This is a genomic window from Limimonas halophila, from assembly GCF_900100655.1.
In the GTDB taxonomy this organism is placed as follows: domain Bacteria; phylum Pseudomonadota; class Alphaproteobacteria; order Kiloniellales; family Rhodovibrionaceae; genus Limimonas; species Limimonas halophila.
In genome coordinates, this window is sequence record NZ_FNCE01000006.1 from 109,705 (window position 1) to 164,573 (window position 54,869).

The following is a 54,869-nucleotide window of genomic DNA, read 5'->3' on the forward strand; positions in this document are numbered from 1 at the left end:
TGCACCATGAAGGCCGCCGCGATCACGGGCGCCAGCAGGTTCACCACCGGCAGGGTCATCAACACCGCGATCACCACCCCGGCGGCGACCACCCGGCCCTGGTAGGCCCGGCGAAGCGCCCGCACGCGCGACCGGTGCAGCCGCCGCACGGCCACCACCTCGAAGTATTCCCGGCCCAAGAGGTAGCCGTTCACACCGTAGAACACAAACACATTCAGCGGCGGAAACAGGAGCAGATAAATCGGCAGCGCGATCACATTCACCACGATGGTGGCGAGCGCCAGATCCACGCCGTCCTTGACGCCCTCCAGGATGGGCTGCCCCTCGGCGGGCGGCAGATCGGGGTAGTGGCGCGCCTCCACGCGCGCGGCGGCGTCCTCCAGGTAGAATTGCTGGGTCAGCCCCATCACCGCGGGGAAGATCAGGAAGCTGGCCACCAGCACGCCCGCGAGCCCGCCGAGCGCTACCAGGATCTCGACCGCCCAGCCCCACCAGGACTCCGCGCCCAGCCACGCGGCCAGGGAGTCGCCGCCGGCATCGATCCCCCACCACGCGAGCGCCCACAGCCCCGCGAAGGTGACGACGGAGATGGCGAGCGCGCGCCAGACCAGCCCGCGAAAGCGCGGGTCGGAGAGCTGGCCGATGGCCTTGAGGAGTCCGACGAGCATGGCGCGGGGTGTAGGCCCATCCGGCGCGGGCGCGCAAGCCTGCGCGCTTGAAGGGTTCAGTGCCGCCCATATACTCGCGCCGGTCAAGGACAACGCGGAGGAACGCCCGACCATGGCCGGTCAGCCAGCGGACCAGGAGCGAATCGACGTGCTCGGCGTCGGCAACGCGATCGTGGACGTGATCGCGCGCACCGACGACGCCTTTCTCACCAAGCACGGCCTGCCCAAGGGCGGCATGACGCTGATCGGCAGCGAGTGGGCCGAGGCGCTGTACGAGAGCATGGGCCCGGGCACGGAGATGTCCGGCGGCTCGGCGGCGAACACGCTCGCCGGCATCGCCTCGCTGGGCGGGACGACGGCCTTCCTGGGCAAGGTGCGCGACGACCAGCTCGGCCGCATCTTCCGCCACGACATCCGCGCGGCCGGCTGCACCTTCGAGACGAGCGCCGCCACCGACACCCTGCCCACCGCGCGCTGTCTGGTCTTCGTCACGCCGGACGCGCAGCGCACGATGGCGACCTTCCTGGGCGCGTCCACGCAGCTCGGCCCCGGGGACGTGGATCACGAGCGCATCCGCCGCGCGCGGGTGACCTACCTGGAAGGCTTCCTGTGGGACGCGCCGGAGGCCAAGCAGGCCTTCATCGACGCGGCCGGCACGGCGCGCGGGAACGGCGGCGAGGTCGCGCTCTCGCTCTCCGACCCCTTCTGCGTGGAGCGCCACCGCGAGTCCTTCCGCGAGCTTGTGGACGGGCACGTCGACATCCTCTTCGCCAACGGCGACGAGATCACCTCGCTCTACGAAACCGAGACCTTCGAGGAAGCCGTGGACATCGTGCGCGGCAAGGTGCGCATTGCCGCGCTGACGCGCGGGGAGAACGGCTCGGTCGTGGTGACGCCGGACGAAACCGTCGAGGTGCCGGCCGTGACCCCCGGCCGCATCGAGGACACCACGGGCGCGGGCGACCTCTACGCCGCCGGTTTCCTGCACGCCTACACGCGCGGGCACGACCTGGGCCGGTGCGCGCACCTGGGCGGCGCCTGCGCGGCGGAGGTGATCAGCCACGTGGGCGCGCGCCCGCAGCGCGACCTGAAGGAACTCCTCACCGAGATCGGCTGAGCGTCCGGCTTGGCCGCCGGGCGGGCGATGCCCACCTGACCCGGTAGGACACGCGGACACGGAGCGGGACGATGGCGGACGACACGGTGGACGACCGCATCGACGTGGTTCAGGGCGACATCACGCGGCTGGACGTCGACGCGGTGGTGAACGCCGCCAACAAGCAGCTCAAGCGCGGCGGCGGCGTGGACGGCGCGATCCACAAGGCCGCGGGGCCGGAGCTGCAGAAGGCGCTGGACGGCATCGGCGGCTGCCCGGCGGGCGAGGCCGTCGTGACGGACGGTTTCAACCTTCCGGCCGGCCACATCATCCACACCGTCGGGCCGGTCTGGCACGGCGGCGACGAGGGCGAGGACGAGACGCTCGCGAGCGCCTACCGCACTTCGCTCGCTAAAGCGGAAGAGGTGGGCGCCGCGCGCGTCGCCTTCCCGGCGATCTCCACGGGCGTCTACAACTTCCCCCAGGAGCGCGCGGCCGAGATCGCGGTGCAGGAAGCGCGCGCCTGGCTGCGCGAGCACGACACGCCGCAGCGCGTGGTGTTCTGCGCCTTCGACGCCATGACCACGGCGGCCTACGAGAAGGCGCTGGCGCGGTGACGGCTGCCGTGCTGCGCCCCCTCGCGGCCGCGCTGATGCTGCTGACGGTGGCCGCCTGTGCCGGCACCGACGACGGCGACGGCCCGCCGCCGGTGCGGGCGCGCGCCTACCCCACGCCCGAGCGCGAGGCCGTGGTGGTGCAGGTGGTCAACCTCCCCAAGGGCAGCGAGGTCACGGCGATCGAGCTGCGCACGCCGGACGGCGTGCTCACGCCGTCGAAGCGCGAGAGCAGCGAGACCGTTTCCGCGGGCGAGAGCCTGGCGCCCGAGATCGGCATCGGCGCCCGGGGCGGCTCCGCGACGGGCGTGGAGCCGCACCTCACGCTGTCCTTCTCGCTGTTCGACTGGTTCTGGGGCGGCGACGCGGAGGCCAACGGCAAGCTGGAACGCACCGAGGGCCGCACCGTCCTCGCCCGCATCCCCGTGCCCGAGGACCAGCGCGGCGAGCTGACCAAGCGCACGGTCACGATCACGCTGCGCGACGTGGCCGGCACGACACGGACCCAGCAAACGCGCGTGCAGGGGCAGTAGCGGCGTGCGCCCCGCCAGTCACGCCCGCCCCATCGTCATCATCGGGCGCTGACCACCGGATCGGGAGGGGTGGCGCCGGCGTCGGTCCAAGCATTGGCCGGCACCGAGAAGCACACCATCTTGATCGACATGGCCGGCGCCACGGTCCCGGCACCGGGGCGGCGCGGCTCATGTCCATCCCGCTCGCAGGGAGGCCGCCATGAAGCGCCGCGACATGATGCTCGCAACCGCCGGCGTGGGCCTGGCCCTGGCCGCCGGAGCCGTCACGCTCTGGCCGCGCCGGCACGCCGTCGCCGCCGCCGATTTCACCGAGCACCACCCCGTCCGCGAGCGCAGTTGGGATCTGAGCCCGCCCGAGCGCTCGCCCGAGTACTGGCGCCAGTTCGTCGGCGACGATGCCTGGGACATTCTCTTCCGGGAGCAGACCGAGCCGCGCTGGTCGAGCGAGCTGAACGGGGTCGACGGCGACGGCACCTTCATCTGCGCGGCCTGCCATCTGCCGCTCTTCTCCGCCGCGACGAAATACGACAGCGGGACCGGATGGCCCAGTTTCTGGGCGCCCTACGCCGACCACATCGACACCAAGCGGGATCTCAAGCTGGCGGTTCCGCGCACGGAGTATCACTGCATCCGATGCAAGGGGCATCAGGGGCACGTCTTCGGCGACGGCCCCGAGCCGACGGGCCAGCGCTGGTGCAACAACGGGCTGGCGCTGGCGTTCGTGCCGGCCCAGCAATCCCTGCCACCCCTGCGAGGTTGAGATGATGCACGCACATCTCGCGCGCGCTGCCCGAATGGCGCTGCTGGCCCTGCCGCTGGCGCTCGTCGCCGGCGGCGCGGCGGGGCAGGACACCGAAACCGAAACCGCCGTCTTCGCGGGCGGGTGCTTCTGGTGCGTCGAGGCGGCCTTCGACCCGATCGACGGCGTGGTCGATCACACGGCCGGCTTTGCCGGCGGGCACGTCGAAAACCCGAGCTATGACGAGGTCACGGGCGGCGGCACGGGGCACAAGGAGGTCGTCCGGGTCACCTACGATCCCGAGACGGTCACCTACGAGCGCTTGCTCTACGTGTTCTGGCGCAACGTCGACCCGCTCGACGACGGCGGCCAGTTCTGCGACCGCGGCCCCTCCTACGAAACGGCGATCTTTGTCGACGGCCCGGACCAGCGCGCCGCCGCCGAAGCCAGCAAGCGGGCCCTCGCGGAGTCCGGCCGGTTCGACCAGCCGATCGTCACGCCGATCACGGATCTCGACCAGTTCTATCCGGCCGAGGCGTACCACCAGGATTACTTCCAGGAAAAACCCTTCCGCTACAAATTCTACACCCAGGGCTGCGGGCGCTATGAGCGGCTGGACGCGCTCTGGGGCGAGGAAGCACGCCCCGGCCAGGACAAATAACGGCTGTCGCCGCCCAGCCGTGACCGCCGCCGCGACCGGCGTGGCACCGCATCGTGACGGTCACGCTCCGCTATGTGGCGGGCCCGGAACAGACCCAGCGAGGAGGGCGATCAGCCGACAGGCGATCCGCCGAGCCGTCGTCGCCGGCTCCCGGCCATCGCATGTCGCGCCGGTGACAATCGCCGGTGGTTCAGCCCCTCAGGACCCGGCTGGATGGCAAGCCGATGCCGCCAGACCGTGATCCGGTGGTCGGGCTGTTGCCCAGACGGGCCGGGGCGGCGGTCTGCCCTCACGTGGGCATTGAAGCGAGGCCACTGGCGTTATACTCTTTGTTATAACGCACTGGAGGCCGGCATGGTGGAATTGAAGGTTCGCAAGGTGGGCAATTCGCTCGGCACGGTGTTTCCGCGCGAGGCGCTGGACCGGCTGAAGCTGCGCGAGGGCGACCGGGTTTTCCTCACCGAGACGCCCGACGGCTACCGCGTCACGCCCTACGATCCAGAGTTCGAGCGCCAGATGGAGCTGGCCGAAGAGGGCATGGCCGCCTACCGCAACACGCTGCGCGCGCTGGCGACGTAAACCGGCCGATGCCGGTCTGGCTTGAGCGTGCGCTCATCGACGCGCTTCACGACCGTTTGCTCGCGGAGCACGGCGGCTCGACGGGCGTTCGCGACGAAGCGCGCCTGGACGCGGCGCTCGCCCGGCCGCGCAACATGGCGGCGTATGGCGAGGCCGACCTGTGCGACATGGCCGCCGCGTACGCGGCCGGGATCGCGGGGAATCATCCCTTCGTGGACGGCAACAAGCGCACGGCCTTCATGGCCGCGTTCGTGTTTCTTGCCCGCAACGGCCTGCGCCTGACCGCGCCCGAGGCCGAGGCGACACGGATGATGTGGGCGCTGGCCGCCGGGGATGTTTCGGAAAGCGGCTTCGCCGCCTGGCTGCGGCGGAACACCGAGAAGACAGCGGCGTAGGCGGCGCGGGCGTGACCGCCATCACCGCGTTGGCCCGGCCTCGCCCGCTGGATGGCCGGTGATGCGGCGGTCCATGGCGTTGACGCGGGCTTGCAGGGTTTCGACGGCCCACTGGAGGCCCTGGGCGGGCACGGTCTCGACGGGGCGGGTGGAGCCGCGGTGCAGGGCGGAGGCGACGGACTCGCGCGTCTCGTGGGCGAGCACGGCCAGCGCCTCGACCGCGCCCTGAAGCTGGATCACGTCGTCCTCCAGCCGCGCCAGCACGCTCGCCGCGTCCTCGCCCGCGCGAGCCGGGGGCGCACCCGCATCCGCCGCCCGGCCGTCCGTCTCCACCTGCCCCGTCATGCCGTGCCTCCGTGGTTCGTGCCGTTCGCAGCGGTGATTCGCGGCGTGTCCGGGTGCCACATGAGCCGCTTACCCGCCACATCCTTTACGGATTTTATTGTACGCATTGGACAGCAACAGTCAATAGCTTATGCAATTGTCTTGGCCGGCGCGCGCGCGAGGGCTACACGGCCCGCATGATCCGCTCGGAACACTGCCGCGCCGCCCGTGCCCTTCTCGGATGGACCCAGCAGGAGCTTGCCGACCAAGCCGACCTGGGCCTAATCACCGTGCGCAATTTCGAGGCCGGCAAGACTACCCCGCACAAAGGCACCTTGCGCCTGCTCCGCGAAACCTTCGAACGCCACGGCATCACCTTCATTACCGAGGGCGGTGTGGGCGTGATGCTGACAGACACACACGCAAGCCAGCCCTGACCACTTGGGTTCCACGCATACCGCGCGACAGCTTGTTCGCCAGCACAACTGCGCTTACCGTTGGGAAGCGTACGGAGGTGCCCGATGGCAACGAACGAAACGGACAACCGCAAGCCGAGCGAGCAAGCGGCTCCATCCCAGCAGGCCTCGTCGAGCGGCCACGCGCAGCCCAAGCCTGAGCAGCCGCCCAAGACCAAGCCTCAACCGCCCCGCCTGAAGCTGGTGACGCCCAGCGGCAAACAACTCGGCGACGCGCCAAGTCCGCTCCCCGAGCCGGAGGAAACCAAGGCGTAGTAAAGCAGCATTGCCGGCCGCCCGCGCTTCTCCGCCATCCTGCGTCGGCTGGCTGCCGCGTGCGCCCGCACGTTCATTTAACATCAACTGTTTATGCGCCGGCATGAAGCGATGCATGCTCGTGCCTGCCGGCAACCTTGCCCACCGCGCGGACGTTGGGCTTGCCACCGTGCGCAATCTCGAGGCCGGCAAGACCACGCCCCACAAGGCACCCCGCACCTGCTCCGCGAAACCTACGAACACCACGGCATAACCTTCATCACCGAAGGCGGCGTGGGGCTATGCTGACGGCGCAAGTTGCTCACCATATATACTAATCTACGATTTCCGACCTCCGTGATTTTTTGTCACTTATACCGCTCATGATCTGTGCGGGCGTCCCACGATTCGCAGACCACCGTGACACGCTCTCTGGCGGGCTATGGTCTTTTTCGGCATGCATCTTAAACTTGCTGTTGCCTGGCGGGGCGCCTTGTTGTAGCCCTACACGCCCCATATAGCTACGTTCTAGATCTGGTCATGACCTTCCAAGCGGAATACTGTGACTTGAATCTGGACTTTTTAGCCTCTACCAACGCAAACATCAAGTGAGCGCTCCCAACGATGTCCTCTCCATTATTCGACAATAATGAGTTTGACAAGCAAAACCCCGAAATGCCACCTAAAACTGCACGGCGCGGGGCATTTACCGACAATATGCGGCTACCCGTGCACCGTTGGTTCCGATTTTCGGCTGGTTTTTCCGCAGAATGGGCGGAAGATGTCATTGCCGCACACGTCCCTCCACATGGAAGGGCGCTCGACCCATTCGCAGGTAGCGGCACAGCGCTCATAGCAGGTGCCCAAGCCCAGTGCGTTACTGACGGCTTCGAAACGCATCCACTGCTAAACCACCTTACAGCAACGAAAATGCGCCCCCCTTCATGCGAAGAACAATTTCGCCGGGAGGCGTTTAATGTTTTGAGACTTGCTGACAACATGAGATCGCAGATGATCCTTCCACATAATAAACTTTTGCGAAAGTGTTACACCGATGATGTGCTGTACTCGCTAAAGAGCCTTAAAGAAGCCTACGAACGGTACACGTTCTCCTCAGAGAGCATCGCCAATCATGTTTGGTGGTGTATTACGTCCATACTTCGTGAAACCAGTGGCGTTGGAACAGCACAGTGGCAATATATTCTCCCAAATCACTCCAAAAATAATGTGTACGATCCATACTATGCATTCATGAACAAAGTTGAAATTTTCCATGCTGATATGAAAATTTTCAAAACAAAAGCTGAAGAATATGCCGGAAGTATTTATAACATTGACGCCAGAAAATGCGAAAAAATGACAGATAAACAATACAATCTAGTCATCACATCCCCCCCTTATCCAAATAATTATGACTACGCTGACGCTACCCGCCTAGAGCTTACTTTTTGGGGCCACGTCGATCGTTGGGCTGATCTCCACAAAAAAGTTCGGCAATGCCTCATTCCGTCATGTGCACAACACACATCGACCGAAAAAATGTTGTTAGAGCCGCTCTTGCAACATCCCGTGACGTCACCAATCCGCAGTGAACTAACGGAGGTTTGTACGGCTCTTCAACATGAAAGAGAGAAAAAAGGTGGACGTAAGACATATCACACCATGCTAGCCGCCTATTTCCGCGATCTAGGGCGAACTTTTCATGCGCTTCGTCCGCTAGTGGTTGATGGAGGAACGTTGTGTCTGATAATTGGTGATTCTGCACCATATGGAATACACGCGCCAGTGGATAAATGGCTTGGAGAGCTAGCACAGGGGGCAGGCTTCAAGGAGTACACTTTTGAGAAAGTGCGAGATAGAAATATCAAGTGGAAGAACCGGAAGCACCGCGTGCCGCTTAAAGAAGGCATATTGTGGATAAGGGGGTAAAATGGCGCAATCGCCAGCCCACAAGTTTGGACAAAAAATCGGCAATCTTCTTGAAGATATCACCTACCCTGCATTGTGTGAATTTTGCCAAGGTCGCGACCTGTTTGTTGATAAAAAGGGTGAACGCCCCGGCGTTCGCAGGGGACAACTGGTAAAATGGCAGGACAAATATGGCAATGATCACGATCTTGATTTTGTAATTGAGAAAAAGGGATGCGCCAGGAACTCTGGACGCCCTATCGCATTCGTTGAGGCGGCATGGAGGAGGTACACGAAACATTCGCGAAACAAGGCACAAGAAATACAAGGTGCGTTGCTCCCCATTTTTGAACGATACTGGCAAGAACACCCCTTTTTAGGCGCGATTATAGCGGGCGAATTCACAAAAGAGTCGATTAAGCAGCTGAGATCTCAAAATTTTAATATTGTCTATATCCGATATGATGACATAGTTAAAGCATTTGGCAAACACGGAATTTTTATAAATTTCGGTGAACAAACACCGGAAAAAGATTATCTTGAGGCCGTTCGTGCTATCGAGAATCTATCCGAGGATGAGTGGAACGAGATTATTAATAAAGTGTATATAAGTGCGCAAACGGAATTCCAAGATTTCTTTGAGAGGTTGCGAAAAGTGCTGGATCGTGTGATCGATAGAGTTGCTATTATTCCGCTACACGGAGAAGAACATGAGTTTGGTTCACCCGAGGAAGCGAAAAACTTTATAGACAGTTACAGTGAGACCAACGATCAAGGCACGTTCAGGAAATATGAGGTACGAGTAAAATACTCGAACGGGGACAAGATTGAGGCGGAGTTCCGAGACAAAGAGCGCGTCAAGGAATTTTTGGAATATTCGGCAATCTAGAATCTCGGTTCAACCTATCAATAGTTCTTGGCCAAGAACCCTCGGATTGCTGATTGGTATCAGGATTTTTCGTGCCTTCCGGCAATTCATAAACCAACTCCAGCGCCTCCCTGGGCGTCAGGTCGTCGGGAGTGATTTCGGACAGGCGTTGTTCGACGGCGCTCGGCTGCGATGAGGCGGGTTGGTCGGCGGGTGCGCCCTCGCCCTCCGGCGCGGCAGCCAATTACGCCGGATTGGCCCAGCCGGTGGCGATGATGTTCGCGTCCTCGGTGCCGTCGTAGCCCTCGCCGTCGCGCTTGCGGATGCGGAAGAGGATCACGCGGCGGATGACCGTGCCCAGGACCACGCTGTTCGCCGCGATCGCCATGAGGCCGCTGGCGACTGCGTTGCCGAACGCCTCCCGGACATCCTGGGGGCACCGGCGCATCTCCGCATCCAGCCCTGTGCGGCGGCTGGCGGAATTGGCTTGCGGCTCCAGGGCCGCGCCGCGCAGAAGCGCCAGCAAGAGCGCGTAGGGCGCCGTCGGGGCGTCGAGTTGGCGGCCCAGGAACAACAACAGCTTCACCGCCGCGTCGGGCACGTCCCCGCGCGACACCACCCACTTGGCGTAGCTGAAGAACTCCTCGCGATACATCTCGCGGGTTTCAAGCTGGCGCAGCCGCCGCTTCATGTACGAGCCGACGGCAAGCACGAACACCAGCACCGCGCACAGAGCCAATGTCAGCTGCGATGCCATGGTTCGCCCCCGCTCCCGGTTTCGGCCGCATCTGTGGCCGCGTCACCGCCACCTCGGCCGGCCGCCGCGTCCCGCCGCGCGTTTTCCTCGTCCTCTCTCGAAGTGTGGGACGTTCGGGCCATGTGTTCCAGCCGTTTCATTTCTTCTTTGTGGCGATGGCGGCTGACCCGGATTTCGACGAATCCCCGGATGGCATGCGGGCCGAGACGGATCAGCCCCCACATGATCAGAACAGCCAGGGCGAGATTGAAAACGTCTTCCGCCCCGAGCTTGTCCAGCGCATCGCCAAGCCCGTCGAGAAACCCCTGCATGGCCCTCGTGTAACTGGGCGACACGAGGCCATCAAGCTCACCTCAACGGGTGGGTGTACCGGGCATCGTGTTGGCCGCCCTGGGCTACGACCCGTCGGCCAACCCCTTCAACGCATACACCAGCTCCAGCGCCTCCCTGGGCGTCAGGTCGTCGGGGTTGATCTCGGCGAGGCGCTGTTCGACGGCGCTCGGCTGCGATGAGGCGGCGGGTTGGTCGGCGGATGCGCCCTCCCCTTCCGGTCCGGCGGCGGCGAAGAGGGGCAGGTCGTCGGCGAGCGCGGCGAGGCCGCTCATCTGGTCGTCGCTGGTCTGCAGGGTTTCCAGCACCGTCTCCGCCCGCTCCACGGCGGCGCGCGGCAGGCCCGCCAGCTTGGCGACGTGGATGCCGTAGGAGCGGTCGGCCGCGCCCGGCACCACCTCGTGCAGGAAGACGACCTCGCCCTGCCACTCCTTCACCCGCATCGTGTGGCACGACAGCCCGTCCAGCCGCGCCGCCAGCCGCGTCAGCTCGTGGTAGTGCGTGGCGAACAGCCCGCGGCACCCATTCACCTCGTGCAGGTGCTCCACGCAGGCCCAGGCGATCGAGAGCCCGTCGAACGTGGCCGTGCCGCGCCCGATCTCGTCCAGGATCACCAGCGAGCGCGGCCCCGCCTGGTTCAGGATCGCGGCCGTCTCCACCATCTCCACCATGAAGGTGGAGCGCCCGCGGGCCAGGTCGTCCGCCGCGCCCACGCGCGAGAACAGCCGGTCCACCGCGCCGATCTCCGCGCGCTCGGCCGGGACGTAGGCGCCCATCTGCGCCAGCACCGCGATCAACGCGTTCTGGCGCAGATAGGTGGACTTGCCCGCCATGTTCGGGCCGGTGAGCAGCCACAGCCGGCTGTCGTCCAGCACGCAGTCGTTGGCGACGAAGGGGCCCTCGTCCGCCTTGTCCAGCGCGCGCTCCACCACGGGATGCCGGCCCTGGCGCAGCACGAAGCGCGTGTCGCGCGTGATCCGCGGGCGCGACCAGTTCCGCGCCACCGCCAGCTCCGCCAGCCCGGCGGCGACGTCCAGCTCCGCCAGCGCGCGGGCGGCGGCGGCCACGGCCTCGGCGCGCGCCGTCACCTCGCCCACAAGCTCGTGGACGAGCTGCTGCTCCATCGCCAGCGCCTTTTCGCCCGCGCGCGCGAGCTTTTGTTCCAGCTCGCCCAGCTCGGTCGTGGTGTAGCGCACGGCGCTGGCCAGCGTCTGGCGGTGGATGAAGGTGCCGTCGTCGGGCAGGTTTTCCGCCTGGCGCGGCGTGACCTCGACGTAGTAGCCGAGCACGTGGTTGTGGCGCACCTTCAGCGCCTGGATGCCCGTGTGCTGCGCGTACCTGGCCTGAAGGTTGGCGATGTGGCGCCGGCTCTCGTCGCGCAGGCCGCGCAGCTCGTCCAGCTCGGGCGCGTAGCCCTGGGCGAGCACGCCGCCATCGCGCGCGGAGACCGGCAGATCCGCCGCCAGCGCGCGCGTGAACTTGTCCACCAGGGCGTCGTGCGCGCCCAGGTCCCCCGCCGCCTCGGCCAGCAGGTCCGGCGGCGCGGGCGTCCCCGCCCCGCCCGACAACAGCCCGCGCAGCGCGTCCGCCTGGGCCAGGCCGTCGCGGATGGAGGCCAGATCGCGCGGGCCCCAGCGCCCGACAGTCAGGCGGGAGAGCGCGCGCTCCACGTCCGGGCAGCGGCGCAGGCGCGCGCGCACCTCCTCGCGCAGCTCGGTGTTGGTCACGAGGAAGCTCACGGCGTCCAGGCGGCGGTCGATGGCGTCCGGGTCGGTGAGCGGCGCGCTCAGCCGGTCGGCGAGCAGGCGCGCGCCGCCGCCGGTGACGGTGCGGTCGATCGTGGCGAGCAGGCTGCCCGCGCGGCTGCCGTCGGGGCCGTGGGTCAGCTCCAGGTTCGCGCGCGTGGCGGCGTCGACGGCCATGACGGCGTCGGGGCGCACCTGCCGCGGCGGGTCGAGACGGGGCAGGCTGCCCTTCTGCGTCATCGCCACGTAGGCAACGAGCGTGCCGCACGCCGAGACTTCGGCGCGCGAAAACTGACCGTAGGCGTCCAGGCTCGCCACGCCGAAGGTTTCCTGAAGCGTGGCCCGCGCGTTGGCGCTGTCGAAGCGCGTGCCCGGCAGCGGGGTGAGCGCCGCCTTCCACTCGGCGAAGGTCTCGAACAGCCCCTCGCGCTGGGTGAGCTTTTCCGGCAGCAACAGCTCGCCCGGTTCCACGCGCGCCAGCACGGTGGCGAGCTCGCCTTCGCTCACGCCCTGCACCGCGAACGCGCCCGTGGAGACGTCCAGCCACGCCAGCGCCAACTCGCGCCCCACCTCGCTGAGCGCGGCGATGTGGTTGTGGCTGCGCGCGTCCAGCAGCTCGTCCTCGGTCAGCGTGCCGGGGGTGACCACGCGCGTGACGCCGCGCTGGACCACCGCCTTGCTGCCCGCGCGCTTCTTGGCGTCGGCCGGGTCTTCCAGCTGCTCGCAGATGGCGACCTTGTGGCCCTGGCGGATGAGCCTGGCGAGGTAGGATTCCGCGTTGGCGACGGGCACGCCCGCCATGGGGATGCTCTCGCCCTGCTGGCCGCGCTTGGTGAGCGCGATGTCCAGCGCCTCGGCCGCGATCCTGGCGTCGTCGTGGAAGAGCTCGTAGAAGTCCCCCAGGCGGTAGAACAGCAGGCACTCCGGGTGCTCGGCCCGGATGGCGTTGTACTGCGCCATCATCGGGGTGGCGGCCCCCGACTGGCCGTTGGGGGGCTGGCCGTTCGAGGCCTGGGCGTTCGAGGAGGCGGCGGCGCTGTCCGGCATGGGGCGCAGCTCGTTCGTGTTCGCGGGGGATGGAACCACGTACCCTCTAGCAGCGCGGCCGCGCGGTCACCAGGGCGGGCGCTCGGCCAGGTAGAGCGGGCGCTCGGCCAGGTAGAGCGGGCGGTCGGCCAAACGCCCCCGCCGGGGCCTTCTCAAGCCGCCGGCCACACGCTACAACCACCGTCGCGGAACAATGCGGTGTGCCCGGAGGAATCGTGGCCGACAGCAGCGCCCCCAGTGCCTACGGCAAGTATCCCGAGAGCGAGGCGTCCACGATCGAGGTCGTGGGCTGGTTCTCCGACCGCGATTCCTTCCGCAGCGCGGTCAAGGCGCTGCTGGGCGAGGGCTTTCAGCGCACCGACCTCTCGGTGCTGGACACGCACGAATCCCTCTCCGCCGCGGATTCGCCCAAGGAGGTCTTCAAGGAGACCTTCTCCGGGCTGGTGCAGGAAGTGAACTACATCGGCCCCATCGCCGCCGCCGGCTTCATTGGCGTGGCGACCGGGCCCATCGGGGCGATGGTGTCCGCCGTGGTGGCGGCCGGGCTCACCGGCTACGCGGTGTCCGACATCCTCAAGGAGGTGCGCGCCACCCCGCACACCGACGCCTTCGCGCGCGCCGCCGAGAACGGGGCCATCCTGCTGTGGGTGCGCGCGGAAAACCCGCAGCGCCAGCGTGATGCCGTGACCATCCTGGAAGCCAACGGCGGCCAGGACGTGCACACCCACGAGCGCCCCAAGACCGATCACGAATCCGGCGGCGAGCAGCCCGCGCCGGGAACGACCTGACCCAGCAACGCCCCCGGTCGCGCGCTTTTTCGCATGGGTTTTGCGCGTGAAACATTGCTGTCACGCCGGTCTGCTAGGGTGTCCGGTCCGTTGCGCGGGCACGGCCGGCGCAACACATCCCGCGCACTCGGACCGGAGCAGACACGACGGCCATGGCGCAGGCCCATCCCTATCGAGTCCCGCTGGCGGTGGCGGTGCTGTCCACCCCCGCCGCCCTCGTCCTCGCCGTCCTGGTGATCGCGGGCGCGCTGCCGGCCGCGCACGCGCTGGGAGGCATGGCGGTCATCGTAGCGGGAATGACGCTGCTGGTGGTCTGGCACGTCACCTCGGTGCGCGCGGTGACGCAGTACGTCGAGCGCCTGCGCCGGAACCAGGACGAGGCGCGCGTGCCCGATCCGCCGGCCATCCGCTCGCCCGGCCTGGACCCGGACCTGGTGAGCGCCATCGCCGACAGCGCGCGCGAGCGCGAACGCCGCCGGGCGGAGCTGCGCGCGGCCGCCGAGCGGCTGCAGACCGTGCTCGCCGCCCTGCCCGACCCACTGCTGATGCTGGACGCGCGCGGGCGCATCGCCGCCACCAACCCGGCCGCGCGCCAGCTGTTCGGCGACAACCTCGCCGGGCGCACGCTGCCCAGCGTGCTGCGCAACCCCGACCTGTTGAGCGCCGTGGACGCCGTGCTGCGCGACGGCGAGGCGGGGCAGAACGTCGAATTCAACGTCCACGGCTCGGTCGAGCGCACCTTCGCCACGCGCGTGGAACCGCTGCCCTCACCCGGCCCCGACGGCAGCGCCGCCATCGTCTCGCTGCACGACGTCACCGCCATCCGCCGCGCCGAGCGCATGCGCGCCGATTTCGTCGCCAACGCCAGCCACGAGCTGCGCACGCCATTGTCCAGCCTCGTGGGCTTCGTGGAAACGCTGGAAGGCCCCGCGCGCGGCGACGCCGAGGCGATGGAGCGCTTCCTGCCCATCATGCGCGAGCAGGCGGAGCGCATGTCCAACCTCGTCGAGGACCTGCTCTCCCTCTCCCGCATCGAGCTGGACGAGCACGCCGTGCCCGAAACCACGGCGGAGCTGGGCCCGCTCCTGGGCCGCGTGGTCGAGGGGCTGGCGCTGAAGGCTCAGGACAAGGACATGGCCATCGAACTGTCGGGCGCGGACGCCCTGCCGCCCGTGCAAGGGGATTCGAGCCAGCTCACCCAGGTGTTCCAGAACCTGATCGACAACGCGCTCAAGTACGGCCGCCCGGGTACGAGCGTCGCGGTGCGCGCGGAAACGCCGGACAACGGCCGCGCTGTGGGCCGCCACGGGCAGACGCGCGCCGTGGCCGTCAGTGTGATCGACACCGGCGAGGGCATCCCGCGCGAGCACATCCCGCGCCTGACGGAGCGCTTCTACCGCGTGGACAAGGCGCGCTCGCGCGAAATGGGGGGCACCGGCCTGGGGCTGGCGATCGTCAAGCACATCGTCTCGCGCCACCGCGGGCGGCTGGAGATCGCCAGCGAGGAAGGCCGGGGCAGCCGCTTCACCGTCTACCTGCCCCGCGCCGAGGGGGCGCAGACGGGGCGCGCGGCGGCGTAACCCACTGCCGGGCGCGGGGTCCGCTCTGTGGATGGTTTTTCCCGCCACGCCCCTTTCATCAAAGTGTCATCAAGGTGTCGTAAAACCACAGCCACCGCCGCGTAGGGCTTGGGCTGCCGCCGCCAGGGTGTTCGACAAGCGCCGGCCGGCGGCTTTCGCAAGCGTGAGGCTTGCGTTCAACAACCGGAACGCGACCACGCCAAATCATCGAGGTGCAACCGTGATGAAACACACGCTCAGCGTCGCCGCCGTGGCGGCTGTCGCGGTCGCCGGGGCGCAGCCCGCCGCGGCTCAGGCGCGCGACCAGATCCAGATCGTCGGCTCGTCGACCGTTTTCCCCTTCGCCAGCGCGGTGGTCGAGAAGTTCGGCCGGACCACCGAGTTCAACACCCCCGTCATCGAGTCCACGGGCTCCGGCGGCGGCCTTCAGCTCTTCTGCAAGGGCGTCGGCGCGCAGCATCCCGACATCACCAACGCCTCGCGGCGCATCAAGCCGTCCGAGGTGAAGAAGTGCATGGACAACGGCGTCAAGAAGATCACCGAGGTCAAGATCGGCTCGGACGGGATCGTCTTCGCCAACCACGTCGACGCGCCACAGGCCGACCTGACGACCAAGCAGATCTGGCTGGCCCTGGCGAAAAAGGTGCCGAACGGCGAGGGTGAGCTGGTCGAGAACCCGAACGAAACCTGGTCCGACATCGACTCCGACCTGCCGGATCAGAAGATCGAGGTGATGGGGCCGCCGCCGACCTCCGGCACGCGCGACGCCTGGAACGAGCTGGCGATGCTCGACGGCTGCAAGCACTTCGACATGATCAAGAGCATGTCGGAGAGCAAGCGGCACGAGGTGTGCTTCTCCTACCGCGCCGACGGTGCCTGGATCGAGGCCGGCGAGAACGACAACCTCATCGTCCAGAAGCTGGTTTCCAACAAGAACCGCTTCGGCATCTTCGGCTTCAGCTTCTACGACACCAACCGCAACAAGATCCAGGCGGCCTCCATCAACGGCGCCATGCCGACCGTCGACAACATCTCCGAGGAGAAGTACCCCGTCTCCCGGTCGCTGTGGTTCTACGTCAAGAACGCCCACGTCGGTGTCATCCCGGGCATCGAGGAGTACGTGAACCTGTTCATGCAGGACAGCTCCATCGGCCCGAACGGCTTCCTGATCGAGAAGGGCCTGATCCCGCTGCCGGAGAGCAAGCGCGAGAAGTGGGCCGAGAAGGCCACCAGCTTCGAGCCGCTCAACCCCGAGGACTGGCTCGGCTAAGCGGCGCTCGGCGCCGGCGGCCGGGGCGTGGCCCCGGCCGCCATTTTGCCGGGCGGCCGATATTCGTTTGGTGCATTCATTTGAGAATTGCGTTTGAAGCCGCTTTCTGCTGACCGTCTGCGGCGGTCATACCCACGGGCGAGACGGGGCGTGCGACGGCCATGCTAACGTGGATCTACCTCATCACCCTGATGGCGCTGATCCTCTTCGGCTACTGGCTGGGCCAGCGCCGCGCTGTCCGGGCCAGCGGCGGCCGTCCCGTCCACCTGCATTCCCTGCCGAGCTACTACGGCCTCTACGTCGCGCTCTGGGCGGGCCTGCCGAGCGCCGCGCTGGCGATCGCCTGGATAATCGCCGAGCCGCACATCGCCGAGTGGGCGATGCTGCAGCAGCTTCCCGCCGAGAAGCGCAACATGACGGGCGAGGATCTTCAGTTCCTCGTCATCGCCATCAAGAAGGTCGCCGCCGGCTACGAGGTGATCCGCGAGGTCACGCCGGCGATGAAGGACGCCGCCGCGGCCTACAACCGCGTCAACGAGATGGGGCAGATCATCGCCCTGGCGGCCGCCATCGGGCTGGCCGTCGTCGGACTTGGCGTGGGGCATCGCTTCGTCACCCCGCACCTGCCCGCCCGCAACCGCGTGGAGCGCGTCATCACCCTGGTGATGATCGCCGCCTCCACGATCGCGATCCTGACCACCGCGGGCATCGTGCTCTCGCTGCTGTTCGAGGCGGTGCGCTTCTTCGGCCGCGTCTCGCCTCTCGAGTTCTTCACCGCGCTGAGCTGGAACCCGCAGACCGCCATTCGCGAGGGCCAGGTCGCCGCCGAGGGGTCGTTCGGCTTCGTGCCGCTGTTCGCGGGCACGATGCTGATCACCGTGGTGGCGATGCTGGTGGCCACGCCCATCGGGCTGTTCTCGGCCGTCTATTTGTCGGACTACGCACCCAAGCGCATGCGCGCGCTGGTGAAGCCCATCATGGAGGTGCTGGCGGGCGTGCCCACCGTGGTCTACGGCTTCTTCGCCGCGCTGACGGTGGCGCCGCTGGTGCGCGACACGGCCGCCGACATCGGCCTCAACGCCTCCTCGGAATCCGCGCTGGCCGCCGGGCTGGTGATGGGGATCATGATCATCCCCTTCGTGTCCTCGCTCTCGGACGACGTGATGAACGCCGTGCCGCAAGCGCTGCGCGACGGCGCCTACGCGATGGGGGCCACGCAGGCGGAGACCATCAAGCAGGTGGTCTTCCCCGCCGCTCTGCCCGGCATCGTGGGCGCACTGCTGCTGGCGATCTCGCGCGCCATCGGCGAGACGATGATCGTCGTCATGGCCGCCGGGCTCGCCGCCAACCTGACCGCCAACCCGCTCAACGCCGTCACCACGGTCACCGTGCAGATTGTGGCGCTCCTGACCGGCGACCAGGCTTTCGACAGCGCCAAGACGCTTTCCGCCTTCGCGCTCGGCATCACGCTGTTCGCCGTGACCTTGCTGCTGAACGTGATCGCGCTCAACGTGGTCCGGAGGTACCGCGAGAAATATGAGTAACGCTGTGTCGAGCGCCGAGCCCGCCGCCGGGACAACGAGCGCCAACGGGCCAGACCTGTCCGCGGCGCGGCTGCGCAAGCGCTATGCCGCCGAAAAGCGCTTCCGCCTCTACGGCATCACGGCCGTGCTGATCGCGGTGGCGATGCTCGCGGTGCTGCTCGGCGACATCGTGCTCAAAGGCTATTCGGCGTTCTGGCAGACCCATATCCAGCTGGACGTCACCTTCACGGAATCCGTCGTCGATCCCGAGGGCACGCGCGATCCCGAGCAGATCAAGCGCGCCAACTACAACCAGCTGGTCTACGATTCGCTCTTCGCCAGCTTCCCGCAGCTCGACAACGAGCGCCAGCGCGAGGACCTGCGCCGCATCCCCAGCGGCCAGGCGGGCAGCCAGTTGCGCAGCATGGTGGTCAACAACCCGGATCTCGTGGGCACGACCCAGCAGGTGTGGGTGAAGACCGACGATCTGGTGGACATGCTCCACAAGGGCTACGTCGACATGGACGCGCCGGACGAGCGCCGCATGGTCGATGCGCGCCTGATCGAGGTCTACGAGGAGCTGGCCGAAGCGGGGCGCGTGGAATCCCAGTTCAACGTCGGCTTCTTCACCGGCGGCGACAGCCGCGAGCCCGAAATGGCCGGCATCCTGGGCGCGACCGTGGGCTCCTTCCTCACGCTGGCGGTGACGCTGGTGCTGAGCTTCCCCATCGCTGTGCTGGCCGCCGTCTACCTGGAAGAGTTCGCGCCCAAGAACAAGTTCACCGACTTTATCGAAATCAACATCAACAACCTGGCGGCCGTGCCCTCGATCGTCTTCGGCCTGCTGGGGCTGGCGGTGTTCATCAACTTCTTCGGCCTGCCGCGCTCCGCGCCGCTGGTGGGCGGCATGGTGCTCACGCTGATGACGCTGCCGACGATCATCATCTCCTCGCGCTCGGCGCTGAAGGCGGTGCCGCCGTCGATCCGCGAGGGCGCGCTGGCGGTGGGCGCCTCGCGCATCCAGACGATCACGCACCACGTGCTGCCGCTGGCGATGCCGGGCATGCTGACGGGCACGATCATCGGCATGGCGCAGGCGCTGGGCGAGACGGCGCCGCTGCTGCTGATCGGCATGGTGGCCTTCATCACGGGCACGCCGTCCGGCTTCACCGACGCCTCCACGGTGCTGCCCGTGCAGGTCTTCCTGTGGGCGAGCAGCCCGGAGCGGGCCTTCATCGAGAAGACCTCCGCGGCGATCATGGTGCTGCTGGCCTTCCTGATCGTCATGAACCTGACCGCCGTGATCCTGCGCAAGCGCTTCGAGCGCCGCTGGTAAGCACGCAAGGGAGACACGCCCGATGGCCCAGATGCAGACCGCCGCCACGGCCGACCGCGCCGACACCCGCGGGGAAACCGGCTCCGGCCCGTCCGCCGGAACGCGCAAGCGCGCCAAGATGGCGACGCGCAACCTGAACGTTTATTACGGCGACAATCACGCCATTCAGGACGTCAGCCTCGACATCGGCAACAACGAAGTCACGGCGCTGATCGGCCCTTCGGGCTGCGGCAAGTCCACCTTTCTGCGGTGCCTGAACCGCATGAACGACGTCATCGACACCTGCCGCATCACCGGCGACATCACGTTGGACGACGTCGACGTCTACGACCCCAACCTGGACGTCGTGCAGCTGCGCGCGCGGGTGGGCATGGTCTTCCAGAAGCCCAACCCCTTCCCCAAATCGGTGTTCGACAACATCGCCTACGGCCCGCGCATCCACGGCGTCACAAACACGCGCGACGAGCTGGAGGAGCTGGTCGAGCGCTCGCTGCGCCGCGCCGGCCTGTGGGACGAGGTGAAGGACCGCCTGGACCTGCCGGGCTCGGGCCTGTCGGGCGGCCAGCAGCAGCGCCTGTGCATCGCGCGCGCCATCGCGGTGAACCCCGAGGTCATCCTGATGGACGAGCCGTGCTCGGCCCTCGACCCCATCGCCACGGCGACGATCGAGGAGTTGATCGACGAGCTGCGCGACAACTACACGATCGTCATTGTGACGCATAACATGCAGCAGGCAGCCCGCGTCTCCCAGCGCACGGCCTTCTTCCACCTGGGCGAGATGGTCGAAGCCGGCGAGACCGAGGCCCTGTTCACCAACCCGCGCGACGACCGGACGCTCGGTTACATCACCGGGCGCTTCGGGTAAGCGGGACGCAGGCCAGCGAGCGAGGGTGCCGTGACCGGCGAAACGCACAGCCACATCGTGAAGTCCTTCGACGAGGAGTTGAAGCACCTCAACCAGACCATCGCGCGCATGGGCGGGATGGCCGAAAGCCAGCTCGCCTCGGCGATGGAGTCCCTGGTCAAGCGCGACAGCGACCTGGCCTCGCGCGTGGTCAGCGCCGACCCCGACCTGGACCAGCTGGAACAGGAGGTGGAGAACGCGGCCGTGCGTGTGCTGGCGCTGCGCCAGCCCGTCGCCACGGACCTGCGCGAGATCGTCTCCGCCTTCAAGATCGCCTCGGACACCGAGCGCATCGGCGACTACGCGGTCAACATCGCCAAGCGCGCGCTGGCGCTGAACCAGATGCAGCCGCCGGGCGCATTCAACGCCCTGCCGCGCATGTCGCGCCTGGCGCAGTCGATCGTGAAGGACACCTTCGACGCCTACAGCGAGCGCGACGCCGACAAGGCGGTGGACGTCTGGCACCGCGACGCGGAGGTGGACGAGATGTACACCTCCCTCTTCCGCGAGCTGCTGACCTACATGATGGAGGATCCGCGCTCGATCACCGCCGGCACGCACCTGATGTTCTGCGCCAAGAACATCGAGCGCATCGGCGACCTCTCCACCAACGTGGCCGAGACGGTCTACTACCTGGTGACGGGCGCCTACCTGGACGGCAACCGGCCCAAGGGCGACACCACCTCCTACACAGTCGTGCGCAACACCGAAGCGACCGGCCAGGGCGACACGGACCAGAACGGTGGCGGGGAGGACTCGGCATGAAGCCGCTGATCCTGATCGTCGAGGATGAGACGGCGCTGGTCACGCTCCTGCGCTACAACCTGGAGCGTGAGGACTTCCGCGTGATCGCGGCCCAGGACGGCGACGAGGCGCTGCAGCTCACAGTCGAAGAACGCCCCGACCTCGTGCTTCTGGACTGGATGCTGCCGCTCACCTCGGGGCTGGAGGTGTGCCGGCGCATGCGCCGCCAGCCGGAGACCCGCGACATTCCCATCGTCATGCTCACCGCGCGCGGCGAGGAAGCCGACAAGGTACGCGGGCTGGACAGCGGCGCCGACGACTACATCACCAAGCCCTTCTCGCCCGTGGAGCTGATCGCGCGCATCCGCGCCGTGCTGCGCCGGACGCAGCCGCAGCTCGCCAGCGAGCAGCTCAGCTTCGCGGATCTGACGATGGACCTGGCGGCGCACCGCGTGCGCCGCAACGGCCGCGACCTGCACCTGGGCCCGACGGAGTTCCGCCTGCTGCGCCACCTCCTGCAGCATCCGGGCCGCGTGTTCTCGCGCGAGCAGCTGCTGGATGCGGTGTGGGGTCACGACGTCTACGTCGAGCCGCGCACCGTCGACGTGCACATCCGCCGCCTGCGCAAGGCCATCAACACCGACGACGAGCCGGACCTCATCCGCACCGTGCGCTCGGCCGGCTACGCGCTCGACCGACCGGGCAACCAGGACGGCGACGAAGGCGCGGTGGCCGCCGAGGCGTGACGCCCGCGCGGCCCCGCCACGAAACGGCGCCGCACCGGCGTCATGCCGGGGGGCGGCGCCGGGTCGCTCCCCCAAAAGAAACCCCTTGACCGGTATTGCAAACAAACCCGTGGCGGGCGTGCAACCGAAAAATCACACAAATGTGATATTCGGGTGAGCTGTGGCGCCAAATCGCCACACCGCGTCGACCGCGCTTCTGTGCGGCCGGCGGCTTGCATTCGCCGGGCGTGACCGCGATCTAGGGACCATGGACACGGGCGTGCTGGATCCGGGCGCCGCGCACGCGGTGGCGCGGCCGGAAAACATCTTCGATCGCGGGGCAGCGCAGGCGGAGCTGGCCGAGATCACGGCGGCCGGCGACGGCGGCGTGCGGGCGCGCGCGCTTCAGGCCCTGCGGGCGCGGCTGGACGCCGGGCGGCGCGAGATCCGCCGCCGATTCGAGACGGAGCGCGAACCCGGCAGCAGCCTGATGCGGGCCACCGCTTTCCTCGTCGACGAAGTGGTGCGCACGCTCTACGCCTACGCCGTGGAGGATCTGCGCCCCGCCGGCACGCCGTCCACGGGCGAGCGCATCGCGCTCGTGGCCACCGGGGGCTACGGGCGCGGCGAGCTGGCGCCGCATTCCGACATCGATCTGCTGTTCCTGGCGCCCTACAAGCTCACCCCGCACAACGAGCAGGTTGTGGAGGAAATCCTCTACCTGCTGTGGGACCTGGGCTTCCGCGTGGGCCACGCCACGCGCTCGCTGGACGAGTGCGTCCGCCACGCGCGCGGCGACGTCACCATCCGCACCAGCCTGCTGGAAGCCCGCCACGTCGCCGGCGACGCCGAGCTGACGGAGCAACTCAACCAGCGCTTCGCGCGCGAGGTCCAGGCGGGCACGGCCGCGCGCTTCATCGAGGCCAAGCTCAAGGAGCGCGACGCCCGGCACAAGCGCATGGGCGATTCGCGCTACCAGCTCGAACCCAACATCAAGGAGGGCAAGGGCGGCCTGCGCGACCTGAACACGCTGTTCTGGATCGCCAAGGACGTCTACCGCGTGGCGGGCACCGACGCGCTGGTGCGGCGCGGCGTCTTCACCGAGGGCGAGGCGAAACGCTTCGCCAAGGCGCAGACCTTCCTGTGGACGGTGCGCTTTCACCTGCACGAGCTGACGGGCCGCGCGGAAGAGCGGCTGACCTTCGACCTGCAGAAGGAGATCGCGCCGCGCATGGGCTATCTCGACCACGCGGGCGCGAGCGCGGTCGAGCGCTTCATGAAGCACTACTACCTGGTTGCCAAGGACGTGGGCGACCTGACGCGCATCCTGTGCGCGCACCTGGAAACCCACCACGGCCGGCGCTCGCGCTTCCGCCCGGCGGAACTGCTGCCGCGGCGCTCGGTGGACGGCTTCCAGGTGAAGGGCGACCGGCTGAGCGTGCGCGGGCCGCACGTCTTCCGCGATCAGCCGGCGGAAATGCTGCGCATCTTCGCCGTCGCCCACGCGCGCGATCTGGACATCCATCCAACGGCACTGCGCTGGATCCGCCAGCACCGCAAGCAGCTGGGTGGGCCGGTGCGCCGCGATCCCACGGCCAACGGGTATGTCCGCGACCTCATCTGCGCCCACAAGGACCCGGCCTCCATTCTTCGCCGCATGAACGAGGCGGGCGTGCTGGGCCGCTTCCTGCCCGAGTTCGGGCGCGTCGTGGCGCAGATGCAGTACAACATGTACCACCACTACACCGTGGACGAGCACACGCTGTTCGCGCTGAGCGAGCTGAACCGCATCGAGCGCGGCGAGCTGGCGGAGATCGCGCCCATCGCGACCGAGGTGATCCACAAGGTGCACTCACGCCGGGCGCTCTACATCGCGGTGTTCCTGCACGACCTGGGCAAGAGCTACCCCGGCGACCACAGCGAGGTGGGCGCGCGCCTCGCCCGCCGCATGGGCCCGCGCCTGGGCCTGACGGCCGAGGAAACGGAGACGGTCGCCTGGCTGGTCGAGCATCACCTCGACATGCCGCAGGTGGCCTTCAAGCGCGACCTGGAAGAGCCCCAGACCATCCGCGACTTCGCCGCCACGGTGCAGTCGCTGGAGCGCCTGCGCCTGCTGGTGTGCCTGACGGTCGCCGACATCCGCGCGGTGGGGCCGAACGTCTGGACCGACTGGAAGGCGGCGCTGCTGCGCGACCTCTTCTGGAACACCGAGGACGAGCTCAGCGGCGGCTTCCGCGCGGAAAGCCGCGACACGCGCGTGCGCCACGCCAAGGACGATTTGACCGCGCGCCTGAGCGACTGGAGCCCGGATGCCCTCGCCGCGCACCTCAGCCGCCCCTACCCGGCCTACTGGCTCGCCTGGGACGCGGAGACCCACGAGCGCCACGCCCGCCTGGTGCACGAGGCCGATGCGTCCGGCCGCCACCTGACCGTGGACACGCGCGTGGACGGCTACCGCGGCGTTACCGAGGTCACGGTCTACACGGCCGACCATCCGGGGCTGTTCTCGCGCATCGCGGGCGCGTTGGCGGTGGCGGGCGCGAGCATCACGGGCGCGCGTATCTTCACGCTGACGACGGGCATGGCGCTGGACACGTTGTGGGTAACCGACGCCAACGGCGGGCCCTTCGACGACCCGGAGAAGCTGGCGGCCCTGCCCGAGACGGTCGAGCGCACGCTCGCCGGGCGCATCAAGCCCATGCAGGAGCTGGCGGCCCGGCGCACCGGCATCCCCAGCCGCTACGCCGTGTTCACGGTTCCCCCGCGCGTCTTCGTCGACAACAACCTGGCCCCGCGCCACACCGTCATCGAGGTGGACGGCCGCGACCGCCCCGGCCTGCTGCACGAGCTGACGCAGACGCTGACGCGCTTGAACCTGATGATCCATCAGGCGCGCATCGCCACCTACGGCGAGCGCGTGGTGGACGTCTTCTACGTCGAGGACGTGCTGGGCGGGCAGGTCAGCCACGACAGCAAGATCAAGCGCATCCGCGAGCGCCTGATCGCCGTGCTGGAAGGCGACGGCGCCTCCGACGGCCGGCGCGGCCAGGGCCGCGTCGTCGTTCCCATCGAAACGTGAACGCCCACCGCTTCCGGCACCGCCTGCGCGCTCCTATGCTCCGCCGCCCCCAACGATTGCCGCGAGGCGCACGATGACCGTCGCCCTGATTCAGCTCCCCTACGATTCGGGCCACCGCGAGACGCGCATGGGCCGCGGGCCGGGGCATCTCGTCGCCGCCGGCGCGCCCGAGCGCATCCGCGCCGCGGGCGAAGAGCCGGTGCCGGCAGCGATCCACAGCGACCACTGCCTGACGGCCGAGATCGCCACCGGTTTCGAACTCGCCGGCAAGCTCGCGGGCGAGGTGACGCGCGCGCGCCGCGACGGCGCCTGGCCGCTGGTGCTGGCGGGCAATTGCCTGTCCGCCGTGGGCGCGGTGGCGGGGCTGCACGAGGTGCCGCGCCTGGGCGTGATCTGGCTGGACGCGCACGGCGACCTGAACACGCCCGAAACCACGCTCACGGGCTTTCTCGACGGCATGGCGCTGGGCGTGACGGTCGGATGGTGTTTCCGCGCCCTGGCGAAGACGGTTCCGGGCTTCGAGGCGGTGGAAGCGGACCGCATCCTGCACGCGGGCGGGCGCGCCTGGGACGCCGGGGAGCGCGCGCTGTTCACGAACAGCGGGATGGGCGAGGTGCCGGGCCGGGAATGGGCCGAGCGCGGGCTGCTGGCGATGGAACCGCCGCTTTCGGCGCTGGCGCGGCAGGTGGACGCCGTTTATCTGCACATCGACATGGACGTGCACGACGCGGGCGCGCTGCGCGCCAACCCCTTCGCCAGCGCGGGCGGCCCCTCAGCGGCCCAGGTGCGGACGGGCGTGCAGCGCATCGCCGAGCAGGTGCCCATCGTGGGTGCGGGGATCACCGCGCTCGACCCGGCGTGCGACACCGACGGCGCGGCGAGCGAGGCGGCCCTGGAGTTGATCGGGATGCTCGCCACCCGCCGGGCGTAAGGCAGCAAGCGGCGCACGCGGTTCCAGCGCGGGCCGGGTTACAGCGCCGGCGGGCCCATGCGGTCGGGGAGCACCATGACGACCTTGTGCAGGTCGGAGACGCGGACGTTCTCGCCCACAGTGCCGGCGACGCCGTGCTCGTCCAGCAGCACCAGGCGCCCGCTTTCATCGCGCGCGGTCGTGCCGACGAGCGGCGCCCAGCCGAAGGGATTCACCGCCGGGTCGCCGAGGACGCAGCGCGCTTCCGGGTCCACCACCGCGACCATGGTGTGGTAGCTGTTGGCGAAGCAGGCGCCGGCGGGCAGGCGCACGCCGTAGGCCGTGGGGCCGAGGTCGGCGACCTCGGGCAGCGGCATGTCCGTGCGGTGGCTCGGGCTGGGGCCCTGCGCCTGCAGTTCGCGGCCGCCGTAGCAGGGCAGCGGGCGCGTGCGCGGGCTCGCCGCCGGCTCGGTGATCTGGAAGACGGCCGTTTCGGCGCGCGGGTCATGCTCCAGCAGCGTGCGCAGGTGGGCGAAGCCGACGCCGTAGGCTTCGGCCGCGCGGGCCATGTGCTTGCCCGTGATGTCGCGGATGCCGTTCTCGACGCGGCTGAGCTCCGCCTTGGAAATGCCCATCGTCTCGGCCGCGCCGGTGAGGGACAGGCCCGCGCGCTCGCGCAGCCACGCCAGCCGTTCGCCGCGTGTGCGGATGCACGCCTCGTCGAGGCCGGCTTTGTCCGTCGAGATGCCGTCGCCCGGCTGCTCCGCGATCTCGGCGCGCATGTTCGTCTTCGTTAGCTGCCCACGCTCAGCCATGAGCCCCGCTCCTGCTGCCACGGTTATGATATGGGCAGCGTACGTATCCCTTGCAGCCGCGAAAAACGACCGAACGATATAGATGCAGCAACGCGTTTCTGACGATATCATTGAAAAAAGTTTATAAACATTACTTTTGGGCCGAAAAGCAGCAGGTGCCCGACGCGATCAGCCGCTGTCGCGCCCGCGCCAGCACGCGGCGGGATAGCGGATCCCTTCGCGGTGAGCCCGCGTGCATGGCGAGCAGCCGAAATTCGTCGCGTCGGATGCGGGATGCGTGCGCCCGGGAACGAGGGCGGCCCACGTGATCCGATGTGGCGCTTTCGGAGTATCCCGCCGCGCGCGCCGGGCGCGTGCCACCGGCACCACCGTCAGGCAGCATCAATCAAGGCGAAGTGCATCGCGCGCACGGCCGCGTGCGCCCGGGTCGGCGTTTGAAGTTTGCGCCGGACGTTGGCGATGTGCTGGCCGACCGTGCCCTCGGCGATGCCGAGGATGTCGCCGATCTCGCCACTCGTCTTGCCGGCCGCCACCCAGCGCAGACACTCGCGCTCACGCTCGGTGAGCACGGCGTCGTCGGTCAAGCCGGCGCCGCCCGTGGCTTCGAGCACGTTGGACGCCCGTTCGTGGACGTGCAGCGCCAGACTGGTGACGGCGTCGCGTGTGTAGGTCAGAATTTCCTCACGTTCCCGCGGCGAGCCATCCGCGATGGCCGTCACCAACGCGAACGTGTCGGGGCCGTGCACCGGAATCGCCACCCCGTCCCGGATCCCGTAATCCTGGGCCTCACTGAAGACCTGCGCGCTTCGCGCGGGAATGTGCCCCTTGCTTCGCGGCATCCACGTAAAGGGCAGCACGGAACGCCGCGCGTTTACGTGTAACAGGTCGTCGCAAACATAGTTCTTTTCCAGGTATCGCGTAATCCACCGCCTGTCGAAATTGGAAAAGTACCCTTCGAGACGCTCGCCATGCGGCCGGCGGCGGGCCATGTAATAACTGTATTGCTTGAATCCGATATCGTTGAGGAAATCGGCGGCAATCCGCTCGATCTCCGTCAAAGTCGGGGCCGACTCGAGATCCGTCACCACGCGTTCGGGCAACCGGACGCCCAGTTGCGGCTCCATCCGTCGGCACCTCCGTGATCGCCTCTCGCCGCTTCCGTTTCACACGGCAACATCGAGAAACTTGTTTCTAAAAGTATACCATACACGAGATAGGTTTCGGAAGCGTCCACAGCCAGGCTTCCCCTATACAACCGAAAGGGGGAAACATGGCTGCCGAACTTACGCATTCCGCTATCGACGATGGTGCCAACGCCGAGCACACACCCGGGACCACCATCAAGGGATGGCCGTTTCTGGGCGTTGCGCCCCAGCTGAAACAGGACGCCCCCAATTTCCTCCTCCAGTGTGCGCGGAAGCACGGCGGCATCACAACGATGCGCGTAGCGGGGATGCGGTGTCATCTGCTCGCGGACCCGAATGCCGTGGATCACGTGCTCCGCCGACACAATGGAAACTACCACAAGCAGCATTTCGTCGAGAAGCTCAAGCCCATCCTCGGCGACGGACTCGTCACCTCCAACGGGGAACGGTGGTCCGCAAGCCGTCGGATCATCCAGGCCATGTTCACGGCGCGCAGCGTGGACCGCCTGTTGGCGGACATGGACCACGAGATTTCCAAGACCGCCGACGACTGGACCAGGACCACGCAGGTTCGCGACATGGTTTCGGAGCCGTGCGGGCTGAGCCTGCGTGTGCTCGCGCGCACGATGTTCGGCGACCTGGACGGCCAGCGCGTGGAGCAGGTCGTTTCCGCTGTGTCCGACATTCAAAAGTATCTGCGGGACCGGATGTGGTCGTCCGTGCCCTATCCCGAGTTCCTGCCAACGCCCGCCAACAAGAGCTTCAAGCAAGCCCGACGGACGGTGGCCTCCGTCCTCGAGGAGTTGATTTCGCGGCTGCGCGCGAACGGCGAACAAGGCCGCGACCTCGTGAGCACCCTGACCCACGCGGTCGATCCCTCCAGTGGCCAGAAGCTTTCCGAGCGCCAGCTGCGCCACGAGGCCATGACGATCTTCTTCGCCGGCCACGAGACGACCGGGAACGCGCTGTCGTGGGTCTTCTACCTGCTTTCCCAGCACCCCGAGGTGCAGGAAAAGGTGCGGCAAGAGGTCCTCGAACACGTGCCGCACGACGAAACGCCGTCGGTCCATCTGCTCAAGAACCTCCCCTACACGCGCGCGGTGCTCGAGGAGACCCTGCGGCTGTATCCGCCGGCCTTCTGGTTCGCGCGCACGTGCTCGCGGGACGACGTCATTCTGGGCCGGTCGATCAAGAAGGGGGACGTCATGATCATGGCGCCCTACGTCACCCAGCGCCTGGAGGACCTGTGGCCGGACCCCGACACCTTCCGCCCCGAACGCTTCCTGGAGGGTAGCCCGCGGCACCGCTACGCCTACTTCCCGTTCGGCGGCGGGCCGCGAACCTGCCCGGGCGGCCACTTCGCCATGGCCGAGATGACGCTCATCATGGCCCGGGTGCTCCAGCGCGCGACGGTGGAACCCGCCGCCCCGGCAACCGGGGAGCAGGAGGCGCTCGTCACGCTCCGGCCGAAGGACGGGCTGCCGGTTCGCCTGCAGCCCTGCACGCGGACGATCCACGTCGAGGACACCCATCCCGGCGAGAACGCCCTGGTCGACGCCGCGCTGCGGCTGCGCAAGCGGGTGTTCGTGGACCTCAAGGGCTGGCCGGTGAACACGGACGAGCAGGGCCGCGAACACGACCAGTTCGACACGCGCCACACCCGCCACATCGTCACGGTGGACCGGGGCCGCGTCGTGGCGGCGGCCCGGGCGATGCCGCTCGATCAGCCCTCGTTGCTGATGGACGTCTTCCCCTGGCTGATCCAGGGCGAGCGCGACGCCTACAAGACGCGCGACTACTGGGAAGGCGCGCGGCTGGTGGCCGACCCGGAGCTGTCCGCCCACGACAGCCGGCACTACCTCGCCAAGCTGCTGTACGACACGATCAGCCGGTTCCACGCCGAGGGAGTCACGGCGTTGCTGACGGTCTCCGACCCCGTGATGGAACGCGTGCTCAAGCGCGTGGGGGCAAACCCGCAGCGTCTGGGGCCGGTGAAGCGCGACGATCACGGCTTCCCGGTGCTCGCGCTCTACCTGCCGTGCAACCAGACCACGCTGGATCAGCTGGCGGGCCGCGCCGCGCCGGACCGCCAGCCCGTCGAGGCGCCCGCCGCGGCGGCGTGATGGACCCGCGGGCCGGGGCATGCCCCGGCCCGTGTTTCCCAAGCAGCCTATGCACGACACGGCGGTGGCGGCCGATGCGGCCGCCACCTGCCCTATTCAAATCCGACGAGCTTCGGTTCCGGCGCCGACCGATCCACGGTCAGCTCGGCGCGATAGACGCCGGGCTCGGCGCCAGCCGGCACCACGAAGGTCGCGCCCACGACGACCGGGCGGCGGTCTTCCGCGGCCCTGACCCGCACCGTCAGGCTGGCGCCGTCCGTGCTGGTCGCGTCCACGCGCCCCCGCACCTCCATCGCAACCGGCACGAGCGCGCGGTCTGCGTCGCCCCGCCGGGCGGGTTCGACCGTGATCGTCACGGGTCCGCCGCCGGCGGGGGCGAGCGCGCCCGGGCGGCTGGCGTCGGGATCAACGTCGGCGCCGCCGCGGGCAGTCACGGTGTTCGCGGCGCGCACCGCGACGGCACCGGGTTTGGCGGCTTTGTCGGCGAGCACGATCTCAACGGCCCCGTTCGCCAGGTCCGCGGGATCGAGGCTCACGATCCGCGCCGTGGCATTGCTCACCGCGCCCGCCGCCGCTGCCGGGCCGGCAGGCAACACGCTGGCGACCACCAGACTTCCGACAATGCCTTTCAGCGCGCGAATCACCGCCACTCTCCCGCCGTTACTGGTGATCAGGGTGATGCGAACACGTTTCTGGATCAAATCTTTGATATCGTCTTGAATTCGATCGATGGCTCAGCCGCCGCTGTCCACCCTGACCTCGGCCCGGTAAACGTCCGCCTCGGCCCCCAGCGGAACAGCGAAGGTGGCGCCCACGCGGATGCTGACGGCGCGCGGGCCGGGCGGCGGGACCAGGGTGAGCGTGGCATCGCCGTCGGACGCCGCGCCCCAGGACGCCCGCGCCGTCACCCCCAGCGGCACCAGCTGCGCACCCTGCGTTCCGTGAGCGTGCCCCACCCGGAGCGTCAGCCGCCGCATCCTGTCGACGCGCAGCCGGCCGGGGTCGCACCCCGCGGGCACCGGGCGCGCGCCGCCGCGCGCGACGACCTCGCCCGTTGTGTGCACAGCCACGGCGCCCGGTTGCCGCGCCGGCCGGGCGAGCACGACGGCGATGCCGGCCCGCGTCGAGGTATCCACCGCGCCGACGACATGGGCGGTCGCCTGTGCCGTCGCGCTGCCGGCCGCACCGAATTCGGGCGTCATGGCCGCGCCCGCCGCCACCACGGCCCATCCCGCCATCGCCGCTTTGCCGCGCATCACGCCCCCTGCCGAAACCACGACCAGGGTAGGCGGCTGTTGTTTCGATTCCGATTTGTCTGAGTGGTGTAACCGGGAATGGGAAGTGCGCCCCGCGCGCGGCCGGCGACGCGCGGCCTTCCCCCGCCCGGCGGCGGTACGCTACACGGACCCGGTCATGGCACTGCTGCGCCACTTCGCCACCGTCGGCGGGCTGACCGGCATCAGCCGCCTCCTGGGCTTCGCGCGCGACGTCCTGATGGCGGCGGTGCTCGGCACGGGGCCGGTGGCGGACGCCTTCTTCGTCGCCTTCCGCCTGCCCAACGTCTTCCGCCGCCTGGTCGCCGAGGGCGCGTTCAACGCCGCCTTCGTGCCCGTCTTCGCGCGCACGCTGGAAGCGGACGGGCGGCCGCCCGCGTGCCGGCTGGCCGAAGAGGTGCTGGCGGTGCTGCTGGCCGCGGTGGCGGCGCTGACGCTGGCGGCCGTGGCCGGCATGCCGTGGCTGATGCAAGTGCTGGCGCCGGGCTTCGCGGACGACCCGGCCAAGTTCGACACGGCCGTGCTGCTCACGCGCCTGACGTTCCCGTATCTGCTGTTCATGGCGCTGGTGATGCTCTACGGCGGCATCCTGAATTCGCTGTACCGCTACGCCGCCTTCGCCGCCGCGCCCATCGTGCTGAACGTGTGCTTCCTCGTGGCGCTGGCGGCCGTGGTGCCCGTCGTGGGCGATGCCGGCCCCGTGCTGGCGTGGACGGTGACGCTGGCGGGCATCGCGCAGTTCGTCCTGCTGGTGGCGGTGTGCCACCGGGCGGGGATCCGCCTGCACCTGCCACTCCCGCGCGTGACCGAGGGCGTGCGCCGGACGCTGCGCCTGATGGGGCCGGGCGTTCTTTCGGCCGGCGCGCTGCAGCTCAACCTGCTGGTGGGGACGATGATCGCCTCCCTCCAAGCGGGGGCGGTGAGCTACCTCTACTACGCGGACCGGGTGTACCAGCTTCCCCTCGGCCTCATCGGCATCGCGCTGGGCGTGGTGCTGCTGCCCGACCTCTCGCGCACGCTGCGCGCGGGCGACGCCGAGGGTGCGCGCGACCGCCTGAACCGCGGGCTGGAGCTGGCGATGCTGCTGGGCCTGCCCGCGGCCGCGGCGCTGATCGCCGTGCCCACGCCCATCGTTGGCGTGCTGTTCGAGCGCGGCGCCTTCGCGGGCGAAGCAACGCAGGCGACGGCGGCGGCGCTGATGGCGTTCGCGGTGGGCGTGCCCGCCTTCATCGGGGTGAAGATCCTCCAGCCCGCCTTTTTCGCGCGCGAGGACACGATGTCCCCCTTCAAGGCCGCAGCCGCCGGCTCGGCCACCAACATCGCGCTGGCGATCGGGCTGTTTTCCGCCATCGGGCACGAAGGCATCGCGCTCGCCACCGCGCTCGCCTCCTGGCTGGAAAGCGCGCTGCTGGCGGCGTGGCTGTACCGCGCCGGCCACCTGCGCCCGGACGCGCGGCTGAAGGCGCGGCTGCCGCGGATGCTCCTGGCAACCCTTGGCATGGCAGGCACGGTTTCAGGGGCAGCGAGCCTACTCGCCCCGTTGCTCACGGCCGGGCCCGCGCGGGCGGTACCGGCGCTGGCGGCGTTGGTGCTGGCGGGGATGGCCGTCTACGGCGGGCTGGCGCTGGCGCTCGGCGCGGCGCGGATGGGCGAGCTGCGCGGGCTGCTGCGTCGGCGGGCGGCGGCGGACACCGGCCCGGCTTGACCACCCGCCGGGCGCTCGCCATAACCCTGCCCGTCGCCAGCCAAGACGCGGGACCGGCCATGCAGCGCATCTTCTCCGGCGTGCAGCCCACGGGCGCGCTTCACCTGGGCAACTACCTGGGCGCCATCCGCAACTTCGTCCGCTTGCAGGACGACTTCGAGGCGATCTACTGCGTCGTCGACCTGCACGCGGTCACGGTGTGGCAGGAGCCGGCGCAGCTCGCCCCCAACACGCGCGAGGTGACGGCCGCCTACCTCGCCGCCGGGATCGACCCCAGGCAGTCGATCATCTTCAACCAGTCGCGCGTGCCCGCGCACGCCGAGCTGGCGTGGCTGTTCAACTGCGTCGCCCGCATCGGCTGGCTGAACCGCATGACGCAGTTCAAGGAAAAGGCCGGCAAGCACAAGGAAAAGGCCTCGGCGGGGCTGTACGTCTACCCCGCGCTCATGGCCGCCGACATCCTGGGCTACAAGGCCACACACGTGCCCGTGGGCGAGGACCAGAAGCAGCACCTGGAATTCGCCCGCAACACGGCCGAGAAGTTCAACTACGACTACGATCGCGAGGTCTTCCCCGTGCCCGAGCCGCTGATCCTGGGCGCGGCGGCGCGCGTGATGTCCCTGCGCGACGGGACGAAGAAGATGTCCAAGTCGGAAGGCAGCGACAACGCGCGCATCAACCTCGCCGACGACGCCGATACCATCGCCAACAAGATCCGCCGCGCCACCACCGATCCCGAGGCCCTGCCCGGCCCGGCCGTGCTGGACGCCGACGGCAACCTGCCCACCGAAACGCGCTGGGAGCGCCCGGCGTGCTACAACCTGCTAGGCATCTACGCCGCGCTGGCCGACGAAAGCTGGCACGCCGTGCTCACGCGCTTCGAGGGCCAGGGCTTCGCCGACTTCAAGACACACCTCACCGAGCTGGCCGTCGAGAAGCTCGGCCCCATGGGCGCGGAAATGGCCCGCCTGCGCAACGACCCCACCGAGATCGACCGCATCCTCGCCGACGGCGCCGACCGCGCCAACGCCATCATCGAGCCCGTCAAGCAAGAGGCGATGGAGGCAATGGGGTTTCTAAACTGAAGCCAGTTTAATCGCACCTGTCAGGCGGATGGACGCCCGTGTAACGCGCTGTTTGCGTCAATCTTGGGGAAGGGTGCCTTATCAGCTCGCCAAATTCATCGCTTCCATGTCTCTACGCACCGATGTCCAGCACCGTGCCATTAGATTCTAAGCCCCTTTTTACACAAATCCACACCCACCACCGGCCTGTATTTCAAGGCAGGTCCCAATTGCTCTCCGAAAGCCATTCAACAAAACTATTAACTTCTTCCCAGTAATTAACATATTGTTTCCAGTTTTCCGTCCGCTCAACGGCGTACGCGAACTCCTCCCAAGCAGCTTCATCTTTCTTATTAAGATTTAATACTACCTCAATATCGCCATACCGCCAGAACCATATCCCATTTTGCTTATGAACATCACGCAACCTATCAAGCGCGCTAGAACAATCCCCCCTTAATGCCAAATATTTAACAGCCTCTCGCTGAGTTAAACCTTGTTCCCCACTTCTCGGATTTCGCGGCCTCCCAGCCTCATTTAATTGTACTGGGTAGGTGTCCATGCTAATATCAACAAACCCCTGCAAACATCTTTGCAAATTTTCATCGTTTTCAGCAATGATCCCACGTTTTACTGATGCATCGAATATGTGGTCAAGATCGGTTATCCCACGCGCCGCTATACCCATGTCGCTCAGTAGATCTTTTGCAAGTCCCATAGACCCTTTTCCGCTATGCACGATTGAAATGCCACAATCTTCTAGCGTAAATCCAGTAATCTTTTCGTACAAAGCAGGCAATACCACCAGTTCTGTTTTTCCTTCAACTAACAAAACCTTATCCGAAAACAGCCATTTGCTGGAATTTTTTAGTTCCATAAGAACTTTTTGCAAAGTCATATTCGGGTCACTAGCCTGCTCTTCAAGACTTTTAGCTAGGTTGTTTGCAATAAACGTTCTCCCCGGCTCGCTCTTTCGAACGACTGCAGTATACGGTATATGGGTTCGTGAGATCATCATTGGCGAATGCGTTGCAAAAATTACCTGATATGACGATCTCGAAAGACGGTATAAGGCGACTCTAACTTTTTCTACTGCCTGAGGATGCAGATATAACTCTGGCTCCTCGACAAGCAAAACTTGCCGCCTGCTATCTGACGCAATTTGCGATCTGATCTCTGAAAAATATCTTATTAGAGCAATTTGGATGGACCTCTGTGACCCGTGGCCGAGGTCCGCCATGTCTGATTGCACGCCAAAATGGGGCTCGCGAACTTTAACTGTTCCTGATTGAAATAACTTTCTTGCGTCTGGAACAGGAACGTGCAACTGGACATTCACCCCAGGAAAAAACTCAGATAAAATACGATCAACATTTTTATCAAAGTCTTTGAGTATTTCTGGTCTGCTATCTCCATCCTGATTTATTAGTCTGTCAATTTCTTGCAGTTTATTTCCAACGACTTGTCCATATTGTTCGTGCAGCGGATCGATAAATAGCCCTAACAACCGTCCAATTGTGGTTCCTGCCTTGGCCTTTGTACTGTCCTCAGTTGCATCTTCCATAGCTCCTATATCGATTGGCTCCGGAAACAACGCCTCTATTGCTTGACGTATGCCGCTTGGGTTTTTGTTCCATTCACCAGAGGAACCTTGATGTGGCTTGTAGATTTCTAAATTTATATCGCTTTTCTTCTGGCCGGGTGTGTTCTGACGCTGCCGTATCCATATTTGTTCGTTGCTCACGAACTCCTGTATTTTTGCTTGATGGCGAGATTGTAAAGAGTTTAAAATATCGTCAGAAACCCCTTCAATTAATGCAGTTACACAAATAGGATTTTGTTCATCATAGAAGTCAGACGACTGTAACGAGTATGGACTTAAAATCCATTTTATTGCAAAAAGTATATTTGATTTTCCAGCGTTGTTGTAACCTACTAGAGGCGTGAAAGAATTAACCCATAATGACACGTTTTCGCAGGAACGAAAATTGTGGATCTCAACATATTTTAATGAATGCATGGCTCCCCCTGTCGATACCGAAAGTTGCACTATGATCCGATGGTGCAACTGTGTAAGCGCTCGGTGCAGGCTAGTCAACTATTCTAGACGTTGTCGCACGGCGGCGGACATGCCGTGATCGCGGAGCTGACTCTCCCGAGGCGCGAGAAAGAGGAGTTATTGTGGGCTTACGGCCGATGCGGCCCGCTTGGCCCAGCCGCTTGCGTCGGCACTCTGATAATTGATGCCGCCGACGGCGTTTGTCGTGTCGACAGGCGCGTTACGCGAGATGGGGCGCGCCCCGCGGTAGCGGGCATGGTTGCGATGTCCGATTAACTGTGGGCGGTATTGGGGTTCCGGCTCTCGGCCGTCCACAGGCTCTAGCTCTCGTCTGCGGCGGCGACGGCGAGGCGGTCGTAGAGGGGTGTAGTCTCGTCGGCGAAGGGCGGGGCGTGGATGTAGCCGAAGATGCGGAACTTGGCGTCCATCCCGGCGGCCGTGTCAGCGGGGGTGGCGATCATGGCGCGGGCGATGGCGGTCTGGCGCGCCTCGCGCGCGGCGCAGCGAGAGGCCAGCGGCCCGTCCTCGGGATCGCAGCCCCAGCGCCGCCCGCTGACGCGCACGATGCGCGCGATCTCGCCCTCCAGCATCAGCCACTCGTCCGCCAGCCGGCGCAGGTAGATGTCGTTCGGCCGTGACTCCACCGGCACTGCAACCGCCAGCGCGCCGAATCCGATCCCGAAAAACCGCCGCCGTGTCGTGTGGGGCATGGCTCCCTCTCCGTTGACCTCTTTCTTCATATCCTGCCCGTTTTGGGCAGGAATATGGCCATTCTGGGTAAACAATGCGTACTGGTCAACCCACACTGGGCGGCAAATTGACCAGATTGGGCAGCCCTCGCTACCGTGCGGGCATGGCGGGTGTGAACGTGGTTCTCGGCGCACAGTTGAAGGCGGCGCGGGCCTTGGCCGGCTGGTCGCAGGGCGATCTGGCCGAGCGGTCGGGCGTCGGCCGAAGCACGATCCGCAATTTCGAGGCGGGTCAGAGCACGCCGCAGCTCGCCAATCTGCAAACGCTTCAGCGCACACTGGAAGCTGCCGGCGTCGAATTCACCAATGGCGACGCACCCGGCGTGCGCTACCTTGGGCCGCCCCGTGACACCACAGCCTAAACAAATCCGTGGGGCGCGCGGTCTGCTGGGCTGGCATCAACAAGATCTGGCGCGGCAAGCGGGCGTGCAGTTGCGCACCGTGCAGAACGTGGAAACAGGCGCGCACAAACCGTCCAAAAGCACGCTGGCGAAGCTGAAAGCGGCTCTCGAAGCGGCGGGTATCGAATTCACCAACGGCGACGCGCCGGGCGTGCGCTACGTCGGCCCACCGGCTGACACCTGATGCCGGCGAGCCACGACAAACCCGCGCCGATCCGGTATTCCCTTCACGGAAATAGCGCGTGGCGGTGAGCCATCTCGGGCGTCACGGCACCCCGGCTGACCTAGCCGCTCAGAACCTCGTACAGATGGGATTAAACTACCCTAGTTTACCCCAGGCGGCGCGGATGAAGCTGACGGCGACGAAGTAGGCGGACAGGGGGATGAAGGCCCACAGCAGGGCGGGATGGCTGTCCCACAGGCCGCCGCCGGGCGTTTGCAGGATCGTCGCGGCCAGGGTCACGGCGGACCACGCGGCCGTCAGCGTCAGCGTCAGCGGGCGCAGCGCCTTCACCCGGAAGGGGTGGATGAAGGTGATGGGCACGAAGGTCAGCACCGCGCACACCACCACGGTCGCGATCGTGAGCCATCCCGGCGGCTGCAGCAGGAAGAAGCACAGCACGATCAGGTTCCACGCGGCGGGAAAACCGGCGAAGAAGTTGTCCTTCGTCTTGGCGTCGCGGTTGGCGAAGCAGTACAGCGAGGTCGTCATGATGACCGCGGCGCCGATCAGGTTCAGCCCGTCCGGCAGGAATTCGAACTGATACAGGAAGAGCGCCGGGATCACGGCGTAGGTCATGTAGTCGATCACGTGATCGAGCACCACGCCGTCCACGCGCGGCAGCGCGTCGGTGATCTCGAAGTAGCGGGCCAGGGGCCCGTCCAGCCCGTCGATCACCATGCTGACGCCCAGCCAGATCAACGCGGCCGTCGGCCGCCCCTCGGCCGCGGCGGCCAGCGCGAGAAATCCGGTGACCGCGCCCAGCGCGGTGAAGATGTGGATGGCCCAGGCGCGAAGCTGTTCGCGACGGGGCGCCGATGCTGCCTGCTCGCTCATGCGCCGGATGTAACAACAATGCCACCCGGATGACAGCACCGATCGACGCTCGCAGGCTCAACAGCGCGCACCGACCATCGCATGCCCGGCTGGCACCGGGCCTCGGCCCTACGAGCCGCGCCCGCGCAGGTGCCGACTCGCCAGCGTCAGGTACATCAGCACCAGATAGATACCGGGCACCAGCACGAGCACCATGAACTCGGGAAACCACGGGGCCGGGCAGGAGGTGGCGAACATGCGCCAAGCGATGTAGGCGTCCACCAGCAGAATCAGAACCAGCCCGATCGCCCACGCGACCGGTAGAGTCCAGTGCCGTTCCGTCGCCATGCGGGCCGCGCCTCCGCCCCGGCTGTCATCAACCGGCGCCAGCGTAGCCGCGCCCACCGTCCCGCACGATCACGCATGCGGATGGAAGACGCCGCGACAGCTTGCCCCCGTCAATGACACCCGAAGACCGCCTCCTCACCCATCGCCGCGCAGCGCCCGGGGTCGGCCGCCGCGCTCACGCAACGACGATCGCGGTGACGAGGGCGACGACGTTGACGGCGAGGGTGGCGCCCATGCCGGGCGCGCGGGCCTGGGGCGCGATGAGGTAGCCGATCCAGAAGGCCAGCCGTGCGGCGAGGAAGGTGATGGCGAGCGCGGGCACGAGGTCGCGCAGCGCCGGCCCGGTGTTGAGCGCGATCACGACCGTGGCGGGAACGAAGATGGCGCTCTGCTCCAGGGTGTTCGTGAGCACGCGCCCCGTCACCTGCACCGCGCGGGGCTCGCGCCCGGCCGTGGGATCGAAGGTGCGCGTGTGCATGCGCGCGGCCATCGTCGCCAGCACGAAGAGGAAGACGAGCGAGGCGGGCACCAGCAGCGCCCAGGCCACGGCGCCCATGATTTCGGGCGCGCCGGAGAGCCAGAACAGCACGGCCAGCGCCAGCAGCGCGGTGCCCATGCCGATGGTGCCGCCGGCCAGCGAGCGCTGGCGGTCGGCGGTGAGCCAGGACGAAACGCCGAGGGTCATCGCTTACTGCAGCCCGTGTTGGCCCATGTTGAGGAACTTCTCGCGGCGCATGCGCCGCAGCGCCTCGCCCTCGTGCTGGCGCAGCGCGTGGAACTCGCGCTCCATGCGGGCACCGACGGCGTCGATCGTCTTGCGCTGGTCGCGGTGCGCGCCGCCCAGCGGCTCGTCGATCGCCTCGTCGATGACCTCCAGCTTGGCGAGGTCCTGGGCCGTCAGCTTGAGCTGTTCGGCGGCGTCCTTGGCGTGTTCGCCGGTGCGCCAGAGGATGGAGGCGCACCCCTCGGGCGAGATCACGGAATAGATCGCGTGCTCCAGCATGAAGACGGCGTTGGCGGCGGCCAGCGCGATGGCGCCGCCGGAGCCGCCCTCGCCCACGACCGTGGTGACGACCGGCACGCGCAGGTCGAGCGTGGTTTCGATGGAGCTGGCGATGGCCTCGGCCTGGCCGCGCTCCTCGGCGCCGATGCCGGGATAGGCGCCCGGCGTGTCGACCAGGGTGAAGACGGGCACGTCGAAGCGCTCGGCCATGCGCATCAGGCGCTGCGCCTTGCGGTAGCCCTCGGGGTTGGCCATGCCGAAGTTGTGGCGCACGCGCGTGGTGGTGTCGTGGCCCTTCTCGTGGCCGATCCACACGCTGGTGTAGCCGCGAAAGCGCCCGATGCCGCCGATGACCGCCGGGTCGTCGCCGTAGCGCCGGTCGCCGGCGAGCGGCGTGAAGTCGTCCACCAGGCGGTGGATGTAGTCGCTCACGTGCGGGCGGTCGGGGTGGCGGGCCACCTGCGTCTTCTGCCAGGGCGTCAGCCGCGCGTAGGTCTGGCGCAGCATGCGCTCGGCCTTGGCCTGGAGCTTCGCCACCTCCTCGGCGATGTTCATCTCGCCGGTGTCGGAGAGATGGCGCAGTTCCTCGATCTTGCCTTCCAGATCGGCGATCGGTTTTTCGAAGTCGAGGAAATGCATCACACGCCCACCCGCTGCCGATTCACATGCGCGCGGACGCTAGCGATCCGGAAATGGGGAAACAAGTGCGCGCCGGGGAAGCGCGCGAGGCGGCGGATCAGTGGCCGTGCCCCACCTTCGCGCCGTCCTTCAGCACGAAGCGGCGGCTGCAATAGGGGCAGTCCACCAAGCCGTCCTCCGTGTTCATGTTCAGGAAGACGCGCGGATGGCCCAGCGACGGGTCGGTGCCGCCGTCGCACGCGATGACTTCCCGATCGACGTAGACGACCTCGGTTGGCTCCGCCATGGCTCCCGCGCCCCTTTGACCCGCATGGCCCCGGATGCTACCGGAACCCGCCCGAATTTCGCGCCGCCACCTTGAAGCGCGCGCCAGAACGGCCAGCTAGAACGGCATGCCACGCGACGACATCAGCCCCAGCCAAAGCGCGCCGTTCGCGGCGCATGACCTGCCCCAACACGCCGTCCGGGTCAAGGGCCTGGAGAAGACGTACGGCGGCCGCGGCCGCACGCCGGCCAAGCATGCGCTGAAGGCCGTGGACCTGGCTATCCCGCGCGGCTCGCTGTTCGGGCTGCTCGGCCCCAACGGCGCCGGCAAGTCCACGATGATCAACATCTTCGCCGGGCTGGTGCACAAGACCGGCGGCACGGTCGAGCTGTGGGACACCGACATCGACCGCTCGCCGCGCCAGGCGCGCGCGTCCATCGGCGTGGTGCCGCAGGAGCTGAACATCGACCCCTTCTTCACCCCGCGTGCGCTGTTGGAGATGCAGGCGGGGCTGTACGGGGTGCCCCCGCGCGAGCGCCGCACGGACGAGCTGCTCGCGACGATGAGCCTTACCGACAAGGCGGACGCCTACGCCCGCTCGCTGTCGGGCGGCATGCGGCGGCGGCTGATGGTTGCCAAGGCCATGGTGCACGACCCGCCGATCCTGGTGCTGGACGAGCCCACGGCGGGCGTGGACGTAGAGCTGCGCCGCCAGCTCTGGGAGCACGTCCAAGCGCTCAACGCGCGCGGCACCACGATCCTGCTGACGACGCACTACCTCCACGAGGCGGAGGCGCTGTGCGACGAGATCGCCATCATCAACCACGGCGACATCGTGGCCTGCGACACCACGCCCAACATGCTGCGGCGGCTGGACAGCAAGACCATCATCCTGAACGTGCAGGAAGCACTGACGGCGGTGCCGGCCACGCTGACACCCTACGATGCGGAGCTGCTGGACGCGCACCGCATCGCCATCCAGTACCACCGCAGCACCAGCCCGGTCGCCGGCATCCTGGAAGCCGTGGGCGCCGCCGGGCTCAGCATCGCCGACGTCTCCACGCGCGAGGCCGCGTTGGAAGACATCTTTCTACAGATTACTGCCGAGCCCGACGCCGCCACCGCGGCGGCGTGAGCATGTCCGTGCGGGTCGCGGCCGCCCTCGCGCTCGCCCTTGCCTTGCTGACCGGCGCGGCCTGTGCGCCGCGCGTGGCGGTCCCCGACAACGCTGTGCGCGGCGAACCCGTGATCACCGAAAACACGCTGCGCATGCCGGACGGGGCGCGGCTGCCGCTGTACCGCTGGCTGCCGCGTGACGGCGAACCGCGGGCCGTGATCCTGGGCGTGCACGGCTTCGGCGACACCGGCATGGCCTTCGACATCCCGGCGTCCTGGTTCGCCGCCAACGGCTTCGCCGTGTACGCGTACGATCAGCGCGGCTTCGGCGCCAACCCGAACGCCGGCATCTGGCCGGGGACGGACACGCTCGTCGGCGACCTCGACACGGCCGTGCGGCTGATCGACGACCGCCATCCCGAGACGCCGGTGTACGTGCTGGGCGCGTCCATGGGCGGCGCCGTGGTGCTGACGGCGGCAGCGCAGAACGAGCTGCCCGCGGTCGACGGCGCGATCCTGGCGGCCCCGGCCGTGTGGGCGCGCAGCACGATGCCCTTCTACCAACGCTGGGCGCTGTGGCTGGGCGCGCGCTTGGTGCCCTGGCTGAAGGTCTCGGGAACGGATCTGGGCATCCGCGCCAGCGACAACGACGCGGCGCTGTACGCGCTCGGCCGCGACCCGCACGTGATCGTGGAAACGCGCGTGGACGCGCTGCACGGCCTGACCAACCTGATGGACGCAGCGCTTGCCGCCGGGGACGACGCGCCCACGCCGCTGTTGAGCGTCTACGGCGTCAACGACGCCATCGTGCCGGCGCAGCCCATGCTGAAGCTCTGGCACAAGCTGCCCGAGCATGGCGCCACGCCGGCGCTCTACCGGGACGGCTGGCACATGCTCCTGCGCGACGTGCACGCCCACCGCGTCTGGCACGACATCGAGGCCTGGATCGCCGCCGGCGGCGCCAACCCCCTGCCGTCCGACGCCGACGACGCGGCCCGGCGGGCCATCGAGGCCGGCCGTATCCCGGCCGCCGAAGAATGACGGACCCAAAAACGGATCAGCCCCACCCGCCTCGAGCGCGGATGGGGCCACCCCGTCGTGCCGGGGGATCGGCGTGGCGGTTTTACTCCGCCGCGTCGGCGTGAGGCGTCAGGTGGTGGGCCGCGTGCTCGAAGCCGGCGAGGACGGTTTCGAGCTGCTCGCGCGTGTGCTCGGCGCACACCGAGCAGCGCAGCAGGCAGGTGTCGCGCGGCGTCGCCGGCGGCAGCGCCAGGTTCACGTAGACGCCGTTTTCCAGCAGCGTCTGCCACACGCGCAAGCCGGTCTGCATCTCGGGCATCATCACGCCGATCACCGGCGTCTTGTCCGGCCCGACGTCGAAGCCCAGGCGCACCAGGCCGTCGTAGACGATGTCGGTGTTCGCCCACAACTTCTCCCGCTGGGCGGGATCCCGTTCAATGCGCCCCAGGGTCGTGCTGGCGGCGGCCACCACCGCCGGCGGCAGCGAGGCGGTGAAGAGGTAGGACCGCGCGGAGACGCGGATGGCTTCCAGCTCCGGATGGTTGGAGACGCAGAAGCCGCCGATGGTGCCGACGCTCTTGGAGAAGGTGCCGATGATGAAGTCGACCTCCTTCTCCAGGCCCAGCTCGTGCGTCAGCCCCTCCCCGTTGGGGCCGAAGACGCCCAGCGAATGCGCCTCGTCGACGACGATGTAGGCGTTGTGCGCCTTCGCGACCTCGACCAGTTCGGCAAGCGGCGCGCGGTCGCCGCGCATGGAATAGATACCCTCGACGACGACCAGCTTGTTGCTGCCCTCGCCCAGCCGGCGCAGGCGCCGGTCCAGGTCGCGCGGGTCGTTGTGCTTGAAGCGCATGACCGTGGCGTCGCCGAGCTTGCAGCCGTCGTAGATGCTGGCGTGGCTGTCGGCGTCGATCAGGATGGTGTCGTCGCGCCCGGCCACCGCCGAGAGGAAGCCCACGTTCGCCTGATAGCCCGTGGTGAAGAGGATGGCGTGGCTGTAGCCATAGAAGGCGGCCAGCTGACGCTCCAGGTCCTGGTGGCTGGCGTAGCTGCCGTTGGCCACGCGCGAGCCCGTGGTGCCCGTGCCCGCCTCCTGGACCGCGCGGCTCGCGGCCTCGAGCGCGTCGGAATCGAAGGTCAGGCCCAGATAGTTGTTCGAGCCCAGAAGGACGCAGCGCCGGCCACCCACCTGGGCCTCGGTGGGCGAAAAGATGCGCTCCACACGCACCGAAAGCGGATCCGTGCCCGCGGCGGCCACGAGGTCGGCGTACTGGCGCTCCAGCGGGCGGAACTTGTCGAAAAGGTCGGTCATGGCGCGCTCACTCCCCGGCAGCGATGCGTTGAACGAGGCGGGCGAGTTCGCCCACGGTGCGCACATCGCCGAGCGCGTTCAACGGGATCGAGATATCGTACGTCTCTTCCAGCTCGAACATCAAATCCATGACGGCCACGGAATCGATGTTCAGCTCGGTCGTCATATCGGTCTCTTCGCCGATCTGCGCCTCGGTGGTGTTCACTTTGGCGAGTTCCGCGCACACGACCTCGACGACCTCGTGGTATGCCGGCCCCGCTCCGGCATTGGCCGTCTGTGACATGCCGACTGCCCTCCCTTCACTCCGTCCCGGTGCGTCCGCGCGCGTCCCATGCGCGGCGAACCGCCACGGCCCGCGCTAACTCCCCCGGGCGGGCGTGGCCCTCTGAGTCGCGCATCATGCCGCAGCATTGTCCAGATGTCGCCACCCACACGGGCTGCGCGTGCCGGTGCACAGCCCACGCGGGGCGGCGTTAGAGCCACCCCTTGGCCCGGTACCACGCCAGCGTTTCGCGCAGCCCCTCGCCCAGGGGCACACGCGGCCGCCAGCCCGTGCGGCCGCGGAAACGGTCGTCATGGCAGACCCAGTCATCGTGGCGCAGCTCGCGCAGCTTATCCGGCGAGAGGAAAGCCACCCGGCCGAGCAGCCGCGCGCCGCCGTGAACCACGTAGGTCAGCGCCTTCAGCGCCGCCGCGGGCGGGCGAATGTACCACGGATGGACCGTGAGCTCCCGCGCCGCCGCATCGATGATGGTGCGCCACGCATAGCCGCCGCGCCGGCCGTCGCCCAGCTCGTAGACCGCGCCCACGGGCTCGGGCCCGGTCAGCCACGCTTCCATCGCCCCGACCAGGTCGTCGACGTGGATCAGCGAGACGCGCGCGCGATCGCCCGCCGGCAGCAGGCCGATGCCGTGCTTCACCAAGCGCGCAAACACCAGCACCTGCTGGTCGCCGGGCCCGTAGACGGCCGGCGGGCGCAGCGCGTCCCACGCCAGGCCGTCGATGGCGGCCAGCGCGTCCTCGCCCGCCCGCTTGCTCGCCGCGTAGGCGGACAGCTCCGGCTGGCGCGCCGCCAGGCTGGAGACGAAGAGAAACCGCTGCACGCCCGCGTGCGCGGCGGCTTCGCCCAGCCGGCGCGTCCCCTCGGCGTTGACGCGGTGGAAGGTGGCATCGTCGGCGGCGGCGACAACCCCGCCGCAGTGGATCACGGCGTCGGCACCGGCCACGAAGCACGCGAGCGCATCGTCGTCGTGGAGGCCGCCGTCGACGACGTCGGCGTCCGCCGGCACCGGCACGGCCGAGCGGTGGCGCAGCACGGTCAGCGCGTGGCCGGCTTCGTGCAGCCGCTCCAGCAGGCGTGCGCCGACGAAGCCGGACGCACCCGTCACAGCGACCCGCATGAGGGAGCTTACTCCGTGGCCGTGCGCGGCCGGTCCGCCGCCGACGCGGCCACGTGCGGCGCCGCCATGTCCGCCATCACGTCAGCGATCCGCCCCTCCAGATAGCCCTGCCGGGCCTTCGCGCGCGACAGCTTGCCGGAGGTCGTGAACGGCAGGCTGCGCGGCGGCACCATCACCACGCGGCAATCGATGCCGGTGTTGCGGAACACCTCGGCGTGCACGCGCGTGCGCATGCGCTCCACGGCCGCCTGCTCCTGGGTGCGGCACTGGACCAGCAGCACGGCGACCTCGCGGCCGCCGTCGTCGGTGACGGCGAAGGCGGCGGAATCGCGGCTGCGCAGCTCATCCAGCGCGGCCTCGGCGTGCCACTCCAGGTCCTGCGGCCAGATGTTGCGGCCGTTGACGATGATGAGGTCCTTGCGGCGGCCGGTGATCACCAGCTTGCCGTCGACCATGTAGCCCATGTCGCCGGTGTCGAGCCAGCCGTCCTCCATCGCCCGGGACGTGGCCTCGGGGTTGTGGTCGTAGCCGTCCATGAGGCTCGGGCCCTTGATGAGGACGCGGCCGATGTGCCGCTCCGCCAGGTCCGCGCCCTCGTCGTCACGGATGGCGACCTCGAAGCCCTGCATGGGCACGCCGCACATCGCGAACAGCCGGCCGCCGTGGTCGTCGGTGTGGCCCTGTGCGCTCTGCGCCGTCGCGCCGGCGTGGCCGTTCGCCCCGTGACCGTTCGCGCCCTGGCCGTTCACGCCAGCCTTGGCGGCATGGCCGTTGCCGTTGATCTTGGTCGCATGCGCGTCGACGGTGCCCTGCGCCTCGCCCTCGTGCGCCTTGCCGTTGGTGCGCACGGGCCAGGCAACGTTCTTGGCGACCAGCGCCTCCTTGTCCACGAGGTCGACGCTGACGCCCGTGTTCAGCGGCGCGAAGCTGACCGCCAGCGTGGCCTCGGCCAGGCCGTAGCTCGGCACGAAGGCCTCCGGGCGGAAGCCGTGGCGGGCGAAGGTGCGGGCGAACTCGTCCAGTGGCTCGGGGCGCACCATCTCGCCGCCGATGCCCGCGACGCGCCAGCACGACAGGTCCAGGTCCAGGTCCGCCTTCTTGGCGGCGCGGCGCACGCACAACTCGTAGCCGAAGGTGGGGCTGAAGGCGAGCGTGCAGCGGTTGTCCGAAATCAGCTGCAGCCACTGCAACGGCCGGCGGGCGAAGCCGTCCGTGTGCATGTAGTCCACGGAAATCTGGCAGGTCAGCGGGATCAGCAGGAAGCCGATCAGCCCCATGTCGTGGTAGAACGGGAGCCAGGAGGCGGCGCGCTCCACCTCGCTCATCTGCAGGCCGTCGCGCGCGACCGAGGCCGCGTTGCTCATCAACGCGCGCTGGCCGATGCGGATGCCGAGCGGGTAGCGCGTGCTGCCCGAGGAATACTGAACGTGGCTGATCTCGTCCCCGGCCAACGGGCTCAGCGGGCCGTCCGCGGGCGCCTGCTCGCCCAGGTCGGACACCGTCATCACCCGCGCCAGCCCGAGCGGCGCGGCGGCGTTGTGGACGGGCTCCAGCAGGCCCTCGCGCGTCAGCGCCACCTTGGCGCGGCAGTTCTGGAGGACGCGCTGAAGCTGCGCCTCGTAGCCCTCGCGCCCGCCCAGCGCCGTGGGCACGGGCAGCGGGACCGCGACGAGCCCGGCGTACTGGCAGGCGAAGAAGCCCCGGACGAAGTCGGGGTGCATGTCGGCCACCACGCCCACGCGATCCCCGCGTTCCAGGCCCAGGGCCATCAGCCGACGCCCGAGCGCGATCGCATCCTCGCGCAGCCGGGCGTAGGTCAGGGTCTCCTCGAGCTGGCCGCGCGAACTGTAGAAGTTCAGCCCCGACCGCCCCGTCGCCGCGTAGTCCAGCGCGGCGGTCAGGCTGTCGAAGTCCGCACGCCGGAACGGCACGTCCGGATCGGTGTTGGGCGTCGGGCCGCGGCCGCGCCGCGCCGAATCGCCGGGTGCGTCCACCTGCGCCTCCCGCTGTGCCCGCATGATTGAATCGCGAATGTTCGGTTCGTGCTCCGCCCTGTCGTGGTGCATACGGGCCTGGCCCTGTCGTTTTATGCCCACAGACCGTGCCGCCGATGCAGCCTGGCCCGTTTCCGGCGCATCTGCACACGAAGCGGCGTTGCGCCCACCACCGGGCCGACCGCGTCGGGCGCGGAAGCATACGCCCAAGACACCGGCCTGCCGACCCCCCTGGTGGCACGATGCCCTTCGCGTAACAGAGTTTCGCAAAACCTTAAAGGGCCGATCTCCCTCGATATGCGTACACACGATGGCCGACCGCCGCGGTGGACGACCGTGCGGCGGACGGGTGAGAATATCGGAAGCGGGGCGGGGTGCGTCCAATCGCGAGTGCGTGAACGCCCGTGCAGTTGGACCCGTCGCCCACCTGCCGAAGCGGCGGAAACCTCCGGTTCAGCCGATCAACAGGCTGTACAGGAAGCCGCCGAAAACCAGGGTGACGATGCCGCCCAGCGCGATGAAGACGAGATAGACCAGGAGGTACAGAAGGCTGGAGATGCCCTGTTCGGCCCAGTCCAGCATTTTCAGGCGGTCCATCATGGCTTACCACCTCTCCCCGTTGCGCGGCCCACACCCTGCCTGCTTCCGGCTCTCAGTGCTATGACAGTGCAATGACACATCGCCTCCTTCGCGCCGCTCTCGTGCTGCTGATCCTCGCCGCGCTCGTGGTGGCGGCGGGCTGGACCGTCGCGACCGTGCCGGTCGTGCGCGATCACCTGGCCGAGGGGTTCAACGCAGCCGGCGAAGCCTACATCCGCTTCGTCTTCCGGCTGTATCAGCTCGTCTCCGGCCGCGGCGACGGCCCCGAGGGTTAACCGCCACCCCGCAGCGCCCGCTGGACCTCGGCGTTGCGCCGGCGCTCCTGGCGCGCCATCAGAATGCCCGTGATCATCACCGCGATGGTCACGAGGGCGACGATGATCGTCGCCAGCGCGTTGATCATGGGGCTCACGCCCATGCGCACCTTGGAGAACACCACGATCGGCAGGGTCGAGGCGCCCGGCCCCGAGACGAACGAGGCGATCACCAGATCGTCCAGCGACAGCGTGAACGACAGCAGCCACCCCGCGATCAGCGCCGGCGCGATGATGGGCAGCGTCACCGTGACAAAGACCTTGCCCGGCGGCGCGCCCAGGTCCTGCGCCGCCTCCTCCACCGAGCGGTCCATGCTCGACAGACGCGACTGCACCACCACCGCCACATAGGCCAGGCAGAAGGTGGCGTGGGCAATCACAATCGTGTTCACGCCGCGGCTTGCCGGAATGCCGATGGCTTGCGCCGCGCTGACGAAGAGCAGCAACATGGACAGCCCGATGACAATGTCCGGCATCACCAGCGGCCCCGTGATGAGGGCGGTGAACAGCGTGCGCCCCTTGAAGCGGCCGTAGCGCGCCAGCGCCATCCCCGCCAGCGTGCCCAGCACCACCGCGATGCAGGCGGTGATCACCGCCACCTGAAGGCTGGTGTAGGCCGCCGACAGGATCTGGTCGTCCTGGAGCAGGCGCGCATACCACTTGGTGGAGAAGCCGGTCCACACCGTCACCAGGTCGGAGGCGTTGAAGGAGTACACGATGAGGAAGACGATCGGCCCGTAGAGGAAGGCGAAGCCGAACGCCAGCCAGGTGATCAGCAGGGGCGAGCGCTTGCGCATCAGGTTACCGCGTCCCCTGTCACGACACCGCTTCCGAGACGCGCAGCTGCTGGCGCTGGAAAAGCACGATCGGCACCACCAGCACCACGATGAGCACGATCGCCACCGCCGAGGCCACCGGCCAGTCGCGGTTGGAGAAGAACTCGTCCCAGAGCACGTGGCCGATCATCAGCGTCTCCGGCCCGCCCAGCAGCGCCGGGATGACGAACTCGCCCACCGCCGGGATGAAGACCAGCAGCGAGCCCGCCAGGATGCCGGGCAGGGAGAGCGGCAGCGTCACGGTGACAAAGGCCTTCCACGGACGCGCGCCCAGGTCCGTCGCAGCCTCCAGAAGCTCGCGGTTGAGCTTCTCCAGCGTGGCGTAGAGCGGCAGGATCATGAACGGCAGGTAGCTGTAGACGATGCCGATGTAGACGGCCGTGTTCGAGTGCAGGATGCTCAGCGGCTGGTCGATGATGCCCGTCGCCAGCAGCGCCGCGTTGAGCAGCCCCTTGTTCTTCAGGATGCCGATCCAGGCGTAGACGCGCAGCAGAAACGACGTCCAGAACGGCAGCACCACCATCAGCAGCAGCAGGGTGCGCGCCGTCGGGCGGGCGCGCGCGATGCCGTAGGCCATGGGGTAGCCGATGATCAGGCACCCGGCCGTGGACAGCAGCGCGATCTTCACCGAGCTAAGGTAGGCGATCCAGTACAGCGGATCCTGGAACAGCCACGCGTAATTGGTCAGGTACGCTTGGATCTCGGGCAGCAGCCCCTCGCCCCAGACGAAGAAGTCGGTGTAGGGCGGCTGGGCGATCACCATCTTCGAGAAGCTGATCTTCAGCACCACGACGAAGGGCACCAGGAAGAACAGCAGCAGCCACAGATAGGGCGCGGCGATCGCCAGGGTGCGCCCGGACGGCAGCCGGCGGCGCAGCGGCGCCAGGCGCTGCGCGATCCGAGCCGGAGCGTCGGTTCGTCCGGGCGTCAGCGCCGTCATGCCGTCGGCCCCCTCACGCCGTCAGCACCAGCGCGGCTTGCGGCGACCAGGACAGGAGGACGGGATCGTCCCAGTCGATCTCGCGCTCAAGCGAGCGCAGGACGTTGGGGTGGGTGACCTCGATCAGCCGCTCGCCGCCCACGTCCACGCGGTAGACCGAGGAATCGCCCAGGTAGCCCACGTCGCGCACCTGCCCGCGCAGGGTGTTGCGCCCCGGCGCCGTGGGGCCGCCGGTGTCGTCGCGCTCGGCCGCGATCTTCTCGGGGCGCACGGCGACCCAGGCCTCCTGTCCGGCCGTCAGCGGCGTGCCGTGGTGGGCCACCGCCAGCTCGCACGCCAGTTCCGGGCTTTCCAGGATGGCGGTGTCGCCCTCCACGCGCAGCACCCGCGCGCGCACCATGTTGATCGAGCCGATGAAGTCGGCGGTGAAGCGGTTGGCGGGGAACTCGTAGATGCTGGTGGGCGTGCCCACCTGCATGACGCGGCCCTGGTCCATCACGGCCATGCGCGTGGACAGCGTCATGGCCTCTTCCTGGTCGTGGGTGACGACGACGAAGGTGACGCCGACCTCGTCCTGAATGTTCATCAGCTCGAACTGCGTTTGCTCGCGCAGCTTCTTGTCCAGCGCGGCGAGCGGCTCGTCGAGCAGCAGCAGCTTGGGGCGCTTGACCAGCGCGCGGGCGAGCGCGACGCGCTGCCGCTGCCCGCCGGAGAGCTGGTGGGGCTTGCGCTTGGCCCAGGCGCCCAGCTGGACCAGTTCCAGCATGCTGTCCACGCGCTTGCGGATCTCCGCGCGCGGCACGCCGTCCTGCTTCAGGCCGTAGGCCACGTTCTGCGCCACCGTCATGTGCGGGAAGAGCGCGTAGCTCTGGAACATCATGTTCACGGGCCGCGCGTGCGGCGGCAGCGCCGTCATGTCCTGGCCGTCGAGCAGGATGCGCCCCTCGCTGGGCTGCTCGAAGCCCGCCAGCATGCGCAGCAGCGTGGTCTTGCCGCAGCCCGACGCGCCCAGCAGCGCGAACAGCTCGCTGCGGTAGATGTTCAGGTCCACGCCGTCCACGGCCGCGAAGGTGCCGAACCGCTTGGTCACGCCCTCTATGCGCACATAGGGCTCGGCGTTCGGGTCCTCCCAGGGTTCGAGGACCGCGCCGTGGCGCGCGGGGGCGGGACGCGGTCGGGGCGTTTCGCCGCGCGGGCGCGGGGGCGCCTCGGGCATGAACGACATCTCCTTCGCCGCGAACGGACAAACCCGCCGGGGCGATACGCCCCGGCGGGTGTCCGGTTCAAGTCCCGTCGCGTCGCGGGGCGGCGCATTGGCGCCGCCGTGTCAAAAGCCGGTCTTCACCTTCTGCCAGGCCCGCGTCTCCTTGCGGGCGAACTCGGGCGGACGCTTCTCGTCCACGTAGAGGTTCGCCTTGACGTCCTTCGGCGGATAGATGGACGGATTGTTTTTGATCGTCGGCTTGATGTACTCGAGCGCGTCCGCGTTCGCCGTCGGGTACCAGACGTAGTTCACGTTCTGCGCCGCGATCTTGGGGCGCATGTTGAAGTTCAGCCACTTGTGCGCGGCGTCCGGGTGCGGCGCATCCTTCGGGATCGCCATGATGTCGAACCAGATCAACGTCCCTTCCTCGGGGATCGTGTAGTCGATCGTGATGTCCTTTTCCGAGGCCGCCGCGCGGTCGCGGGCGATGTAGACGTCGCCCGACCAGCCCATGGCGACGCAGATGTCGCCGTTGGCGAGGTCGTTGATGTACTGCGAGCTGTGGAAGTACTTCACGTGCGGGCGCACCTTCTCCAGCTGCGCCACCGCCTTCTCCAGGTCCTCGGGGTCGCTGGAGTTCTGACCCAGGCCCAGGTAGTTGCGCACGTGCTCCAGCACCTCGGTCGGCGCGTCGAGCATGGCGATGCCGCAGTCTTGGAGTTGCTTCGTGTACTTGGGATTGAACAGCAGCTCCCAGGAATTCGTGGGTGCTTCGCCGTCGATGTGCTTGTCCACCATCTCGGGATTGTAGCCGATCCCGGTGGTGCCCCACATGTACGGCACACCGTACTGATTGTCCGGGTCGAAGTTCTCCACGCGCTCCAGGATCTGCTGGTCCAGGTGCTCCCAGTTGTCCAGCTTGCTCTTGTCCAGCTTCTGGTAGATGCCTGCTTCGATCTGGCGGCGGAAGAAGCTGCCGGACGGCACGACGACGTCGTAGCCCGATCCCCCGGCCATGAGCTTGCCTTCCAGCGCCTCGTTGGAGGAGTAGACGTCGTAGTTGACGTCGATGCCGAACTCCTCCTCGAACATCGGCACGGTGTCTTCGTGGATGTAGTCCGACCAGTTATAGATGTTCAGCGTGTCCTCGGCAGCCTGCGCCGCCGGCGCCGCCGTCAGCGACAGGCCGGCCAGGGACGCGATGGCCCCCAGCGCCGCGTTCCGGATCGCGTTGCTCATCGTCCTGCGTGAACTCCCTGCGCCGTCTTGTCCGCACGCGGCCGGCACCGCGGCGGCCGTGGTGAAACCGGCCGATTATCTAGGGCGCGCGGGGGTGACATTGTCAATCGCACACGGCGAACCGTTGTTTGGGCCGCGCCGTCACTGTGTCAGCGACGGCGGCCAGACCGGCGCCTTCCGGCCGGGAACCGGCGGTGTCAGGAAGATGGCCACGCGGCGGTTGCGCGCCCGCCCCGCCGCGGTGGCGTTGTCCCCGATGGGCCGTTCCGGGCCGTAGCCCACGGCGGCGAGGCGGTCGCCCGCCACGCCGGCGCGCTTCAACGCCTTCACCACAGCAATCGCGCGCGCCGCCGACAGCTCCCAGTTGGAGGGATACCGGGCGGTTTCGATCGGCACGTCGTCAGTATGCCCCTCCACCCGGATGCGTCCGTGCAGATCTTTCAACAGCGGCGCCAGGCGGTCGAGCAGCGCGCGGCCGTCACCGCGCAGCCCGGCCTCGCCGCTGGGAAACAGCAGGCGGTCGGCGACGCGCAGGCGCACCCCGGCCTCGGTGCGCCGAAGCTCGACGCGCCCGCTCAACCCCCGGTCGGTCAGATAGCCGCGCGCGCGACGGGTCAGGCGGTCGACGCGCTGGTCCCAGACGCGCGCGGCCGCACGCTCGCTGCCGCTGCCATCGTCGGGCGCGGCGATCCGGCCGCCCGAGAGCAACCCCTGCCCCGTCCCGGTGGTGTCCTCGGGCGGATCGAGGATGGTGGTGAAGATGACGAAGAAGATCAGCAGCAGCGTGACGATGTCGGTGAAGGGCATGAGCCACGAGCCCCCGGCCGCCGCCGAGGGCGGGTCCGGCGTCCCGTCGTCGGCCCCGCGCTGAAAGGGCTCGCGCCGGCGCCCAGTCGGGCGAGGCTGCTGCTGCTCCGGCTCATCCGGCATGGCCGGGCGCCCCGCCGTGGCCTGCCGCGCGGCTGCCGCCACCGGCCGCCGCGTCGTCGCCGCCGCCCACGTCCAGGTAGGATTGCAGCGCGTAGCGGATCTGCCCCGGCCCGTGGTCCTCGCTGACCAGGATGATCGCTTCCTTGACCAGTTGGAGGAGCTGCACGCGGTCCTGGGTGCGCCGGCGCAGCTTCACGGCCATGGGCCGGAAGACGGCGTTGGCGAGCACGATGCCGTAGAAGGTCGTCACCAGCGCCACGGCCAGATGCACGGCGATGTTGCTGACCGCCGCGCCTTCCAGCTCGTTGAGCAGGTTCACCACCCCCAGCAGCGTGCCCACCATGCCGAAGGCCGGAGCGTAGCCCGCCATGGCCTCGAAGACGTCCGCCTCGGCGGTTTCGCGCGCCTTCAGCCGGGCGATGCGCCAGTCCAGCACACTCAGGATCTCGTCGAGCGGCATGGTGTCCAGCACCATCTGCAGCCCCGTGCGCAGGAAGGGGGAATCGATCTGCTGGACGATGCGGTCGGCCCCGTGCACGTCGCCCTGATGCCAGCTGCGCGCCACCTTGACGATCTCGTCCAGGTCGCGGCGCTTGTAGCGTTCCTCGGTGCGCAGCGTGACCGTGAACGCCTTGAAGGCCTGGGCGATCTCGGCGATCGAATAGCTCATCAGCGTCGCGGCGAAGGTGCCGCCGAGCACCACGACCGCTCCGGGGCCGTTGAGGAAGAGCCCGGGCTCGTCCGCCGTCGCCAGCACGGCCCCGACCAGCAGTGCCAGGCCCAGCGCCATGCCGAGGAGGGTCATCAGCCGCATCGCGCCGGCTCCGCGTCCGTGGCGTCGGAAGACAAGGTCAGCTCACCTGGCGCGCCGCGCCGCCCTGGACGTAGGGCACGCCGCATGCGCGCGCCGCGGCCAGCTCGGCCTCGGTGCTGACGCCGTCCGCGACCACGGCGAGCTTGCCGGCGGCCCGCACGGCCTCGGTGACCTGCTGCTGCACGGTGTCGTCCAGCATGCGCTCGCCGCGCACGTCGACCTTGAGCATGTCGCACAGGCCCGCGGATTCGAGCGCCGTCTGCGCGGCGTCCGGCGGCACGCGGTCGAGGGCTAGGCGGAAGCGGTCGTGGTGCACGGTGTCGAGGGCGGTGCGCGCCGCTTCCGGCCGCTCGATTACGGTGCGATACGGAATCTCGAAGGTGATGGACTCCGCCTCGCGCATCTCGGTCGCCGCGCGGAAGCGCTGATAGGCGCTGCTCTCCACCGTCTCCGGCGTCAGGTCGAGGTTGAGCCGGCGCACCCCGCCGTGCGGCTCGCGCAGCACGTGCATCAGGATGCGCCCGTCCAGAATGGGCTCCAGGTGACGGGTGAGCCACGGATCGTCGGTGATGGGAACGTCGATCGTGCGCTCGATCTCCGCGAGGTTGGGGACCAGTTCGTGGGCGTGGACGCGCGCGGTCGCTTCCCGCACGGCCACGATGGGGCTTTCGTGCAGGAAGGGGCTGATGTC

At 67.9% G+C, this 54,869-nt stretch carries 58 protein-coding genes (2 of these 58 only partly in view); 29 read left to right on the plus strand and 29 right to left on the minus strand.

The genetic code is table 11. The annotated features are described in order from the left end of the window. Positions 1-668, minus strand: partial view of an EI24 domain-containing protein gene (locus tag BLQ43_RS09385; protein ID WP_176758613.1) — the 5' portion only. 55 nt of this gene lie to the left of the window's left edge; only the first 668 of its 723 coding nucleotides appear in the window; the start codon lies at positions 666-668; its stop codon lies off the left edge, out of view. Positions 669-780: 112 nt separating this feature from the next. On the opposite strand from BLQ43_RS09385, the gene BLQ43_RS09390 reads away from it, so the two are divergent. From BLQ43_RS09390 to BLQ43_RS09420, 7 genes are all read left to right on the plus strand, one after another. Next, a complete protein-coding gene (locus BLQ43_RS09390; protein ID WP_090020129.1) occupies positions 781-1,785 on the plus strand; it encodes an adenosine kinase in 1,005 nt (334 codons plus the stop codon). A gap of 71 nt (positions 1,786-1,856) precedes the next feature. After that, entirely contained in the window at positions 1,857-2,381 is a 525-nt protein-coding gene (locus tag BLQ43_RS09395; protein ID WP_090020131.1) for an O-acetyl-ADP-ribose deacetylase, read from the plus strand. Then, positions 2,378-2,911 carry a hypothetical protein gene (locus BLQ43_RS09400; protein WP_090020133.1) on the plus strand — a complete coding sequence of 178 codons (534 nt, stop codon included), beginning with the start codon at positions 2,378-2,380 and terminating at the stop codon, positions 2,909-2,911. Before BLQ43_RS09395 ends, BLQ43_RS09400 begins: the two co-directional genes overlap by 4 nt. 199 nt (positions 2,912-3,110) lie before the next feature. Then, complete coding sequence (msrB, locus tag BLQ43_RS09405; RefSeq protein ID WP_218119170.1) at positions 3,111-3,671, plus strand: peptide-methionine (R)-S-oxide reductase MsrB; 561 nt, start codon at positions 3,111-3,113, stop codon at positions 3,669-3,671. Positions 3,672-3,675: 4 nt separating this feature from the next. Then, positions 3,676-4,311 carry a peptide-methionine (S)-S-oxide reductase MsrA gene (msrA, locus tag BLQ43_RS09410; RefSeq protein WP_218119171.1) on the plus strand — a complete coding sequence of 212 codons (636 nt, stop codon included), beginning with the start codon at positions 3,676-3,678 and terminating at the stop codon, positions 4,309-4,311. A gap of 354 nt (positions 4,312-4,665) precedes the next feature. Further along, positions 4,666-4,890 (plus strand): AbrB/MazE/SpoVT family DNA-binding domain-containing protein, encoded by a 225-nt coding sequence (locus BLQ43_RS09415; RefSeq protein ID WP_176758614.1) that lies wholly within the window; start codon positions 4,666-4,668, stop codon positions 4,888-4,890. A gap of 8 nt (positions 4,891-4,898) precedes the next feature. After that, the gene (locus BLQ43_RS09420) at positions 4,899-5,285 is read left to right on the plus strand and encodes a type II toxin-antitoxin system death-on-curing family toxin (RefSeq protein WP_090020137.1); all 387 of its coding nucleotides are present in this window, start codon (positions 4,899-4,901) and stop codon (positions 5,283-5,285) included. Between the two features lie 21 nt (positions 5,286-5,306). On the opposite strand, the gene BLQ43_RS09425 is transcribed toward BLQ43_RS09420, so the two are convergent. Next, positions 5,307-5,630 (minus strand): hypothetical protein, encoded by a 324-nt coding sequence (locus BLQ43_RS09425; protein ID WP_090020139.1) that lies wholly within the window; start codon positions 5,628-5,630, stop codon positions 5,307-5,309. Between the two features lie 176 nt (positions 5,631-5,806). Between BLQ43_RS09425 and BLQ43_RS09430 the strand changes: the two genes are divergently transcribed. The 4 genes from BLQ43_RS09430 to BLQ43_RS09445 all read left to right on the plus strand — a co-directional run bounded on the left by BLQ43_RS09430 (position 5,807) and on the right by BLQ43_RS09445 (position 9,116). Beyond that, complete coding sequence (locus BLQ43_RS09430; protein ID WP_090020141.1) at positions 5,807-6,046, plus strand: helix-turn-helix domain-containing protein; 240 nt, start codon at positions 5,807-5,809, stop codon at positions 6,044-6,046. An 84-nt stretch (positions 6,047-6,130) separates the two neighbouring features. Next, positions 6,131-6,340 carry a hypothetical protein gene (locus tag BLQ43_RS09435; protein WP_090020143.1) on the plus strand — a complete coding sequence of 70 codons (210 nt, stop codon included), beginning with the start codon at positions 6,131-6,133 and terminating at the stop codon, positions 6,338-6,340. A gap of 603 nt (positions 6,341-6,943) precedes the next feature. After that, on the plus strand, positions 6,944-8,248 hold the full coding sequence (locus BLQ43_RS09440; RefSeq protein WP_218119172.1) for a hypothetical protein: 1,305 nt from the start codon (positions 6,944-6,946) through the stop codon (positions 8,246-8,248). 1 nt (position 8,249) lies between these two features. Then, positions 8,250-9,116, plus strand: coding sequence for a hypothetical protein (locus tag BLQ43_RS09445; RefSeq protein ID WP_090020147.1), 867 nt, complete (start codon positions 8,250-8,252; stop codon positions 9,114-9,116). On the opposite strand, the gene BLQ43_RS14945 is transcribed toward BLQ43_RS09445, so the two are convergent. The 4 genes from BLQ43_RS14945 to mutS all read right to left on the minus strand — a co-directional run bounded on the left by BLQ43_RS14945 (position 9,085) and on the right by mutS (position 12,974). Next, the gene (locus tag BLQ43_RS14945) at positions 9,085-9,339 is read right to left on the minus strand and encodes a hypothetical protein (RefSeq protein WP_496196057.1); all 255 of its coding nucleotides are present in this window, start codon (positions 9,337-9,339) and stop codon (positions 9,085-9,087) included. The genes BLQ43_RS09445 and BLQ43_RS14945 overlap by 32 nt on opposite strands. Then, entirely contained in the window at positions 9,340-9,852 is a 513-nt protein-coding gene (locus BLQ43_RS09450; protein ID WP_143006234.1) for a hypothetical protein, read from the minus strand. Next, positions 9,837-10,163, minus strand: coding sequence for a hypothetical protein (locus tag BLQ43_RS09455; protein WP_090020151.1), 327 nt, complete (start codon positions 10,161-10,163; stop codon positions 9,837-9,839). The genes BLQ43_RS09450 and BLQ43_RS09455 overlap by 16 nt, the downstream gene beginning before the upstream one ends. Before the next feature lie 84 nt (positions 10,164-10,247). Beyond that, on the minus strand, positions 10,248-12,974 hold the full coding sequence (gene mutS / locus BLQ43_RS09460; RefSeq protein ID WP_090020153.1) for a DNA mismatch repair protein MutS: 2,727 nt from the start codon (positions 12,972-12,974) through the stop codon (positions 10,248-10,250). 215 nt (positions 12,975-13,189) lie between these two features. Here mutS and BLQ43_RS09465 point away from each other — a divergent pair, with 215 nt between their 5' ends. From BLQ43_RS09465 to BLQ43_RS09510, 10 genes are all read left to right on the plus strand, one after another. Beyond that, positions 13,190-13,762, plus strand: a complete 573-nt coding sequence (locus tag BLQ43_RS09465; RefSeq protein WP_090020155.1) for a hypothetical protein — start codon at positions 13,190-13,192, stop codon at positions 13,760-13,762. A gap of 152 nt (positions 13,763-13,914) precedes the next feature. After that, positions 13,915-15,342 carry an ATP-binding protein gene (locus BLQ43_RS09470; protein ID WP_090020157.1) on the plus strand — a complete coding sequence of 476 codons (1,428 nt, stop codon included), beginning with the start codon at positions 13,915-13,917 and terminating at the stop codon, positions 15,340-15,342. 223 nt (positions 15,343-15,565) lie between these two features. Next, positions 15,566-16,612: a substrate-binding domain-containing protein gene (locus tag BLQ43_RS09475; RefSeq protein WP_090020159.1), complete on the plus strand. Its 1,047-nt coding sequence runs from the start codon at positions 15,566-15,568 to the stop codon at positions 16,610-16,612. Positions 16,613-16,773: 161 nt separating this feature from the next. Further along, entirely contained in the window at positions 16,774-18,156 is a 1,383-nt protein-coding gene (gene pstC / locus BLQ43_RS09480; RefSeq protein ID WP_090020161.1) for a phosphate ABC transporter permease subunit PstC, read from the plus strand. Beyond that, positions 18,149-19,471 (plus strand): phosphate ABC transporter permease PstA, encoded by a 1,323-nt coding sequence (gene pstA / locus BLQ43_RS09485; protein ID WP_090020163.1) that lies wholly within the window; start codon positions 18,149-18,151, stop codon positions 19,469-19,471. The genes pstC and pstA overlap by 8 nt, the downstream gene beginning before the upstream one ends. Positions 19,472-19,589: 118 nt before the next feature. Continuing rightward, positions 19,590-20,336, plus strand: a complete 747-nt coding sequence (gene pstB, locus BLQ43_RS09490; protein ID WP_245659536.1) for a phosphate ABC transporter ATP-binding protein PstB — start codon at positions 19,590-19,592, stop codon at positions 20,334-20,336. A 30-nt stretch (positions 20,337-20,366) separates the two neighbouring features. Beyond that, a complete protein-coding gene (gene phoU / locus BLQ43_RS09495) occupies positions 20,367-21,140 on the plus strand; it encodes a phosphate signaling complex protein PhoU (RefSeq protein WP_090020164.1) in 774 nt (257 codons plus the stop codon). Continuing rightward, on the plus strand, positions 21,137-21,865 hold the full coding sequence (gene phoB, locus BLQ43_RS09500) for a phosphate regulon transcriptional regulator PhoB (protein WP_090020166.1): 729 nt from the start codon (positions 21,137-21,139) through the stop codon (positions 21,863-21,865). The genes phoU and phoB overlap by 4 nt, the downstream gene beginning before the upstream one ends. A gap of 247 nt (positions 21,866-22,112) precedes the next feature. Next, on the plus strand, positions 22,113-24,923 hold the full coding sequence (locus tag BLQ43_RS09505; protein WP_090020168.1) for a [protein-PII] uridylyltransferase: 2,811 nt from the start codon (positions 22,113-22,115) through the stop codon (positions 24,921-24,923). Positions 24,924-24,996: 73 nt separating this feature from the next. Beyond that, entirely contained in the window at positions 24,997-25,854 is an 858-nt protein-coding gene (locus tag BLQ43_RS09510) for an arginase family protein (RefSeq protein ID WP_090020171.1), read from the plus strand. 38 nt (positions 25,855-25,892) lie between these two features. On the opposite strand, the gene BLQ43_RS09515 is transcribed toward BLQ43_RS09510, so the two are convergent. Together BLQ43_RS09515 and BLQ43_RS09520 are read right to left on the minus strand one after the other, a co-directional pair. After that, a complete protein-coding gene (locus BLQ43_RS09515) occupies positions 25,893-26,648 on the minus strand; it encodes a helix-turn-helix domain-containing protein (protein WP_176758615.1) in 756 nt (251 codons plus the stop codon). A 371-nt stretch (positions 26,649-27,019) separates the two neighbouring features. Next, positions 27,020-27,772 (minus strand): LuxR family transcriptional regulator, encoded by a 753-nt coding sequence (locus tag BLQ43_RS09520; RefSeq protein ID WP_090020175.1) that lies wholly within the window; start codon positions 27,770-27,772, stop codon positions 27,020-27,022. 146 nt (positions 27,773-27,918) lie between these two features. On the opposite strand from BLQ43_RS09520, the gene BLQ43_RS09525 reads away from it, so the two are divergent. Then, complete coding sequence (locus BLQ43_RS09525) at positions 27,919-29,916, plus strand: cytochrome P450 (RefSeq protein WP_090020176.1); 1,998 nt, start codon at positions 27,919-27,921, stop codon at positions 29,914-29,916. Positions 29,917-30,008: 92 nt separating this feature from the next. Here the strand turns inward: BLQ43_RS09525 and BLQ43_RS09530 are convergent, their stop codons facing one another. Further along, the gene (locus BLQ43_RS09530; RefSeq protein WP_143006235.1) at positions 30,009-30,617 is read right to left on the minus strand and encodes a hypothetical protein; all 609 of its coding nucleotides are present in this window, start codon (positions 30,615-30,617) and stop codon (positions 30,009-30,011) included. Between the two features lie 33 nt (positions 30,618-30,650). Then, positions 30,651-31,172, minus strand: a complete 522-nt coding sequence (locus BLQ43_RS09535) for a hypothetical protein (protein WP_090020179.1) — start codon at positions 31,170-31,172, stop codon at positions 30,651-30,653. 157 nt (positions 31,173-31,329) lie between these two features. On the opposite strand from BLQ43_RS09535, the gene murJ reads away from it, so the two are divergent. Next, on the plus strand, positions 31,330-32,895 hold the full coding sequence (gene murJ, locus BLQ43_RS09540; RefSeq protein WP_090020266.1) for a murein biosynthesis integral membrane protein MurJ: 1,566 nt from the start codon (positions 31,330-31,332) through the stop codon (positions 32,893-32,895). A gap of 59 nt (positions 32,896-32,954) precedes the next feature. Continuing rightward, on the plus strand, positions 32,955-33,980 hold the full coding sequence (gene trpS, locus BLQ43_RS09545) for a tryptophan--tRNA ligase (protein WP_090020181.1): 1,026 nt from the start codon (positions 32,955-32,957) through the stop codon (positions 33,978-33,980). Between the two features lie 193 nt (positions 33,981-34,173). On the opposite strand, the gene BLQ43_RS09550 is transcribed toward trpS, so the two are convergent. After that, entirely contained in the window at positions 34,174-35,979 is a 1,806-nt protein-coding gene (locus BLQ43_RS09550) for an ATP-dependent nuclease (RefSeq protein WP_090020268.1), read from the minus strand. A gap of 359 nt (positions 35,980-36,338) precedes the next feature. Then, the gene (locus tag BLQ43_RS09555) at positions 36,339-36,728 is read right to left on the minus strand and encodes a hypothetical protein (RefSeq protein ID WP_143006236.1); all 390 of its coding nucleotides are present in this window, start codon (positions 36,726-36,728) and stop codon (positions 36,339-36,341) included. Between the two features lie 143 nt (positions 36,729-36,871). On the opposite strand from BLQ43_RS09555, the gene BLQ43_RS09560 reads away from it, so the two are divergent. Beyond that, on the plus strand, positions 36,872-37,129 hold the full coding sequence (locus BLQ43_RS09560; RefSeq protein ID WP_090020185.1) for a helix-turn-helix domain-containing protein: 258 nt from the start codon (positions 36,872-36,874) through the stop codon (positions 37,127-37,129). Then, a complete protein-coding gene (locus tag BLQ43_RS09565) occupies positions 37,113-37,352 on the plus strand; it encodes a helix-turn-helix domain-containing protein (RefSeq protein ID WP_342670367.1) in 240 nt (79 codons plus the stop codon). Before BLQ43_RS09560 ends, BLQ43_RS09565 begins: the two co-directional genes overlap by 17 nt. Positions 37,353-37,487: 135 nt before the next feature. On the opposite strand, the gene BLQ43_RS09570 is transcribed toward BLQ43_RS09565, so the two are convergent. The 5 genes from BLQ43_RS09570 to BLQ43_RS09590 form a co-directional block, all read right to left on the minus strand. Further along, positions 37,488-38,225, minus strand: coding sequence for a CDP-alcohol phosphatidyltransferase family protein (locus BLQ43_RS09570; protein ID WP_090020187.1), 738 nt, complete (start codon positions 38,223-38,225; stop codon positions 37,488-37,490). 108 nt (positions 38,226-38,333) lie between these two features. After that, on the minus strand, positions 38,334-38,552 hold the full coding sequence (locus BLQ43_RS09575) for a hypothetical protein (RefSeq protein ID WP_143006237.1): 219 nt from the start codon (positions 38,550-38,552) through the stop codon (positions 38,334-38,336). A 175-nt stretch (positions 38,553-38,727) separates the two neighbouring features. Then, entirely contained in the window at positions 38,728-39,237 is a 510-nt protein-coding gene (locus tag BLQ43_RS09580) for an MAPEG family protein (protein ID WP_090020191.1), read from the minus strand. A gap of 3 nt (positions 39,238-39,240) precedes the next feature. Further along, positions 39,241-40,194: an acetyl-CoA carboxylase carboxyltransferase subunit alpha gene (locus tag BLQ43_RS09585; RefSeq protein WP_090020193.1), complete on the minus strand. Its 954-nt coding sequence runs from the start codon at positions 40,192-40,194 to the stop codon at positions 39,241-39,243. A gap of 97 nt (positions 40,195-40,291) precedes the next feature. Next, positions 40,292-40,480, minus strand: coding sequence for a zinc-finger domain-containing protein (locus BLQ43_RS09590; protein ID WP_090020195.1), 189 nt, complete (start codon positions 40,478-40,480; stop codon positions 40,292-40,294). Positions 40,481-40,586: 106 nt separating this feature from the next. Between BLQ43_RS09590 and BLQ43_RS09595 the strand changes: the two genes are divergently transcribed. Both BLQ43_RS09595 and BLQ43_RS09600 read left to right on the plus strand, forming a co-directional pair. Then, a complete protein-coding gene (locus BLQ43_RS09595; protein WP_090020197.1) occupies positions 40,587-41,594 on the plus strand; it encodes an ABC transporter ATP-binding protein in 1,008 nt (335 codons plus the stop codon). A gap of 2 nt (positions 41,595-41,596) precedes the next feature. Further along, the gene (locus tag BLQ43_RS09600; RefSeq protein ID WP_090020198.1) at positions 41,597-42,616 is read left to right on the plus strand and encodes an alpha/beta fold hydrolase; all 1,020 of its coding nucleotides are present in this window, start codon (positions 41,597-41,599) and stop codon (positions 42,614-42,616) included. An 82-nt stretch (positions 42,617-42,698) separates the two neighbouring features. Here BLQ43_RS09600 and spt read toward each other — a convergent pair whose 3' ends face one another. The 5 genes from spt to BLQ43_RS14635 all read right to left on the minus strand — a co-directional run bounded on the left by spt (position 42,699) and on the right by BLQ43_RS14635 (position 47,898). Next, the gene (gene spt / locus BLQ43_RS09605) at positions 42,699-43,907 is read right to left on the minus strand and encodes a serine palmitoyltransferase (protein WP_090020200.1); all 1,209 of its coding nucleotides are present in this window, start codon (positions 43,905-43,907) and stop codon (positions 42,699-42,701) included. A gap of 7 nt (positions 43,908-43,914) precedes the next feature. After that, positions 43,915-44,190 carry an acyl carrier protein gene (locus BLQ43_RS09610; RefSeq protein ID WP_090020201.1) on the minus strand — a complete coding sequence of 92 codons (276 nt, stop codon included), beginning with the start codon at positions 44,188-44,190 and terminating at the stop codon, positions 43,915-43,917. Positions 44,191-44,380: 190 nt separating this feature from the next. Beyond that, positions 44,381-45,307 (minus strand): NAD-dependent epimerase/dehydratase family protein, encoded by a 927-nt coding sequence (locus tag BLQ43_RS09615; RefSeq protein ID WP_090020203.1) that lies wholly within the window; start codon positions 45,305-45,307, stop codon positions 44,381-44,383. 8 nt (positions 45,308-45,315) lie between these two features. Next, positions 45,316-47,325 carry an AMP-binding protein gene (locus BLQ43_RS09620; protein ID WP_176758616.1) on the minus strand — a complete coding sequence of 670 codons (2,010 nt, stop codon included), beginning with the start codon at positions 47,323-47,325 and terminating at the stop codon, positions 45,316-45,318. 429 nt (positions 47,326-47,754) lie between these two features. Continuing rightward, entirely contained in the window at positions 47,755-47,898 is a 144-nt protein-coding gene (locus BLQ43_RS14635) for a hypothetical protein (protein ID WP_176758617.1), read from the minus strand. Between the two features lie 74 nt (positions 47,899-47,972). Between BLQ43_RS14635 and BLQ43_RS14405 the strand changes: the two genes are divergently transcribed. After that, positions 47,973-48,176: a hypothetical protein gene (locus BLQ43_RS14405; RefSeq protein WP_143006238.1), complete on the plus strand. Its 204-nt coding sequence runs from the start codon at positions 47,973-47,975 to the stop codon at positions 48,174-48,176. Here BLQ43_RS14405 and BLQ43_RS09625 read toward each other — a convergent pair. The 7 genes from BLQ43_RS09625 to BLQ43_RS09655 all read right to left on the minus strand — a co-directional run. Continuing rightward, entirely contained in the window at positions 48,173-49,012 is an 840-nt protein-coding gene (locus BLQ43_RS09625; protein WP_090020207.1) for an ABC transporter permease subunit, read from the minus strand. The two genes, BLQ43_RS14405 and BLQ43_RS09625, sit on opposite strands and share 4 nt — an antisense overlap. 19 nt (positions 49,013-49,031) lie before the next feature. Continuing rightward, positions 49,032-49,991, minus strand: coding sequence for an ABC transporter permease subunit (locus BLQ43_RS09630; protein ID WP_090020209.1), 960 nt, complete (start codon positions 49,989-49,991; stop codon positions 49,032-49,034). Positions 49,992-50,004: 13 nt separating this feature from the next. Beyond that, the gene (locus BLQ43_RS09635) at positions 50,005-51,207 is read right to left on the minus strand and encodes an ABC transporter ATP-binding protein (protein WP_090020272.1); all 1,203 of its coding nucleotides are present in this window, start codon (positions 51,205-51,207) and stop codon (positions 50,005-50,007) included. Between the two features lie 111 nt (positions 51,208-51,318). Then, entirely contained in the window at positions 51,319-52,434 is a 1,116-nt protein-coding gene (locus BLQ43_RS09640) for a polyamine ABC transporter substrate-binding protein (protein WP_090020212.1), read from the minus strand. 141 nt (positions 52,435-52,575) lie between these two features. Beyond that, positions 52,576-53,364: an OmpA/MotB family protein gene (locus BLQ43_RS14900; RefSeq protein WP_143006239.1), complete on the minus strand. Its 789-nt coding sequence runs from the start codon at positions 53,362-53,364 to the stop codon at positions 52,576-52,578. Then, positions 53,354-54,178, minus strand: a complete 825-nt coding sequence (locus BLQ43_RS09650; RefSeq protein ID WP_090020215.1) for a motility protein A — start codon at positions 54,176-54,178, stop codon at positions 53,354-53,356. The genes BLQ43_RS14900 and BLQ43_RS09650 overlap by 11 nt, the downstream gene beginning before the upstream one ends. A gap of 37 nt (positions 54,179-54,215) precedes the next feature. Further along, on the minus strand, positions 54,216-54,869 hold the 3' portion of the coding sequence (locus BLQ43_RS09655; RefSeq protein WP_090020217.1) for an EAL domain-containing protein. Its footprint extends 456 nt past the window's final position; the window shows 654 of its 1,110 coding nt (coding positions 457-1,110); its start codon lies beyond the right edge, outside the window; its stop codon occupies positions 54,216-54,218.

Excerpts from the sequence above, each read along its gene's own strand:
- BLQ43_RS09445 (WP_090020147.1), top strand. The coding sequence starts at position 8,250 with ATGGCGCAATCGCCAGCCCACAAGTTTGGACAAAAAATCGGCAATCTT.
- BLQ43_RS09620 (WP_176758616.1), bottom strand. The coding sequence starts at position 47,325 with ATGCGGGCACAGCGGGAGGCGCAGGTGGACGCACCCGGCGATTCGGCG.
- BLQ43_RS09440 (WP_218119172.1), top strand. The coding sequence starts at position 6,944 with ATGTCCTCTCCATTATTCGACAATAATGAGTTTGACAAGCAAAACCCC.
- BLQ43_RS09515 (WP_176758615.1), bottom strand. The coding sequence starts at position 26,648 with ATGGCTGAGCGTGGGCAGCTAACGAAGACGAACATGCGCGCCGAGATC.
- murJ (WP_090020266.1), top strand. The coding sequence starts at position 31,330 with ATGGCACTGCTGCGCCACTTCGCCACCGTCGGCGGGCTGACCGGCATC.
- mutS (WP_090020153.1), bottom strand. The coding sequence starts at position 12,974 with ATGCCGGACAGCGCCGCCGCCTCCTCGAACGCCCAGGCCTCGAACGGC.
- BLQ43_RS09650 (WP_090020215.1), bottom strand. The coding sequence starts at position 54,178 with ATGCGGCTGATGACCCTCCTCGGCATGGCGCTGGGCCTGGCACTGCTG.
- BLQ43_RS09430 (WP_090020141.1), top strand. The coding sequence starts at position 5,807 with ATGATCCGCTCGGAACACTGCCGCGCCGCCCGTGCCCTTCTCGGATGG.
- BLQ43_RS09580 (WP_090020191.1), bottom strand. The coding sequence starts at position 39,237 with ATGACCCTCGGCGTTTCGTCCTGGCTCACCGCCGACCGCCAGCGCTCG.
- BLQ43_RS09505 (WP_090020168.1), top strand. The coding sequence starts at position 22,113 with ATGGACACGGGCGTGCTGGATCCGGGCGCCGCGCACGCGGTGGCGCGG.
- BLQ43_RS09575 (WP_143006237.1), bottom strand. The coding sequence starts at position 38,552 with ATGGCGACGGAACGGCACTGGACTCTACCGGTCGCGTGGGCGATCGGG.
- BLQ43_RS09510 (WP_090020171.1), top strand. The coding sequence starts at position 24,997 with ATGACCGTCGCCCTGATTCAGCTCCCCTACGATTCGGGCCACCGCGAG.
- BLQ43_RS09615 (WP_090020203.1), bottom strand. The coding sequence starts at position 45,307 with ATGCGGGTCGCTGTGACGGGTGCGTCCGGCTTCGTCGGCGCACGCCTG.
- BLQ43_RS09450 (WP_143006234.1), bottom strand. The coding sequence starts at position 9,852 with ATGGCATCGCAGCTGACATTGGCTCTGTGCGCGGTGCTGGTGTTCGTG.
- BLQ43_RS09425 (WP_090020139.1), bottom strand. The coding sequence starts at position 5,630 with ATGACGGGGCAGGTGGAGACGGACGGCCGGGCGGCGGATGCGGGTGCG.
- BLQ43_RS09555 (WP_143006236.1), bottom strand. The coding sequence starts at position 36,728 with ATGCCCCACACGACACGGCGGCGGTTTTTCGGGATCGGATTCGGCGCG.
- BLQ43_RS09535 (WP_090020179.1), bottom strand. The coding sequence starts at position 31,172 with ATGCGCGGCAAAGCGGCGATGGCGGGATGGGCCGTGGTGGCGGCGGGC.
- BLQ43_RS09635 (WP_090020272.1), bottom strand. The coding sequence starts at position 51,207 with ATGCCCGAGGCGCCCCCGCGCCCGCGCGGCGAAACGCCCCGACCGCGT.
- BLQ43_RS09395 (WP_090020131.1), top strand. The coding sequence starts at position 1,857 with ATGGCGGACGACACGGTGGACGACCGCATCGACGTGGTTCAGGGCGAC.
- BLQ43_RS09570 (WP_090020187.1), bottom strand. The coding sequence starts at position 38,225 with ATGAGCGAGCAGGCAGCATCGGCGCCCCGTCGCGAACAGCTTCGCGCC.
- msrB (WP_218119170.1), top strand. The coding sequence starts at position 3,111 with ATGAAGCGCCGCGACATGATGCTCGCAACCGCCGGCGTGGGCCTGGCC.
- msrA (WP_218119171.1), top strand. The coding sequence starts at position 3,676 with ATGCACGCACATCTCGCGCGCGCTGCCCGAATGGCGCTGCTGGCCCTG.
- BLQ43_RS14900 (WP_143006239.1), bottom strand. The coding sequence starts at position 53,364 with ATGCCGGATGAGCCGGAGCAGCAGCAGCCTCGCCCGACTGGGCGCCGG.
- BLQ43_RS09590 (WP_090020195.1), bottom strand. The coding sequence starts at position 40,480 with ATGGCGGAGCCAACCGAGGTCGTCTACGTCGATCGGGAAGTCATCGCG.
- BLQ43_RS09550 (WP_090020268.1), bottom strand. The coding sequence starts at position 35,979 with ATGCATTCATTAAAATATGTTGAGATCCACAATTTTCGTTCCTGCGAA.
- BLQ43_RS09455 (WP_090020151.1), bottom strand. The coding sequence starts at position 10,163 with ATGCAGGGGTTTCTCGACGGGCTTGGCGATGCGCTGGACAAGCTCGGG.
- BLQ43_RS09520 (WP_090020175.1), bottom strand. The coding sequence starts at position 27,772 with ATGGAGCCGCAACTGGGCGTCCGGTTGCCCGAACGCGTGGTGACGGAT.
- BLQ43_RS09525 (WP_090020176.1), top strand. The coding sequence starts at position 27,919 with ATGGCTGCCGAACTTACGCATTCCGCTATCGACGATGGTGCCAACGCC.
- pstA (WP_090020163.1), top strand. The coding sequence starts at position 18,149 with ATGAGTAACGCTGTGTCGAGCGCCGAGCCCGCCGCCGGGACAACGAGC.
- phoB (WP_090020166.1), top strand. The coding sequence starts at position 21,137 with ATGAAGCCGCTGATCCTGATCGTCGAGGATGAGACGGCGCTGGTCACG.
- pstB (WP_245659536.1), top strand. The coding sequence starts at position 19,590 with ATGGCGACGCGCAACCTGAACGTTTATTACGGCGACAATCACGCCATT.
- BLQ43_RS09415 (WP_176758614.1), top strand. The coding sequence starts at position 4,666 with ATGGTGGAATTGAAGGTTCGCAAGGTGGGCAATTCGCTCGGCACGGTG.
- BLQ43_RS09560 (WP_090020185.1), top strand. The coding sequence starts at position 36,872 with ATGGCGGGTGTGAACGTGGTTCTCGGCGCACAGTTGAAGGCGGCGCGG.
- BLQ43_RS09625 (WP_090020207.1), bottom strand. The coding sequence starts at position 49,012 with ATGCGCAAGCGCTCGCCCCTGCTGATCACCTGGCTGGCGTTCGGCTTC.
- BLQ43_RS09600 (WP_090020198.1), top strand. The coding sequence starts at position 41,597 with ATGTCCGTGCGGGTCGCGGCCGCCCTCGCGCTCGCCCTTGCCTTGCTG.
- BLQ43_RS09595 (WP_090020197.1), top strand. The coding sequence starts at position 40,587 with ATGCCACGCGACGACATCAGCCCCAGCCAAAGCGCGCCGTTCGCGGCG.
- BLQ43_RS14405 (WP_143006238.1), top strand. The coding sequence starts at position 47,973 with ATGACACATCGCCTCCTTCGCGCCGCTCTCGTGCTGCTGATCCTCGCC.
- spt (WP_090020200.1), bottom strand. The coding sequence starts at position 43,907 with ATGACCGACCTTTTCGACAAGTTCCGCCCGCTGGAGCGCCAGTACGCC.
- BLQ43_RS09585 (WP_090020193.1), bottom strand. The coding sequence starts at position 40,194 with ATGCATTTCCTCGACTTCGAAAAACCGATCGCCGATCTGGAAGGCAAG.
- BLQ43_RS09420 (WP_090020137.1), top strand. The coding sequence starts at position 4,899 with ATGCCGGTCTGGCTTGAGCGTGCGCTCATCGACGCGCTTCACGACCGT.
- BLQ43_RS09435 (WP_090020143.1), top strand. The coding sequence starts at position 6,131 with ATGGCAACGAACGAAACGGACAACCGCAAGCCGAGCGAGCAAGCGGCT.
- BLQ43_RS09640 (WP_090020212.1), bottom strand. The coding sequence starts at position 52,434 with ATGAGCAACGCGATCCGGAACGCGGCGCTGGGGGCCATCGCGTCCCTG.
- BLQ43_RS09470 (WP_090020157.1), top strand. The coding sequence starts at position 13,915 with ATGGCGCAGGCCCATCCCTATCGAGTCCCGCTGGCGGTGGCGGTGCTG.
- pstC (WP_090020161.1), top strand. The coding sequence starts at position 16,774 with ATGCTAACGTGGATCTACCTCATCACCCTGATGGCGCTGATCCTCTTC.
- BLQ43_RS09610 (WP_090020201.1), bottom strand. The coding sequence starts at position 44,190 with ATGTCACAGACGGCCAATGCCGGAGCGGGGCCGGCATACCACGAGGTC.
- BLQ43_RS09475 (WP_090020159.1), top strand. The coding sequence starts at position 15,566 with ATGAAACACACGCTCAGCGTCGCCGCCGTGGCGGCTGTCGCGGTCGCC.
- trpS (WP_090020181.1), top strand. The coding sequence starts at position 32,955 with ATGCAGCGCATCTTCTCCGGCGTGCAGCCCACGGGCGCGCTTCACCTG.
- BLQ43_RS14635 (WP_176758617.1), bottom strand. The coding sequence starts at position 47,898 with ATGGACCGCCTGAAAATGCTGGACTGGGCCGAACAGGGCATCTCCAGC.
- BLQ43_RS09390 (WP_090020129.1), top strand. The coding sequence starts at position 781 with ATGGCCGGTCAGCCAGCGGACCAGGAGCGAATCGACGTGCTCGGCGTC.
- BLQ43_RS09630 (WP_090020209.1), bottom strand. The coding sequence starts at position 49,991 with ATGACGGCGCTGACGCCCGGACGAACCGACGCTCCGGCTCGGATCGCG.